This window comes from Kitasatospora sp. GAS204B, assembly GCF_029892155.1.
In the GTDB taxonomy this organism is placed as follows: domain Bacteria; phylum Actinomycetota; class Actinomycetes; order Streptomycetales; family Streptomycetaceae; genus Kitasatospora.
Genome location: NZ_JARZAG010000016.1, coordinates 56,735 through 114,250, shown reverse-complemented (window position 1 = coordinate 114,250; position 57,516 = coordinate 56,735). Strand labels below are relative to the sequence as shown.

Sequence of the window (57,516 nt, the reverse complement as noted above, 5' to 3'; positions counted from 1 at the left end):
CCACAGGAGTGCTCCACACTGATGAGAGTCAACTCTCACCATGAGAGCTAGCAATCCCAATTGGAGAGTCACATGACAGACGTCTCGGTCGTGGGTCCGGACGACGGCGAGTCGATCCAGCTCGGCCCCACCCGCATCCGGATCCTGGAGGACGGCTCGACCACCGGGCACCGGCTCGGGGTCGGTGAGATCACCATCGCGCCGCGCACCGACGGGCCCCCGCAGCACCGCCACGCCCGGCACGACGAGGGCTTCTACGTCGTCTCCGGCACCGCGCGGTTCACCGTCGGCGAGACCACCTACGACGCACCCGCCGGGACGCTGGTCATGGTCCCGCCGGGAGCGCCGCACACCTTCGCCAACCCGACCGACGAGCCGACGGTCATGCTCAACACCTTCACCCCCGACCTCTACGTCGAGTACTTCCGGGACCTGCGCGACATGATCGCCGGCGGCCGGCCGCTGACGCCCGAGGCCACGATCCAGGCGATGAGCCGCTACGCCACCGAGCCGGCCACCGACTTCGCCCAGGACCCGCATCCGCATCCGTAGTTGGGTGCCACCGGCTCACCCCGGGGCCGACCGTTCGGCGCCCGGCATCAGCAACGAACAGAACGAACAAGGAGACAGACATGATCACCGTCACCCATCGCGTGAACCTGCCCGGAACGGGCCCGGTCGAGGTGCCGATCGCCGAGTACGGATCCGGACAGCCGTTCCTGCTGCTGCACGGCGGGGCCGGACCGGCGTCGGTCACCGGCTTCGCCGAGAAGTTCGCCGCCGCGCACCAGGTGCGCGTGCTCGTCCCGGCCCACCCCGGGTTCGGCGGCACCGCGCGCCCCGAGAAGCTGGACTCCGTCGCCGGCCTGGCCCCGCTCTACCAGGCGCTGCTCGACGAGTTGGCGCTGAGCGACGTCACCGTCATCGGCAATTCGATCGGCGGCTGGATCGCCGCCGAGATCGCCTTGTTGAAGTCGCCGCGGGTGAGCGGCATCGTCCTGATCGACGCGGTCGGGATCGAGGTCCCCGGCCACCCGGTCGCCGACTTCTTCTCCCTGAGCATGGATCAGGTCTTCCAGCTCACCTTCCACAACCCCGAGCCCTTCCGCATCGACCCCACGGCCCTGCCCCCCGCGGCACAGGCGATCGCCGCGGGTAACCGGGCCGCGATCGCCGTCTACGCGGGGGCCGCCATGGCCGATCCCACCCTTCGCGAGCGTCTCGGGTCGCTGGAGATCCCGACCCTGGTGCTGTGGGGGGAGAGCGACGGGATCGTGGACGTCGCCTACGGGCGCGCCTACGCCGCCGCGATCCCCATGGCCCGCTTCCAGCTGCTCCCCGAGACCGGCCACGCCCCGCAGCAGGAGACCCCCGACCAGGTCATCCGGGCGATCTGGGAGCGCCCGGCGTCCGCGTAGAGCTGTAGTCCGGCATCCCTCGGCCCTGCTGCCCCTGCTGCACCCGCTGCACCCGCGATCCAGGAGGATGGACATGACGACGCACAAGACCCCGACGGACGGCGGCCGTCGGCGGGCAGGGCTCGTGCTGGCGGTGTGCTGCCTGAGCCTGCTGATCACCGCCTTGGACACCACCGCCGTCAACGTGGCCCTGCCCGCCGTCGGCCGCGATCTGCACGCCCCGGTCAGCGGCCTTCAGTGGACCGTCGACGGCTACACCCTGGCGGTCGCCGCCTTCATGTTGCTGGCCGGATCCACCGCCGACCGGATCGGGCGGCGCCGGGTGTTCCAGGCCGGGCTGGCCCTGTTCACCGCCGGCTCACTGGCCTGCTCCCTGGCCCCGAGTCTGGGTTGGCTGATCGCCTTCCGCATTGCCCAGGGCCTGGGCGCCAGCATGCTCAACCCGGTCGCCCTGTCGATCATCACCCACGCCTTCCCCGATCCCCGCGAGCGCGCCCGCGCGATCGGGCTCTGGGGCACCACGGTCGGCCTCTCCCTGGCCGCCGGCCCGGTGGTCGGCGGCCTGCTGGTCGCCTCGGCCGGCTGGCGCTCGATCTTCTGGATCAACCTCCCGGTCGGCCTGGCCGCCCTGGTACTCGCCGCGGTGTTCGTCCCCGAATCCAGAGCCGCGACGCCACGACGCCCCGACCCGGTCGGTCAGGTGCTCGTCGTCACCATCCTCACCTCGCTGATCTTCGCGATCATCGAGGGCTCCCGCCAGGGCTACGGCAGCACCCCCATCATCGCCCTGTTCACCCTGGCCGCGGCCGCGACCGCGGCCCTGCCCGGTTACGAACGACGCCGCGAACAACCGCTGATCGACCCGGTGTTCTTCCGCTCGCTCCCGTTCACCGGCTCCTTCGTCGCCGCCGTCACGGCGTTCCTCGTCCTGTCCGGCTTCCTGTTCCTCAACACCCTGTACCTGCAGGACGTGCGCGGCTACAGCGCCCTGCACGCCGGCCTGCTGACGGTCCCCCTGGCCGCCGGCACCGCGATCGCCTCACCCCTGTCCGGCCGCCTGACCGCCGCCCGCGGCCCACGCCCGCCCCTGGTCGCCGCCGGCCTGCTGATCGCCGCGGCCGCACTGACGCTGACCACCCTCACCGCGACCACGCCATGGACGGTCCTGCTCACCGCCTACGTCCTGCTGGGCATCGGATTCGGCCTCGTCAACGCCCCGATCACCAGCACCGCCGTGGCCGGCATGCCCCGCGCCCAGGCCGGCGTGTCCGCCGCGATCACCACCACCGGCCGCCAGGTCGGCAACAACCTCGGCGTCGCCGTCCTGGGCTCCATCGTCACCACACGCACCCGAACTCCCGGGCACTCCGAACTCGCCGCCGCCAGCCACCCGGCCTGGTGGATCCTGGCCACCAGCGGCCTGCTGATCACGGCGATCGGCCTGGCCACCACCACCCGCCACGCCACCACCACCGCCGCCCGGGTCGCCGCACACTTCCCGACCGATGCCACGCCCGATGTCACGCCCGATTCCACGACCGATCCCACGACCGATCCCACGACCGATCCCACGACCGCGCCGAGCAGCAGGGGCGGTTCGGGGGTTCAGGTCGAAGCCAGGGCCTCGGTAGGGGTGAGTCGTGCGGCGCGGATCGACGGGTAGACGCCCGCCACGATGCCGACCACGACCGCCCCGCCGATGCCGCCGAGCAGCACTTGGAGCGGGATGACCAGCGGCCAGCCCTGTGAAGTGGCGTAGCCGAAGGTCACGAGGGCGCCGATGACAGTGCCGGCGATACCGCCGAGCCCGGACAGCGCCACCGACTCGGCGAGGAACTGGCCACGGATCTGCCCTCGGTTGGCTCCCAGTGCCCGGCGCAGTCCGATCTCCTTGCGCCGCTCCAGCACCGAGATGACCATGGTGTTGGCCACGCCGATACCCCCGACCAGCAGGGCCACGCCCGCGAGGCCGAGGAACAGGGCGGAGAAGGCGGTCTGGGTATCCCGTTTCGCGGCCAGCGCGTCGGAGGGCCGGCTGATCTGCACCAGGCCCGGCTCCTGCGGATCGATGGTGGCGGGCATCACCGCGCGCACCGCTTCGATCTGTGACTCCTGGGACTGGACGTAGATCACGGTGGGGTCGCCGTTGAAACGCAGCTGGGTCTTCGCGGCGTCCCAGCCGACCAGTACCGAATGGTCGATGTCCGGCGCCAGTGGCACCGGGGCGAGGATGCCGATGACGGTGAACCAGTGGCTGTCGATGTAGACCTGTGGGCCGGGCCCACCGGGTGGCAGCGTGGTGATGCCGAGTCGGGTCGCGGCCGCGGAGCCCAGCACCGTGGTGGGGAAGCCCTCGGTGGCCGCGTCGAGGAAGCGGCCCGACTGGACTCTGCCGTTGACCGCCTGCAGCAGGTTCAGTTTGGCGGCCAGGACGGCGAGGCCGGTGTCGTCGTCGGGGTCGACCTTGTCGGTGCGTGCGACGACGGTGTTGGTGTTGGCGACCGCACTGGCGACGGTCACCGGGCCGATCCGGGCGACCATGTCCGGCGATTCGGGCGGGAAGACCACCGGCGGATTCTGGCCGGGGTTGGCCGCGGCCTGCAGCATGTTGGTGCCCAGCGCCGACAGCCGTACCAGCAGGGCCTGCTGGCTGGACGCCGGAATTCCCATGACGATGATCATCGTGGCGATACCGATGGAGATGCCCAGGGCCGACAGGGCCGCGCGCGCCTTCCGAGTGCGGATGCCCAGCAGTCCGAGGCTGAGAACATCGGCCGGGGCCAACCGCACCGGCTTGGTCCGGTTCGCGACGGACCTGTGCGTGCCGGCGCCGTGCGGGCCATCGCCGTGCGGGCCGCCCCTGTGCGTGCTGCCGTTGCTCATGCGCTGACCCCGGTACGGCTGTCGGACACCAGATGCCCGTCCAGGATTTCTATCTGACGTGGCATCAGTTCTGCTATGCCTCGGTCGTGGGTGATGATCGCGATGGTGGTTCCCTCGTCGTTCAGCTTGGTCAGCAGCGCCAGGACCGCTCTGCCGTTGGCCGTGTCCAGGGCGCCGGTAGGCTCGTCCGCGAGCACCAGGGCAGGCTCGTTGACCAGCGCCCGGGCGATCGCCACCCGCTGCCGCTCGCCGCCGGAGAGCTGGTGCGGCTGGTGCCCGACGCGGTGTGCCAGACCGACCCGGCCCAGCGCTTCCAGCGCCAGCGGGCCCCGTCGGCGGCGTGGCACTCCGGCGTAGAGCAGCCCGGTGGCGACGTTCTCCACGGCGCTGAGTCCGTCCGTGAGGTGGAACTGCTGGAACACGAAGCCCAGCCAGCGTCCGCGCAGCGCGGACAGTCGGCGGTCGGAGAGTTGTGCGATGTCGTGGCCGCCTATCTCCACCGTGCCGCTGGTCGGCCGGTCCAAGGTGCCCATGATGTTGAGCAGGGTGGACTTCCCCGAACCGGACGGTCCGAGGATGGCCAGCAGTTCGCCCTCGTCGATGGTCAGCGAGACGTCGTCCAGGGCCTTGACCCCGCCCGGATACGCCATCCCGGCCCCGCTCACCACAAGCACCGGAGTCATGCGGTGGTCACCACCTGGGTGCCCGCCGCGATGCCGTTGCCGGTGATCGCCACCATGCCCTTCGCGAACATGCCGGTCTGGACCGCCACCAGCCCGCCGCCCTGGAGTTGCACGGCGTAGCCGCCGCCGCTGAGCGCGAGGAGCGCGCCGACCGGAACGGCCAGCACTCCGGTCGCGGTCCCCGACACGAAGGCCACCTGGATGGTGGCCGAGTCGAAGCTCTTCACCGCCGAGGCGTCGTCGATGGCCACGGTCACGTTGACCGTGGGCGGGCCACCCGGCAAGGCACCCGCGCCGGTACCGGAGGTGTTTCCTTTGACGGCGGTGTCGACGCCGCCGACCGTTCCCGGCGTCGTCGAGTTGTCGGGCAGGGTGATGGTGACCTTGTCGCCCTGCTTGATCGAACCGATGTTCGCCGGATCCACCGGCACGGTCACCACCTTGTCGGTCGGCGTGACCGACATCAGTGCCTGGGTCCCCTGCTCGCCGAGCTGCGTCTGCAGGGAGCCGATCCGGATCGCGCCCGGCAGAACCACCACATCGCCGATACCGAGGCTTCCCGTCGGCTGCAGGCCGACGGCCGCCTGCCAACGCTTGACCGCGGCGATCAGGGAAGTGGTGACAACCCCGTCGCCCGATTCCACCGTGATCCTGGTCGGCGCCGCCGGTGTGCTGCCACCGGCGGTCGAGCCCGCGGCCGGCCCGCCGCTGGGCGCACTCGTGCCGCCCGCGGGCGCAGCCGCGCCCGCCCCGCCGGAGGGTGGCGTGCTGCTCCCGGCGGCCGGAGCCACTGCTCCTCCCCCGTTGCTCGGCGTAGCCGTACCGCTGCCGGACGGCTGGTCGGCTGCGGGCTGGGTGATCACGGATCCGGCCTTCGGCTGCGGACCGACGTCGTAGCCGAGGGCCTGCAGGTTGCTTGCGACCACCTGGACGTCCCGCCCCACCAGGCCTGGCTTGTCGAGGGACCGGAACAGCGGGGTTCCGCCGTAGAAGAGCGGCACCGGCTGGTCGTTCACCCGGTAGAGCTCCTGCCCCCTGGTCACGGTGGTTCCTGCGGCGGGGAGCGCGGTGATGATGCCCTGCTTGGCCCCCGTCAAGGTCTGCGGCGTGCCGAAACCCAAGGTGCCGCTGATGGTCTGACTGTTCGACAGGTCCGTCTTGACCACAGCGACCGTCCGCACCTGCACGCCGCTGCTCGCGGCTGCGTGCGGCTTGCCTCGGCCGCTCAACACCACCGCGCCGGCTGCTCCGATGCCGACTGTCACGGCAAGGGCGACGATCACGGCCACCCGCCGCCTGCGCTTTCCGCGCCGGGGTGGCTCGGTGGCGGGAACGTCGGCGATGTCGCCGACGCCCTCGATGCCGTCAGTGCCGCCGACGCCGTCGATGCCGGCCCTCGCGGCGTCAGTGCCCGCTGCCACTGAACGCCTCCATCTTGCAGGTCGATATCACCTGGTCCTGCTGCGCCTGGGGCATCGTGGGCTGCCCGTCGAAGCTCCACCCGCTGTCCCCGCTGCCCGGGGTGCCATAGGCCTTGACCTTCAGGCCCTTGCCGTTGATGCAGTTGACCCAGGCGCTGAAATCAGCGGCGTAGTTCGGGTTCTGCTTCGGATCCGTCTGCGGCGGCAGCAGTGGCATCTTGGGCAGGCAGGCCGTGCGAGCGGCCTCGGGGATGGAAACGCCCGGGGCCACTTGCTTCTCCACGGGCTGTCCGGGCATGGAGATCCCGCCCGACAATGGGACTCCGTTGGCGCCCAGGCAGTCGTTGTACGCGCCCCACAGTTGCGCATCACGCGCGGTCGTGTCGTCCAGCCGCTCCTGCGGCCGGTCGGCGGTGGACCCGGGCGCCGGGGTGCTCGGGGCCGTGCCCGTCCCGGAGGCCGCGCTCGTCCCGGGGGCCGGAGTACCGGCGGCCGCGCCCGTCGCGGGGGACGCGCCCGCGGCGGACGAACCCGGAGCCGCAGCGCTCGGGAGCGAGGCCACGGTGGAGCCTCGTGCGCTGCTCTGCGCGCCCGAACCGGCACCGCACGCCGTCAGCGCGGCCAGCGGGACCAGCAGCACGGCGGAAAGCACCGCGGCCCGGGGCATCCGGCGGTCCGGACGCTGCGAACGATCATCAGTTGACTTCGGCATGGCTGCGATGATCGCCAATGGATTTTAAGAACTTGTCAGGATGTCTTTCGATTCCGATGACGTGACGACCTGATGGAAAGTCATGCCAGAACGGTCCACCTATGATCGAAAGCGTGAGCGCATATGTCCTGGTGGCCGAGGACGACCCGAAGCAGGCCGAGCTTATCCGTCGCTATCTGGAGCAGGAGGGCCACTGCGCCGCCGTCGTCCACGACGGACGCGCGGCGATCGACGAGGTCCGGCGGCGTGAGCCGGACCTGCTGATCGTCGATGTGATGATGCCCCGGGTGGACGGCCTCGACGTGTGCCGCATCCTGCGCCGCGAGTCCGAACTCCCGATCATGGTGCTGACCGCCCGGTCCGCCGAGGACGACCTGCTGCTCGGACTCGACCTGGGCGCCGACGACTACATGACCAAACCATTCAGCCCCCGTGAACTCATGGCCCGGGTGCGCGTCCTGCTCCGGCGCTCGCAGCGGGCACAGCGCGGCGGCCCGGCCGACCCGGTGCTGCGGGTCGGCGATCTCACGGTGGACCCCGACCGCCACGAGGTCCGCGTCGCCGGCACCCCGGTGCCGTGCACGCCAGGGGAGTTCGAGTTGCTCCGCACCCTGGCCGCACACCCCGAGCAGGTCTTCAGCCGGGCCCAACTACTGGGCGGCCCCGGCGGGTTCGGCCCCTACATATCCGAGCGCACCATCGACGTACACATCATGAACCTGCGCCGGAAGATCGAACCCGACCCCCGGCACCCGGTGCGCCTGCTGACCGTCTTCGGAGTCGGCTACAAGCTCACCGACGGCACGGGCGGACGCCACCATGCGCCGTAGGGTCCCGCTGCGCAAGAGCCTGCTGGTCCGGCTGCTGGCCGCCTCGATCCTGGTCGCGGTGTGCTCGGTCGCAGCCACCGCCTGGCTGGCGGTGAACACCACTTCGCAGGAGATCCAGCAGGAACGGGTCCAGACCCTCTCCGACGACGCCGGCAGCTACGAGACCCTGCTCGGCTACGCGGCGACCCACCATGACTGGGACGGCGTCGGCCCCGTGCTGGCGGACCTGACGAAGAGGACGGGTCGTCATATCGCCCTGACCACCCAGAGCCGCCAACCCATCGGCACGCCAGTCGATTCGGGTGGCGCCGCCGCCCCGCACGCGTCGCCGGTCCCGTCCAACGTGTCGCCGGTCCCGTCCAACGTGTCGGCGGTCCCGTCCAACGTGTCGGCGGTGATCGACCCGCTCGACGTGGACCAGACGCTGGCACCGGGCGGCGGCGCCACCCGGATCGATCCGCGCGCCGTCGGGCCGTTCGCCCTCTCCGCCGATGAACTCGCCCACCTGCGCTCGCAGGCCGGCCGGACCGCCGACTGCCTGCGCACGCGCGGATTCGCCGCCGAGACCGGCACCGACCCCAGCGGCCGACCGAACGTGACCGTCGCCGGGCTCGCCCCCGACGACAGCACCGCCACCGCCTGTGCCCTTCCCCAACTGTCCGCTCCCACCCCGACCGAGCAGGCGGCTCTGAGCAGGCTCAGCGAGCTGGTCGACGCCTGCCTGTCGCCCCAGGGGCTGGGGCCGGTCAAGCTCGGAATCGGCCCCGGCGGGGTAGTACCGAAACCCCAGGTGCAGAACCCCGGATGGTCCTCCACCGGTTCCGCCACCCCGCCCGGCCCCACCGTCGCCCCTACGACCACGCCCACCCCGTTGCCGAACCCGAGTGCCGACAGCGCCGATCAGGCCGTGGCGACCTGTGTCGACGCCAGCCGCCGCCAGCAACTCGCGCCCTATGTCGCCCCCGCCGCACTGCTGTTCATCAGCGACCGCAACGGAACCACCACCACGGCCTTCCACCTGACCCGAGCCGGAATCCTGCGCATCGCCGGCGTCACCGGCCTGGTCCTGGCCCTCACCGTGGCGCTCTCAGTCCTCCTGGCCACCCGGCTGGTCCGGCCGCTGCGCGCGCTGACCGACGCCGCCCAGCACCCCACCGAACCACACGCCCGCGTCCCGGTGACCGGCAACGACGAGATCGGCTACCTGGCCGCCGCGTTCAACGACCTCTCCGAACGCCGCGAGCGGATCGAGGAGCAGCGAAAAGCGATGGTCAGCGATGTCGCGCACGAACTGCGCACGCCGCTCAGCAACATCCGAGGATGGTTGGAGGCCACCCAGGACGGTGTGGCCACCCCCGACCGGTCGTTGATGGCATCGCTGCTGGAGGAGGCGCTCCTGCTGCAACACATCATCGACGACCTGCGGGACCTGGCGGCGGCCGACGCGGACAGCTTCCGCCTGCACCGCGAGCCGATCCGGATCGCCGACCTCCTCGACCAGGTCGCCGAGGCCCACCGGGCCCGCGCCGAGGCCGCCGGCGTGCTCCTGAACGTGCTGTCCACAGACGGGGACGCCGAGTTGGTGGCCGACCCGGTGCGGCTGCGCCAGGCCGTCGGAAACCTGGTGGACAACGCCGTGCGACACACCCCGCGCGGCGGAAACGTCACGGTCGGAGCCTACCCGGCGGGCGACGAACTCATCATCGAGGTGACGGACACCGGCACGGGTATCGGCCCCGACGAGCTCCCCCATGTCTTCGACCGGTTCTGGCGCGCCGAGAAGTCCCGCAGCCGCCAGACCGGCGGCAGCGGCCTGGGCCTGGCCATCGTCCGCCAACTCGCCCACGCCCACGGCGGAACGGTGACCGCGACCAGCCGACCCGGCCACGGCGCGGTCTTCACCCTGCGGCTGCCGAGGACGGACGGAACGGACGGGGGGTGACCGGCACTGGTGCGCAAGTGTTGCGGACCCTCGAAATTGGTCCAGATAATGAAGAGGCCCCAGGCCGCTGGCCTGGGGCTTTACCTCGGAGCGGGCGACGAGAATCGAACTCGCGCTATAAGCTTGGGAATCCTTGGGCACTGGGGCCGGAAAGTCGCTCTACCCTGGGGCGATGCACCGTCAGACGGGCCCTTCGGCTATCTGCCCTGACCGACGATACCCGTCGCCCACCACCCGTTCTGGCACGGATCTGGCACGCACCGGCATCGTCCGCGTCGACGCCGCGCCGTGCCGTGCCCTCAGTCGCGTCTCGATGGTACCCACGTCCCCCAAGTCCCGCTGCCGGACCTGCACCCCTCACCTGCCGGGCTGGGCGGCCCCGGTTGGCTGGAGGCAACAAGCAGCCGAGGCTTCCCGGCCGCGGCACCAAGCTCAGCGTTCCTCCACCACCTGCTCGTTCCCCGTGACCGACCTACCGCTCCGCGCGTGGATCCTCCGTGCCCGCGGGTGCCCCTGGTGCGCGAGCGCCTCGATCACCTTGGCCACCGCGGTCCCCACCGCCTCGTGCTCCCAGACCCGTAGTGGGAGCCACCCCAGTCGGACGAGGTGCGCGTCAGTGTCCTCATCGCGGCAAAGATTGTTCTGGAGCTTGTTCCACCACCACTCCGCGTTGTGCTTCGGCATGTGCAAGTGCTCCGGGCAGGCGTGCCAGAAGCACCCCTGCACGAACACCGCAGTCCGCCAGCGCACGAACGTGACGTCCGCGCGTCGCCGCTGCTTCCCCGGAATGGGAAGGTTCACCCGCTACCGGAAGCCCAACGAGCGCAGCGCACGCCGCAGCGCGAGCTCGGGCTGGGTGTTCACACTTCTCTGCGCGAGCACGGGTGTTGGCGTCCCGTGGCGGTGGTACGCCCGCCCGGCCAACTCTGTCTCCCATGCGCTGACCAACCGCGACCCGGGGTTCTGGTCACTCCCGATTCGTCGCCCGAAGTCCCCGCACCTCAGCATCGGACTCCAGTCGACCAACCTTGAGAAGGCCTTCGCCCATCCGGGACGGTCAGTACTGGCGCCAGTAGTTGCGACGTTCGACCTTCCAATCACTGCTCCGTTCACCGACGCCGTCCTGACCGCCGCGGTCTTCGTCGTTCAATCCGCAGACACCAGTCCAGGTCGTCCGGCCGAAGCTACAGCTTTCTGTCACCCTGACTCTCCAAGCCAGGTTCCAGCCTTTTGCGGCAAGGGTGTCCATGGCAGCCGTCGCAAGCAGCAAGGCCGGGGGTCCGTGGCGGTCGATGCCCGGGTCGTGGAGGACCGGCTGATGTTCCCCGGGAAGATGAAAGTCGAGGTGCCGGCCGCTCCAGTGGAGGTCCAACAGGTCGGCCAGCGTCCGTGATGGAACCGCCCGGTTATCCGGCTTGCCCTTGACACCGTCCGACAGTCGTACGAGGAAGGTATCTTCGTATTCCGCCGTGCTGGCGGACGTGGCTTCACCGCCAGATGAGGGTCCTTTGGTAGCCCCTGGTCGCCGGTAGTACTCCGCCAGGTACATCTGAAGCGGCCAGCGCTCGCTCAGCTGTGGTGACTCCCCCGTACCCAACACAGTCGCGATGGCGCCTTCCCGCATGCCGCTCCGCACAAGGACTGTCTCCACCTCCACACGGACATACTTCTGGTCGGCGCCCGGTCTGGCCGGCGCCGACGACCGGTCCCCGTCCAGTCGCAGAACGGTGTACGGGTCGGTGACGAGAACCGGAAGTTGGCCTGCTCCCTCCGCGTCGTCAGGCCGGTCAAGGTTGTATTCGGCGCGCAGCACATACCAAGCCACCCCATCGGGGTCTTGCACCATCGCGAACCGGGGCGGCTGCATGCCTCTCAGCACGGCGGTGATGTCACCGTCGCCCACCGGGGCACACCACCAGGAGTCGGATCGCCGACTCAGGTGGGCCGAGGACGTCGGCCACCCTGGTGGGACGGTCGGGTCGATCCCGTGCCGCCGGTCCAGCACTGAGAGTTCGGACCAGGCGCGCAGCCCGCCCAGGCCGGACTTGGTCGTGCCGTGCCATTCCTCCAGGGCGGTCTCGAGGACCTTCTGCTGCTGGGCGTAGGCAGGCCACTCCCCAAGGCGATAACCCGTCCGGCCGCGCATCTTCACCTCAAGCCGCCTCGGCTTCAGAATCCGGGACCGCTGGACCAGCCACCGATAGCGCCTTGGATGGCTGTCGGTCTTCTCGACCATCGACCCGAAGTGGCTCTCGCACCGCTCCAATTTCCGCCAGGAGACCGGCAGCGGAGGAGCACATGGCAGTCCGACCCTGGGCTCCTCGCACGGCATGGCAGACGGCCAGAGCAACGTCCGCAAGCTGGAGATCGTCTGTTGGATGCCTCGGTGTGCCCTGAACTGGTCACGCATCATGACGGCGTTCCACTGCTCCGCCGGAACTGCCTCACCTCCCAACAACAGCGCACCGTAGGCGGCCAGCCAACTCGCCTCGGCAATGTACGAATCATGATGCTTCCCGAAGATCTCCACCTGTTCGATCGCCGCCCCGGGAACGTCCCGCCAGATCTGCGCCACCGTGCGCACGCACTGAGCGCGCAGTGGCGGGCTGGGAACTGCCGCAAGCCACAGCAACACTCTGGTGACATCCGTCGAATTCTTCCGAATCTCGTCAGCCCCGCTGGCCGCCCATCGAATGAACTGCTGGACCATGGCCATTCCGTCGCGATCTTCCAAGAGGTGCAGCATCGGAACGATGAAACGGCTTGCCAACTGGCCCTTCCCCAGCCCGTGAAGCTCACGGTGGAGGAAGCCGGCACCAGCTTGATGTTCCCGGCAGGCCGAGTTCACCAGCACTGTGTACCAGGCCCACGGTGCCAGCCCGGGGTCGGACGTACAACGCCTCAGGAAATGGAGCGATTGACCAGTGACCCGATCACGACGCCTACCTTCGAGAGAATCCAGAACAGCCATGACGACTGCCGACGGCAACCGCTTCGGCAGGAAGTGCGGAAGCTCCGTCTCCGGGTGGGTGTAGGGCACCACGCCGGCCAGAGCCGACAGCAGTCGGTAAGCCCGATCGGCGGTCTCATCAGGGCCGGACAGGTCTTTCACCAGGGAAGCCAGATGGCGCCGGCGCTCGGTTCCGTTCATCAGATTGCCGGCCCAGACGTGCTCGGCAAACCTCTGCACAGCGAATCCGATCCGCTGGTTCTGCGGGTCCGACGCCAACACACCCGCCTGGAAGAGCCATTCCAGGAGCTGTACGGGCTCTCCCAGTTCAGGCGCGCTACTCAGAGCCGCACATGCCGAGCCGTGGTCAAGGGAATCCTGCAGGCCCAGACGCTCGCCGAGGAGTGCGCAGGCCCGGCTCACCAAAGGATGGTCAGCGGCGGACGGTCGACCGTGAAGGTACCCGAAGTAGTCCCTGTCGAGGATCTTCAGCCACCGCTCGAAGAGGTCGCCGATGCTGGGCACTGGCACGGGTGCATCGTCATCTACTGCGTCACGCTCGCGATACAGGCACCAGGCGAGCACGGTGAGCATCAACGGGCGGCGCAGTTCGGCGACATCCGGTGGAAGAACCAGCGCGGGCACCTGGTAGACATCCCGGAGGACCTCCCATGCCTTCTCCGGGTCCGCCACACCGCTCGCCCAGTGGATCCCGTAGCACCCGACCGCACCTTCGTCCCGTGACCTGCGCCGGTCCAGGCGGGTGGATGCAACGAGCAAGACCTCGGGGAACTCCCTCAGCAATGCCGTCAGGGACGCGAACCCGTCCAGCTCATGACCGCGCAGAGCGGCAACGTCGTTGAGGGCGTCGATCACCAGCGTGGCGTGCTTCCCACTGGCACGTGCATGCTCCTGGAGCGCCGCCAACAGCTTCCGGACAGGACCACCCCGACCTCCTGGCACGGCCGCGCCGGCGATCTCCTCCTCCCACTGCTCGCCGCCGAGTTCCCGACCGCTGACGAACGCCACTGGAGCCCCGGCAACAACCCGGGCCTCCGCCCAGGCTCCGAGCCCGTAGGACTTGCCGGTGCCCCACCCTCCGGCAATCAGCAGAGCACCCGACACCCGGGCGAGCAGGGAAGCGTCGATGCCGATGGCAGCCAGCTGGCGCTGGCATGCGTGCAGTTCCTGCAGTGCGGAAAACAGCCTCCGCTCGGCAGAAACGTGCTCGGCAGGCAGATCGTCACGCGGTCCTGATGCCTTGAAGGCCGCACACAGCTCACGGATCACGGCTCCCATGGCCTCTGCCGCCGAGGCCGCCCGTTCCAGAGCCGACGTGATGGTGATGCCGTCGTCCCTCGCGGACTCGGGCGGCACGCCTTCGAGCAGGATGGCGAGCTCCTCGATCCTCAGAAGGCACTCCGCGCGGTCGCCCCCCTGGCTGCGCCACACCGCGAGGGCCGATTCGACCCGCATGGCCGTTGGCTGTCGAAATCCTTCGGCAGGCGGATCCCAGTCGACCCAGCGCCGCAGCTCTTCAGCCGCCAAGCGGATGCGAGCCGCACCCGTCCCGGGGGAAGTCAACTCCTCGAGGACATCGCTGAGCGGAGTGTGCAGCCACGGAGTCTCCAGCCCGTCGGCGCCGGCGCCCCGGCGGACGCTAAGCGCCGTAGCCAGCGCCTTGCGATCGAGGTCAACGCGGCGAGCGAACTCCTCATCGGTGGAGGGTAGTTCGGACTCGGCAACCGGTTGTCCGACGACACGTTCACCACCGGTGTAAATGTGCAATTCGCCCACCGTCCGGACCTGCACCGCCGGACCGTGGAACTCCCCGCCTTCGATGTAATTCGCCACCCGCCCGATTCTGCCGAAAACCAGTGACCCAGAGGCGTCCTTCCGGCAAGAGAGGCCGGCGGTCAACTGGTCAACGTTCCGGCAGCTGCGTTTCGCCAGTGGACGCGTCGCGAATCACCGGCTCGCGAGACGCGATCCGAGCCATTCCCGATCGGTGCCGGCGCAGACAGCTGTGCTTCACTGAGACCCTTCGCAGGATCGAATACTGGGGGTGGCACGTGCCGCTGGAAGTCGGACTGTGGCGGGTTGACGGCGCTGAGCCGGTACGGGTGGCGACCCAGCGGATGCCTCTGGAAGACCGGCTGGAGAGGCTGATCGAGGCGGATCCGACGATCCTCGGCCGACCGCTTCTGGTGGTCGGCCGGCGGGTGCAGACCCCGTTCGGCAAGGTCGTCGATCTGCTTTGTCGACGGTGAGGGCACGCTGCACGTTCTGGAGCTCAAGCGCGACCGTGCCCCGCGCGACGTGGTGGCGCAGATCCTCGACTACGGCTCCTGGGTCCAGGGGCTGACGAACGACGTGGATGATCTTCCCGCCCGCGTCCGGTCGGTGGTGATCGACGGCCAGTCAGGCCTCCTCCTCGCTGCGACCGAGGACGCCGTCGTCCGGGCCTTCGATGTCAAGGGACCTGTGGGCGACATCCAGATGCCTCCAGGCGTCGACTGGGTCCGGGCGCTGGCCTGCACAACCGACGGCACGGTCGTCGCCGGCTGCGAGGACGGTGCTCTCCGAGTATGGACGAAGTCCGAGCCTGACGGACTACATGTGGTGGCCGACGGCTCGAACACGGTCTGGTCCACCCACATCACAGCCGACGGCGCCCTCGGGGCTGTCGGCCACGGTGACGGCCGCATCGAGCTACTGGACCTGCCCACCGCCGCGCTGCACCGCGAGATGCTGGGCGGTGCAGGCCGAGTGTGGTCGGTGGCCACCGGCGAGAAGTACGTCGCTGCGGCCTGCGGCGACGGTTCCGTCCGCGTCTGGTCCCTCGTCGACGAGAGTTGGACGCTGCGGCTCAACGACGATGTCGCCCGAAGCTGGAGCGTCGCCGTACCTCAGGCCGGTACTCGGCTCGCCGCCAGCACCGGCGACGGACGCATCCGGTGCTGGGACCTCCCCACCGGAGCGCTGCTGTGGGAGCAACAGGCCCATGCCGGTCGCGTCAGGTCGCTGGCGTTCGACGCCGCCGGAAACCTGCTCGCGGCGAGCGGCGGCGACGGCACCGTACACCTCTGGGACGCGCGCACGGGCCAGCACCTCAGCCGGTTCGTGAACCCCGGAGGCTGGGCACGGTCGATCACCATCGACGCTGCGGGCACCCGCCTCGCAGTCGGCTCGGGCACCGGCGAGATCCACATCCGCGACGTCCGGACCGAGCAGTTCATCGGGCACCTCCCCGGCCACGCGGGGCGGGTCCTCATGGTGGCGTTCTCCGAGGATCCTGATCATCTGGTGTCGGCGGCGGCCGACGGGACGGTCAGGGCCTGGTCGCTCAGCCGACAACGCCAGCTCGCCGAGGTCCGTGTCGACGCGACGCTGAACTGCGCCGCCGCCGATCCTGGTACGGGTCGTGTGCTCGTCGGGAGCGCGGCCGGCCCGGTGTCGCTGCGGCTGAACCATGGCGGCCTCACCGTTGACGAATCCGTCGCTGTCCCGCTCGCGGGTCCTGGTGACGGCCGATGATGAAAAGGACGAGCCTGAACGTGCCCACCGCACCCACGATCCAGAGTGATGTCCCCGGGTCCTTCGCCTGGAGTGTCTTCCACGAGCGGCACCCGAAGCTCATCCAGCAGGTGCTCGACGCTCTGCCGTACGGACCGGCCGAGCGGGCAGCAGGCGAGCAGCTGCTCGCCGAGAGCACCAGCGGCGTGCTGGAGCCGCTGACCGAGAGCGCCCACGATCAGCAGCAGTGGCTGGAGTGGGGCGAGGGCCTGTTCGGGCGGCCGTGGGGCGAGGCGCCGTTCCTGTGGGCCGAGAGCTACTTCTACCGCAGGCTGCTCGAAGCCACCGGCTACTTCCGGCCCGGGACTTGGCAAGGCATCGACCCGTTCGCCCCGTTCAAGAACGCCGAGCTGGCCAGCCCGGCGGTGGACGATGAGCTGGCGGCTCTCCGCGACCTGCCGGCCCTGTCCGTCGATAAGCGAGCCGAGGTGCTGGTCTCGTCAGCGCTCTGGGGCAACCGGGCGGACCTCAGCTTCCAGATCACCGCCTCGCCCGGGGACGCCCAGCCCTCCGCTTTGATCGCGGACGACAGCTCGCTCCTGTGGTCCACCCTGGCCGCTGCGAGCAACCCGAGGGTCTGCGTCATCGCGGACAACGCCGGGCGGGAGCTGCTGCCCGACCTCGTCCTGGTCGACCACCTCCTCACGAGCGAGTTGGCCACCGAGGTCGTCCTGTACGTCAAGCCTTCCCCCTACTACGTGTCGGACGCGACCACCGCCGACGTCCTCGCCACCATCGAGCGCCTTCGCACCGCACCAGAGCGGGAGGCGGAACTGATCGGCCGTCGGCTCTGGCAGGCGATGAACAGCGGCACGCTCGTGGTCCGCACGCACCGGTTCTTCTGCGCGCCGCTGCCGTTCCACGACATGCCCGCCGACCTGCGGGCCGAGCTCTCCGGCGCCACGATGACGATCATCAAGGGCGACCTCAACTACCGTCGCCTCGTCGGGGACCAGCTCTGGGCCGCCACGACTCCGTTCACGGAGAGGGCTAGCCACTTCCCGTCCCCGGTGGCAGCCCTGCGTACGTTGAAGTCGGACGTCATCGTCGGCCTCGACGCACCGGTGGTCGCCAGGCTGGACTCCACTGGGGAGCCCTGGCGCACCAGCGGTAAGTACGGGCTCGTTCAGGTCCACGCGCAGGCGTAGTACCGGTACGGGGCCGCCTTCTGGCATGAATCTGGCACAACAGCCCCGAATTGATCGAGGCAATAAACAAGCCGCAGGCCTCTGGCCTGCGGCTTTGCATTGGAGCGGGCGACGAGAATCGAACTCGCGCTATAAGCTTGGGAAGCTCATGTTCTACCATTAAACTACGCCCGCATGACGACCCGTCAGCAACGGCTCGATCATGCATCATGCTACCCCATCCCGCACCCTGCGCCGAAACGGCTGCCGCGGATACGGTGGTGCCGCGAATGCGACGGCGAGCCGTGGTGGGGATGTCCGGAAGATCCCCTAATGTGACGCTGTCGTGGTGAGGTGGAGGGCCCCGGCTCGTGGGGAGCTCGGCCTTGTTGGGGAAGCGTGGGAAGGGGATCGATGGAGCAGCGGACCGTTGTTCGGTGTGCCGAGGGGCACCTGTTCAGTACCAGCACGTTCCCGATGCAGCAGCTCGGAGCCGCGCGGCTGGGGCCGGGGCGGTTGATCCGCTGTCCGCAGTGCGGGCGGATGCGCAGTTCGGTGCCGGCGGACGTGAGTGTGTTGACGGCGCCGCAGTTGGAGCGGGCCTTGCGGCTGGAGGCCGGGGCGTTCCTGGCCTGAGGGGAGGCCTGAGGGAAGGTGGGCCCTCCCAGGCAGCGGACAGGTGTGCGGGAGGGCCGCCGGATGGTGAACGGATTGGGAGGACGCGCGCACGAGCACGTAACCTCGTGGCGTGCTGCTCTCCGATAAAGACATCCGAAGTGAGATCGACAACGGCCGGGTCGTGGTCGACCCGTTCGAACCGGCCATGGTCCAGCCGTCCAGTATCGACGTCCGACTGGACCGGTTCTTCCGGGTGTTCGAGAACCACCGATACCCGCACATCGACCCCTCCGAGGAACAGCCGGACCTGACCCGGCTGGTGGAGCCGGACGGCGATGACGCGTTCATCCTGCACCCGGGCGAGTTCGTGCTCGCCTCCACGTACGAGGTGATCACGCTGCCGGACGACGTGGCCTCGCGACTGGAGGGCAAGTCGAGCCTGGGGCGGCTCGGGCTGCTGACGCACTCGACGGCCGGCTTCATCGACCCGGGGTTCAGCGGGCACGTGACGCTGGAGCTGTCGAACGTCGCCACGCTGCCGATCAAGCTCTACCCGGGGATGAAGATCGGGCAGCTCTGCCTGTTCCGGCTCTCCTCGCCCTCCGAGCACCCGTACGGGTCCGCGCGCTACGGCTCGCGCTACCAGGGGCAGCGCGGGCCGACGCCGTCGCGTTCCTACCTGAACTTCCACCGGAGCAAGATCTAGCCTCCGGTCAGGCCCGCTTGGGGCGGGTGACCGCGGTCAGTTCAGTACCGTCCGCCGAGAGGATCAACTCCGTCTCCAGCGAGGAGAGTTGGCCGAGCCGGTGGAGGTGGGTGCCGCCGCAGGCGATCGTGGCGGAGCCCGCCGGGAGTTCGCAGTGCCAGCGGCGGCGGGCGGTCAGCTCGGGGCCGGGGACCTCGATCCGCACCGGCGCGTCGGCGGCGACCCAGGCGGCGAGGCGCTGGTTGACGTCGGCGGTGATCACGGGCAGCGCATCGGCCAGGGCGGGCAACTCGTCGACCGCCTCCGCCGTGAAGCCCTTCTTGCGCAGCGACTTGCCGAGCCGGTAGACGTCGGTGCTGGCCTCGGTGTCCATCACCGAGGAGGCCATCGCCAGACTGTCGAAGTCCGGGTTGCCGAAGGCGTCGGCACGGCCCGGGTCCTTGCGCCAACGGGCGGCCAGCGCGGCGTTCAGGGCCAGGGCGAGCAGGTGGCAGCCGGTGTGCGCGGCACTGAGAGCGGTGCGGCGCTCGGCGTCCACCGACAGCGTCACCGGCCGGGCCACCAGCGACTCGGGCGACACCCCCTGCGCCAGCTCGGGCAGCACGTGCAGCACCAGCCAGGACCACGCCTCGTCACCACGGCGCACCGGAATGTCGGCGCCCACCAGCAGCTCGCCGCTCGCCGGGTCCACGGCACCGGTCAGGCAGTCCACCACCGCCAGCTCGACGGCCTCGGCACCCGCTGCCCCGGGCACGGTCAACGTGCCGGTGTCGGCGGGCTGGTCGGGCCAGGTGTGGTCGAGCGGGTGGAACGGGGTGCCGGCGGTGACGACGCCCCACCGGCCGTCGCCGAGCGGGTGGACGGCGAGGACGGTGGACTCACCGGTCACCGCGCCGCCGGGGAAGCTGACGCGGGTGGTGGGGAGGGTCATTCGGTTGCTCCGTGCAGTGGGGGGACGGACAGAGAAACAACGGTGTGCGGGCCAGGTCAGCCCAGGGTCGGCAGCTTGATCAGCACCAGCAGCGCCAGCAGTTGCAGCGAGACGGCACCGGCCGCCTTGCCCCAGGGCAGGTCGTGCACCCGGCGGACCAGGGTGGTCAGCAGGACGGCGCAGAACACCCAGGTCAGCCAACCGACCGCCTGCACCACCACGTTGGCGGACGGCAGGAAGAGCGCGAGAAGCATGCGCGGCACGTCACTGGTCCAGCCGATCAGGACGGAGAGGCCGACCGTGGAGGCCCACGGGCCGTCGCCGCCCAGCTGCCTGGCCAGCGCGTACGTCACCGAGCCCAGCATCAGACCGGCCACCGTGAAGGCGACGGCGGCGCCGAGCAGTGACCAGGCGGCGATGGCGAAGGTGGAGTTGACCACCTCGTTGTGGGTGTCGCCGAAACCGAGCACGGCGAGCACCGCGTAGAGCAGCGAGACCGTGATCGCGGGCAGCCAGACCTGGTGGTCGCGCATCTGGTCGAAGGTGCGGGCCGGCGCCCGGTAGATGCCGAGCAGCAGCTCACGCCAGCGCAGCCGCGGGCCGCCGGTGCGCGGGCCGCTACGGCCGCCGGCACGGTAGGTGGCGACGTGGTCCCGGGAGCGGGCCCAGGACGGCGCGTCGGGCTGGGTCGCGCCCGGACCCGGCCCGGCCCCGGCCTCACGCGGGTACCTCGGCTCCTCGCCGTAGTAGTACGGCTCTCCGACGTACTGCCCGCCGTATCCGGCGGTGTCCTCCCCTGCGGGATACCCCGCCGGATTCACCGCGAACGCCCGCGTGTGCCCGGGCTGATCCCCCCGGTACGGGTCGACCCCGCGGGGCTCGGTCGGCTCGTAGGCCGCAGCGCCGGCGGCGTATTCACGCTCGCCGCCGCCCCATCCGTTCCCGCTCAGACTTCCGTTGCCAGCCACCCTCCGAAGGTACCCGGAAAGGCGACCGGCAGCCCCACCAGCCAGCGGGACCAAGGGGATTGCAGCAGGGCTGTGACGCAAGGCGCCACCGCCCTGCCGACCGAACCGACCGAACCAACTGCCCGACCGACCGCCCGGGCTACTTCTGCAGCACCGACCCGTGCACCGCCGCCGCCGAGGTCTCGCCCGCGGGACAGCCGCCGGGGCCGGCGCTGATCCGCACCGCGCCGACCGGCAGTCGCGTGCCGCAGGCGATCCGGATGCCGTTCGGCAGCTCGTTGTCGGCCTCGACCACCGCGCCGTCGCCGATCACCGCGCCGTCCAGCGAGGTCCGCTCGCCGACGGTGGCGTAGGCGCCCACGATGGAGTCCTTCACGAAGGCGTCCGCACTGATCACGGCGCCCGGCAGCACGACACTGCCCTCGACGATCGCGCCGGCCGCGACCACGGCACCGGCCGCGACCACGGTGCCCGCGCTGAGCACGGCAGCCGGGTCCACGGTGGCGCCGTCCAGCAGCAGCGCGTCGCCGGTGGGGCCGGGGACGGCCGGCGAGTCGACGCGGCCGAGCACCAGGTCGGCCGAGCCGCGCACGAAGGCGGCGGGGGTGCCCAGGTCCAGCCAGTACGAGCTGTCGACCACACCGCGCACCAGGGCGCCGGTCCGCAGCAGCTCGGGGAAGGTCTCACGCTCGACCGAGACCACCCGGCCGGCCGGGATGCGGTCGATAACCGAACGAGTGAAGACGTAGCAGCCCGCGTTGATCTGGTCGGTGACGATCTGCTCGGCGGTCTCCGGCTTCTCGAGGAATTCCAGCACCCGGCCGCTCTCGTCGGTCGGCACCAGGCCGAAGGCGCGCGGGTCCTCGACCCGGGTCAGGTGCAGGGTGACGTCGGCGCCGGCGGCCACGTGGCCGTCCCGCAGCTCGGCGATGTCCAGGCCCGAGAGGATGTCACCGTTGAAGATCAGCACCGGGTCGTCGGCGCCGCAGGTCAGGCCTTCGGCCGCGTTGCGGATGGCACCACCGGTGCCGAGCGGCTCGACCTCGGTCAGGTAGACGATCTCCAGGCCGTACGCGGAACCGTCGGGAAAGTGCTCTTCGAAGACCTCGGCCAGGTAGGACGTGGCGAGCACCACGCGGGTGACGCCGGCGGCCGCGGCCCGGGCGAGCTGGTGTGCGATGAACGGCACACCCGCGACCGGCAGTATCGGCTTCGGGGTGTGCGTGGTGAGCGGGCGCAACCGGGTGCCCTGACCGCCGACCAGCATGATCGCCTGGGTCATCTGCGCGTTTCTCCCCTTGGTTCCGTTCAGCGACCTGGCCTGGAGTGTCACCAGATCGCTTGGGTGCTTGGTGCTGTCGGGGCGCCGACCTGACTGCCGGGCGCATGCGTGCCGGCTGCCGCACCAAGTGGACGCGACCCCCGTGCCGCATCCCGAGTTCGTCGAGAATATGCGTTCTTTATTAGTAAGCAGACTGCCCCGGGTGGAATCCACCCGGGGCAGGCATCATATGTGAGCCGCTGGACTGCAAGCACATTCGCGTCTCGGTCGGACCTCAGTTCGAGGAAATCCGGTCCGCCGGAAATCCCGGCGGACCCAAGGACCAGAAGGCCCAACGGCCCGCGGCCCCAGGGCCCTGCCGCCGACTACACCCCGGCCGGCTCGACGGCCTCCAGCGGCTCGGCCTTCACCGAGTCCAGCAGCAGCTGAGCGACGTCGACCACCTTCAGGTGCTCCTTGGCCGCCCCCTCGTTCTTCTTGCCGTTGACCGAGTCGGAGAGCATCACCAGGCAGAACGGGCAGGCGGTGGAGATGATGTCGGGGTTCAGCGACAGCGCCTCGTCCACCCGCTCGGTGTTGATCCGCTTGCCGATCCGCTCCTCCATCCACATCCGCGCACCACCGGCGCCGCAGCAGAAACCGCGCTCCTTGTGCCGGTGCATCTCCTGCTGGCGCAGACCGGGGACCTTGTCCATGATCTCGCGCGGCGGGCTGTAGACCTTGTTGTGGCGGCCCAGGTAGCACGGGTCGTGGTAAGTGATCAGGCCCTCCACCGGGTTGACCGGAATCAGGCGACCCTCGTCGATCAGGTGCTGCAGCAGCTGGGTGTGGTGGATCACCTCGAAGTGACCGCCGAGCTGCGGGTACTCGTTGGCGATGGTGTTGAAGCAGTGCGGGCAGGTGGCCACGATCCGCTTCTTCGGAGCGTCCTCCAGCGCCGCGTTCAACGTCTCGACGTTCTGCGCGCCGAGCATCTGGAAGAGGAACTCGTTGCCCAGCCGGCGGGCCGAATCACCGGTGCAGGACTCCTCCTTGCCGAGGATCGCGAACTTCACACCGGCGGTGTGCAGCAGTTCGGCGAAGGCCTTGGTGGTCTTCTTCGCCCGGTCCTCCAACGCGCCGGCGCAGCCGACCCAGTAGAGGTACTCGACCTCGGCGGGCTCGATGTCCTGGCCGATCACCGGCACCTCGATGCCGGTGTCCTTCTTCAGCTCCTTGACCCAGTCCAGGCGCGCCTTGGTGGCCATGCCCCACGGGTTGCCCTTGTTCTCCAGGTTCTTGAGCATCGTCCCGGCCTCGGTCGGGAACGAGGACTCGATCATCACCTGGTAGCGGCGCATGTCGACGATGTGGTCGATGTGCTCGATGTCCACCGGGCACTGCTCGACGCACGCCCCACAAGTGGTGCAGGACCAGAGCACGTCGGGGTCGATGACGCCGTTCTCTTCGGCGGTGCCGATCAGCGGGCGCTCGGCCTCGGCCAGCGCGGCCGCGGGGACGCCGGCCAGCTGCTCGGCGGTGGCCTTCTCGTTGCCCTCCGCGTCCTTGCCGCCACCGGCCAGCAGGTACGGCGCCTTGGCGAAGGCGTGCTCCCGCAGACTCATGATCAGCAGCTTCGGCGAGAGCGGCTTTCCGGTGTTCCAGGCCGGGCACTGCGACTGGCAACGCCCGCACTCGGTGCAGGTGGAGAAGTCGAGGATGCCCTTCCAGGAGAAGTGCTCGACCTGGGAGACACCGAACACGGCGTCCTCCGCCGGGTCCTCGAAGTCGATCGGAGCGCCGCCGCTGGTCATCGGCTGCAGCGCGCCCAGCGCCACCGCGCCGTCCGCGTTGCGCTTGAACCAGATGTTCGGGAAGCCCAGGAACCGGTGCCAGGCGACGCCCATGTTGGTGTTGAGCGAGACCGTGATCATCCAGATGAAGGAGACCGAGATCTTGATCGTCGCGGTCAGCCAGAGCAGGTTGTGCAGGGTGCCGATGCTCAGCCCCTTGAACGCGAGCACCAGCGGGTACGAGACCACGTAGGCGGCCGAGTAGTGGTCCACCCCGGCCTGCGCGCCCTCCAGGCCGCGCAGGGTCAGGATCGCCGCACCGATGATCAGGATGACCGCTTCGATGAAGTACGCGAAGCCCATGTTGGAGCCGGCGAAGCGGGACTTGCGGCCCGCCTTGTTCGGCAGGCTCAGCTGGCGGATCACGGTCAGCACCGCGATGCCGAGGAAGGTCACCAGGCCGAGCAGCTCCTGGAACACCAGGTACGGCGTCCAGTCGCCGATGACCGGGACCACGAACGTCGGGTCGAAGAGCTGACCGAACGCGCCGACCAGGGTGAGGATCAGCGCGTAGAAGCCGACGGCGACGCACCAGTGGGCGACGCCGACGATGCCCCACTTGTTCATCCGGGAGTGCCCGAGGAACTCCCGGATCAGGGTCACCGTGCGGGCCGCCGGGTCGTTGATCCGCGACCCGGCCGGAACCGGCTGGCCGAGCCGGACGAAGTGGAAGATCTGCGCGATGGCACGAGCGAACAGCGCCACGCCGACCACGGTCGTGCCCAGTGAGATGAGGATCGCTGCTAGCTGCATCCGGCTTCTCCGTACTCCAGCGGCGGTGGGGATAGAGGTCGGTCAAGTGTACTCGTGGGTAACTTAACCACCCACCGGCCCGGACCTTATCGCCCTCTAGCACCCGTCCAGAAGATGCTCAAGGTATGGCGGCAGTCACGTAAGGCCATACTCACCCATAAGGGGCAAAATCACAGAGGGTCCGGTAGGGGCAGCATAAAAGTTGAGCGCCATCGACTCATGGCTGTTGACGCTGCCCCGGGCCTCAGGCATGCTTGAGCCCGTAAAGCTCAACTCTTCTGTGGAGGTATTTGCGATGGCACGCGCGGTCGGTATCGACCTCGGCACGACGAACTCGGTCGTCAGTGTTCTCGAAGGCGGTGAGCCCACCGTCATCACCAACGCCGAGGGCGCCCGGACCACGCCGTCCGTCGTCGCCTTCGCCAAGAACGGCGAGGTGCTGGTCGGCGAGGTCGCCAAGCGCCAGGCGGTCACCAACGTCGACCGGACCATCCGCTCGGTCAAGCGCCACATGGGCACCGGGTGGAAGATCAACCTGGACGGCAAGGACTTCAACCCGCAGCAGATCAGCGCCTTCATCCTGCAGAAGCTGAAGCGCGACGCGGAGGCCTACCTGGGCGAGACGGTCACCGACGCCGTCATCACCGTCCCGGCCTACTTCAACGACTCCGAGCGCCAGGCGACCAAGGAGGCCGGTGAGATCGCGGGCCTCAACGTCCTGCGCATCGTCAACGAGCCGACCGCCGCCGCTCTCGCCTACGGCCTGGACAAGGACGACCAGACCATCCTGGTCTTCGACCTCGGTGGTGGCACCTTCGACGTGTCGCTGCTGGAGATCGGCGACGGCGTGGTCGAGGTCAAGGCGACCAACGGTGACAACCACCTCGGTGGTGACGACTGGGACCAGCGCGTCGTCGACCACCTGGTGAAGGTCTTCCAGGCCGGCCACGGCGTGGACCTCTCCAAGGACAAGATGGCGCTGCAGCGCCTGCGCGAGGCGGCCGAGAAGGCCAAGATCGAGCTCTCCTCGTCCTCCGAGACCTCGATCAACCTGCCCTACATCACGGCCTCCGCCGAGGGCCCGCTGCACCTGGACGAGAAGCTCACCCGGGCCCAGTTCCAGCAGCTGACCGCGGACCTGCTGGACCGCTGCAAGCACCCGTTCCACAACGTGATCAAGGACGCCGGCATCTCGCTCTCCGAGATCGACCACGTCGTCCTGGTCGGTGGCTCCACCCGCATGCCGGCCGTCGCCGAGCTGGTCAAGGAGCTGACCGGAGGCAAGGACGCCAACAAGGGCGTCAACCCGGACGAGGTCGTCGCGATCGGCGCCGCGCTGCAGGCCGGTGTGCTGAAGGGCGAGGTCAAGGACGTCCTGCTGCTGGACGTCACCCCGCTCTCCCTTGGTATCGAGACCAAGGGCGGCATCATGACCAAGCTGATCGAGCGCAACACCACGATCCCGACCAAGCGCTCGGAGATCTTCACCACTGCCGAGGACAACCAGCCCTCCGTGCAGATCCAGGTGTACCAGGGCGAGCGCGAGATCGCGGCGTACAACAAGAAGCTCGGCATGTTCGAGCTGACCGGCCTGCCGCCGGCCCCGCGCGGCCTGCCGCAGATCGAGGTCACCTTCGACATCGACGCCAACGGCATCATGCACGTCGGTGCCAAGGACCTCGGCACCGGCAAGGAGCAGCGGATGACCGTCACCGGCGGCTCCTCGCTGCCGAAGGACGACATCGAGCGGATGACCCGCGAGGCCGAGCAGTACGCGGAGGAGGACCACAAGCGCCGCGAGGCCGTGGAGACCCGCAACCAGGCCGAGCAGCTCGTCTACTCGACCGAGAAGTTCATCGCGGACAACACCGACAAGCTCCCGGCGGACGTCAAGACCGAGGTCGAGACCTCGATCGGCGAGCTCAAGGAGACCCTGAAGGGCGAGGACATCGCGGCCATCCGCGAGGCCTCCGAGAAGGTCTCCACCACCGCGCAGAAGCTCGGCCAGGCGCTCTACGCCAACGCCGACGCCTCCGCCGCGGCCGGTGCCGCGGGCGACGCCGGTGCCAAGGTCGAGGACGACGTGGTCGACGCCGAGATCATCGACGACGAGAAGCCCAAGGGTGGTGCCGCATGACGGAGAAGGCGCGGGGCGTGGAGCCCGGCGACGACTCCAACGCCGATGAGGACGTCGTGAAGGCCGCGGAGGAGGCGCTCAAGGGCGCCGCCGCCGCGGCGGACGGCGACGAGCTGGCGACCGCCAAGCGCGAGCTGACCGAGCGCACCGGTGACCTCCAGCGGCTGCAGGCCGAGTACCAGAACTACCGCAAGCGGGTCGAGCGCGACCGGCTGACGGTCCGTGAGATCGCGATCTCCAACATCCTGGAGGCGCTGATCCCGGTGCTGGACGACATCGGCCGGGCCCGCGAGCACGGCGAGGTGACCGGCGGCTTCAAGTCGGTCTCCGACAACCTGGAGACGGTCGTCGCCAAGCTGGGCCTTCAGCAGTTCGGCAAGGAGGGCGAGCCCTTCGACCCGAACCTGCACGAGGCGCTGATGCACAGCTACTCCTCGGACGTCACCGAGGACACCTGTGTGCAGGTCCTGCAGCCCGGTTACCGGATCGGCGAGCGGATCATCCGCCCGGCGATGGTGGCCGTCGCGGAGCCGCAGCCCGGGACCCAGAGCACCGGCGGCCCGGCCGCCGGCGGCCCGGACACGGGCCCCGAGGCTGACGGTGCCGCAGAGAACTGACACGCTGTGCGCTGCGGGGTCGCACGTCGCCTTCGGTGACGCGCGGCTCCGCAGCGCCGTATCGACCCATCCCGGGAGGTGGCAGCAGCCATGAGCACGAAGGACTACGTGGAGAAGGACTACTACAAGGTCCTCGGCGTGCCCAAGGACGCCACCACCGCGGAGATCAAGAAGACGTACCGCAAGCTCGCCCGCGAGTTCCACCCGGACGCGAACAAGGGCGACGCCAAGGCGGAGGACCGCTTCAAGGACATCTCCGAGGCCTATGACGTCCTGTCGGACGAGAAGCGCCGCAAGGAGTACGACGAGGCCCGCAGCCTCTTCGGGGCCGGCGGGATGCGCTCGGGCGGCCCGGGCACCAACGGCTACGGCTTCGACTTCGGCGACCTGTTCACCGGCTCGCAGACGAGCGGCGGCGGCATCGGCGACGTCTTCGGCGGCCTGTTCAACCGCGGCGGCCGGCAGGCCCAGCCGCGGCGCGGCGCGGACGTGGAGACCGAGGTCACCCTCAGCTTCGACGAGGCGGTGGACGGCGCCACCGTCCCGCTGCGGATGACCAGCCAGGCCGCCTGCCGGGCCTGTTCGGGCACCGGTGCCAAGGCCGGCACCACGCCCCGGGTCTGCCCGACCTGCGTCGGCGCCGGCACGGTCAGCCGGGGCCAGGGCGCGTTCGCGCTCTCCGACCCGTGCCGCGACTGCAAGGGCCGCGGCATGATCGTCGACGACCCGTGCACCGAGTGCCACGGCAGCGGACGCGCCAGCTCGGCCCGCACCATGCAGGTGCGGATCCCGGCCGGGGTGCAGGACGCCCAGCGGATCCGGCTCAAGGGCAAGGGTGCCCAAGGAGAGCGCGGCGGCCAGCCCGGCGACCTCTACGTCACGGTGCACGTCAGCACCCACCCGGTCTTCGGCCGCAAGGGCGACAACCTCACGGTGACCGTCCCGGTCTCCTTCCCCGAAGCCGCGCTGGGCGGCACCATCGAGGTACCGACCCTGAACGGCCCCGCCGTGAAACTGCGGCTCCCGGCCGGCAGCGCCAACGGCCTGACCCTGCGGGCCCGCGGCAAGGGTGCCACCCGCAAGGACGGCACTCGGGGCGACCTGCTGGTCACCGTCGAGGTGACGGTCCCTCAGGAGACCAGCGGCGAGGCCCTGAGCGCACTGGAGCAGTACCGCGACGCGACCGCATCCGAGGACCCGCGAGCCGCCCTCTTCAAGGCGGCGGAGGGAGCGTGACCTGACATGAACCCCCCCGACTCCATCGGCGTAGGCCTGGGCGAGGGCCTGCCCGGCGGCCCCACCCCCCGTACCCGCCGGGCGGCCCAGCCGGGCACCGGCTACGTGCTCACCGAGGAGACCCCGGTCTACGTGATCTCGGTGGCCGCCGAGCTCTCCGGCCTGCACCCGCAGACCCTGCGCCAGTACGACCGCCTCGGCCTGGTCTGCCCGGACCGCACCGGTGGCGGCGGCCGGCGCTACTCGGCCCGGGACATCCAGCAGTTGCGCGAGGTCCAGCGTCTCTCCCAGGACGAGGGCATCAACCTGGCCGGCATCAAGCGGATCATCGAGCTGGAGAACCAGGTGGCCGCCCTGCAGTCACGGGTCGCCGAGCTGGCGGCCGCGGTGGACGGCGCCGGTGCCGCGCTGCAGGCCCGGGAAGCTGCCGTGCACGCCTCGTACCGGCGGGACCTGGTGCCGTACCAGCCGGCCCAGCAGTCGAGCGCGCTGGTGGTGTGGCGGCCGCGGCGGTAGTCCGGTAGCCGGAGAAGCGGAACGGGCGGGAGCGTTTGGTACCCATCGGATGGTGGGGTGCCAAGCGCTCCCGCGCTTGCGTAGAGTGCTGCCAGCCGAATGAGCGGTCGATTTCCCGAGAGGGGGAGCCAAGGGTGAGTTCGACGGGCGGGGGCGAGGTGGAGAAGGAGCACACCGACTTCGTGTCCGCCGAGGCAAGAGCCCGCTACCTTGAGGTGATTGCGGCAGGGGGGAGCGTCGAGGTTAGCGAAGCCGATCTGGGCGGGCCGTACACGGAACTGGCCGGGCTCGGTCTATTGGTTATCAGCCAAGGAAAACCGTCACTCGTCACCGCCACAGATCCGAACCGGCTGGCCAATCGGCTCGGTTCAGCGTGGCAGAAGCAGGCCCTTTCTCTGCTCACCCAGGCCATTGCACTCCCCAGCGCCATGCGGGAACTGGGCCAGGCTTATCAGTCGCTCGATCAGCAACCGCACCGCGGCGGGCCGGTGGAGCACATCCACGGCCTGGTCGAGATCGGCCAGCGGCTCAGCGCGTTGATCGACGGCGCGCAGCGCGAGATCGTCACCGCACAGCCGGGCGGCAGCCGACGCCAGTCGAATGTCAATGAGGCCGCGCTGGAGGAGGACCTGTCACTCATCCGACGCGGCGTCGCCCGACGGGTCCTCTACCACCCGAGCGCCAGATACTCGGCACCTGCACGGCACTACGTCGAGCGCATAACCGAGGAGGGCGGCGAGGTGCGGACGTTGGAGGAGCCGTTCACCCGGCTGTTCATCATCGACCGCCGAGTGGCCGTGATACCGGTCCAGGGAGACCTGGAGAAGGCCGCGTTCGTCAGCGACCAGGCGATCGTCGCCTACATGCTGGACTCGTTCGAGCGGATGTGGGAGCGGTCGAGCGTGTTCCCAGGGGCCACCGAGGTACCGCCGGAGGTCATCTCCCGCATGCGCACCAATATCCTGCGCATGATGGTCCAGGGCGTGGGGCACCGGGTGATCGCCCGCAACCTCGGCATCAGCGAACGGACGCTGGCCAGGCACATTGCCGACTTCCGCGAGGAGTACGGCTCGGAGACCCTCTTTCAGCTCGGCTGGCGGATGGCGCTGAGCACGCCCAGCAGCCTCTACGGCGAGGACGGTGAGGACGGCGAGCAGACCGGGGACGAGCCCACGCTTCTCCCGGACGCCGCCGGGCACTGAGCAGCGCGAACCTGCGGACAGCCGGGTACCACCACGTCGGCGGCCGACTCCGTGTCAGCCGTGCCAGACGAGGTCTTCGGGTGACATGGCGAGCGCACTGACGGTCACGCTCCGGTCGCTGCGCCCCAAGTCGGCGGCCTTCGGGCCGGCTGCCTGAACCGAAGCAATGGCCGGTACCAACAGCGCCGCACCAACTGCAGCCGTCACCAGCAGGCGAATCCTGGGTCGAGGTGCACGACGCATTCGGTGCCTCCTTGTCATGAACCTGATATAACGGACGCCTTGACGTCTGCCATGCCCTCGCGGATAGACGCGAACAAGTGTTTATCAAAGCCACACTCCGACTCCGAGGCAAGTGCAGACATCAACTCACCCGTGTCATCGTGCTGCCAGGCATAAATATGACAGCTGTTTGTCGGAGCGCTTGCGCCTCCTCGGACGTCGGTGTCATCCAAGCGCCAGTCAGGGAGATGACACACCGGTTCTGTGGACGGCATGTGCCGCCAACGGTGACGATCAGTGGGCAGACGGATTTCGAGCATCCCCGGCTCCGAAGCGGTGTCAGCGACCGCCTCGCCCGTCTCGCATCCCCCGCTTGACCTGCTGAGACCACACTCCGCAGGCTCGTCCACTTCCCCGGAGCCATCGCCATGAGTGAGCCGTACATGCGCCAGCACGCAGCCCAGGCCCCCGAAGGCCGCCGGGCCCGTGTCTTCCTCGCCGCACCGCTCATGCGGCTGACCGGTCCGGCCGACAGCGTCGTCACGCTCGCCAGCCGGACCCGGCTGACCGCCCTGCGCAGCTCGCTGCTGCACAGCGGCGCGGCCGTGTTCAGCGCGCACCACAGCGACGCCTGGACGGTGGAGGGGCGGACGCCGGAGCCGCGGGTTCCGTCCGACTTCCGCGCGATGCAGACCGCCGACCTGGTCTTCGCCTACGTCGGCTCGCCGCTGTCGGCCGGCGTCTCGCTGGAGCTCGGCTGGGGCTCGGCGCTGCGCAAGCCGATCGTGCTGCTGGTGGACGAGGCGATCACGCACAACCCGCTGATCGCCACCATCGAGCAGGTCGCCCCGGTGCTGCCGCTGGTCTTCGACGACAGCTGGTCGCAGGAGAGCCTGCGGCACATCGTGGAGACCGCCCTGGACTGGGCCGGCATGGCGCTCTCGCTGCGCGAAGGATTCTGGACCGCGCCCGGTGAGCAGTTCAAGCCGATCCCCGCCTCCCGGGGTTCGTACGACCCCTGGCCGAACACCGGCGCGGCCACCGGCTGAGCGGCCACCGGCTGGGTCGGCCCCTGGGATCGACGCTCACTCAGCCGCGCCACCCTGCATCTGCCAGCCCAACTGGAAAAGGGTCCGCGCGTCGTAGCGCTCCCGCAACCGGGCGATCTGCGCCGCCACCGTCCGCTCGCTCAGCCCCAACCTCGTCGCGATCGCCCGCTGGGTCAGGCCCCGCGCCAGCAGCTCCACCAACGGGCCGTCGCTGATCGCCTCGGGCTCGTCCCAGTGCACCCGCTCCGCCCGCGCCCAGTCCCGCTCAAAGGTCTCCACCACGACCTCGACCAGCACCGGGTCCTCGATGAACGAAGCGATAGCGGGGTCCCCGTACCCGGCGACCACCGCCACCTTGCGGTCGAAGACCATCACCCGGCGGAAGTCCTCGTCCAGTATCCGAATCCGGTGCCCCAGACTGGTCGCGTAGGCCGCGTACGCCGCCGTACCGGGATCCGTACGGGCCCCGGGCTGGTAGATCACGTGGAGGAAGAGACCGCGCGAAGCCGTCTCCCGCGCGTCCTTGCCGGCCTGCGGCAACATGTAGGCCGGTCTGGCCCCACCTGGCTGCATCACGAGGATCTCCCGGGTGCAATCCTGTGCCAGTTGCTGCACCACCCGCTGGGTGTACGTGTGCACGTCCGACTGCCGAATCGCGACTGCGCCGGTCGACGGCCTGGACGAGCGATCGTAGGCATCGGTCAACTCGGCCAGGGCGGCCGGTAGCTCGCGGGCCCGCTCGAACAGCTCCAGCCCGCTGGTCCGCAAGTCCTCGCGCAGGCGCTCGCCAACCGCACGCGGGCTCGCTACGGTCCAACTCCGGTCACTGATCGCCGTCACCAGCCCGACCGATGACAGCTGCTCCAACAGCGGCAGCTCCTCGGGACTCAGCCCATCGGTCGTGAACTCACCGCCTTCACCTACCAGCCGCAGGTACAGCTCCCGCGCCGCGCCATCCGGCACCGACCGCTCAGCGTTCACCGCTGCCACCCCCCATCTGCCACCCCAGTTGGAACTGCGTCCGCGCGTCGTGGCGTTCCCGCAGCCGGGAGATCTGCGCCGCCACCGTCCGCTCGCTCAACCCCAACCGCGTCGCGATCGCCCGCTGGGTCAGGCCCTCGGCCAGCAGCCGCACCAGCGGACCGTCCGCCGGCGAATCGTCCCAACGGACCTGTGCCGCCCGGGCCCAGTCCCGCTCGAACTGGTCGACCACCACGCCCACCAGCAGCGGGTCCTCGATGAACGTCGCCGTCCAGTGCCCCGCGCCGGCGCAGACGACGGCCACCTCGCGGTCGAAGACGACCACCCGCTGGAACGGCTCGTCCAGCACCCGCAGGCGCGTGCCGAGCCGGCTGACGTGCGCCGCGTAGTCCCTGATCACCGGGTCCCGCTCGGCCTCGGGCTGGTACAGGACGCGCATCCGCACGCCGCGGGCGGACAGCTCGCGGGCCGCCCGCTCGGCCTGCTCCGCGAGCTGCGGGGTCCGGCGCACCCCGGGCTGCGCCGCCAGGACCTCGTGCTCGCACTCGCGGCCCAACTGGTCCAGCCGCTGCTGGATCTGCGGCAGGTCGTCCAGGTGCCGGAGCAGACCGCGGGCCGCGCCGCCGGCCTGCGGCGTGCGGTCGTAGGCACGGGCCAGGTCGGCGAGCGCGGCTGACGACTCGTCGGCGCGGGCCAGCAGCTCCGATCCCGCCGCGCGCAGTTCGGCGCTGAGCCGGGCGGCCGCGGTGCGCGGGTCGACCACGGTCCAGAAGAGCGCGTCCTGCTGCCTGAGCACCAGCCCGGCCGCCCGCAGCTGCTCCAGGGCGGCCAACTCGTCGCTCGCGAGCTCGGTCAGCCGGAACAGGCCGCCGGCCGCCAGCAACCGCAGGTAGAGCGCCCGCCCTCGGGCATCCAGCACCACCGGCGGCCTCACGCCTGCCGTCCCTCCCCGGCCGCCGCGCGCATCAGCCAGCCCAGCTGGAACAGCGTCTCGGCGTCGTACAGCTCGCGCAGCCGGGAGATGTGGCCGGCCACGGTGCGCTCGCTCAGGCCGAGGCGGGTGGCGACCATGCGCTGGGTCAGGCCCTGCGAGAGCAGGCGGCCGACCTGGGCGTGGACCGGCTGGCCGACGGCCTCGGGCGCGGTGCTCCACTGGACCGGTTCGCCGCGCTGCCAGTCGCGTTCGAACATGCCGACCAGGAAGGCGACCACCGCCGGGTCCTCGACCACCGCGGCGCTGGCGTAGTCCGGGCCGGCGGGGATCACCGCGGTGGTGCGATCGAAGATGATCATCCGCTTGAACGACTCGCCCAGCACCCGGAACCGGACGCCCAGTTCGGTGGCGGCCAGCACGTAGCTGATGGTCGGGCCGTCGCTGCGGGCGCCGGGCTCGTAGAGCGCGCGGATGCCGCCGCCGCGGGCCAGGAAGACCTCGCAGCGGTTGATCGCCTCGCGCACCAGCTTTGCGGGGAGGGGGCCGCCGGGCTGGGCGGAGAGGACCTCCTCGCGTCCCTCGGCGGCCAGCCGGTCGAGCAGCACCCGGATCTCCTCGGCACCGTGCAGGTGCCGCACCTCGCCGGAGCGGTCGACCTTGCGGGGCGTCAGGTCGTAGGCCCGGGTGAGATCCTCCAGCAGGGCGGGCATCTCCTGGGCCTGGACCAGCAGTCGGGTGCCGGCCGAGCGCAGTTCCTCGCTGAGCCGGCCGCCGACCGCACGCGGGTTCACCGCGGTGTAGCCGCCCCGTTCCGGCTCGGCGGTGAGCAGGCCGAGGTCGAGCAGTTCCCGTACCGACGCCTGGTCGGCGGAGCCGACCTCGGCCATCGCGAGCCGGCCGCCCTCGCCGAGGATCGCCAGGTAGAGCGCCCGCGCCGCCTCACCGGGCAGCGGCGGGCCGGCCACCGCGCCGCCGGTACCGTCCGCCGATCCGTCCGCCTCGGTCATCTCGCGCGCTCCCCCGGTTCGTGGTTCGTCTGCCCGTGCTGCTGATGCTGCCGGCGCTGCTCGGGCCACTCCTGCCGCTCGGGCCACTCCTGCCGCTGGTCGTCCACCGGCTCGGCCGCCGTCCGCAACGGCCGGCCATGCTGAAGAGGGTCCGCACGGTGTTCCGGTTCCACGGCGCGGCGATCCGGTCGGCCACCGGCGCGGGGCGCTCAGGGCGGCGGGCGCCGGCAGGGCGGCGGGAGTTGGCAGCTCGGCGGGAGTTGGCAGCTCGGCGGGGGACGACACCGCGGCAGGCGCCGTCGACGCTCGGCGCGGGCACGGCGTCCCGCGGCTGCGCCGTCGCGTCGGCCACCCCGTCCCTCCCGCGCGCTGGACCGGCAGCGGTCGAACGACCGCACGGTGCGCATCATCTCATCAGGAGTGGGGCACGACGGTGCCCGGGTAACCGAAAGGGCCCGGGGACCGTGGTCCCGGGCTACCCGCCCCCGTGCGGGGCAGCCCGGTGGTCCTCGGGCAGCGGATCCGGCCCGGAGCCAGGGACGCGCGGTCTCCTGTGCTCCGGGCGGATCCACTTCCATGACGCCAAATCCGAGGTGCTTCCAGCGAGGCGGAGCAGCAACGCCTCGCTGGTACCGGGCCCGGTCGCCATCACCACATATGGCTGACCACCCGGCGCCCGTCGGTTCCCCGCTCAGATACTTCTGCCCCTGTGCGAGGAGGACGGACGAGACACCACCGACGGGCTGCGGTTGCCCGGGCGGCTTGGCGTGCTCACAGCCTCACAGCGCGCGCTCTTCCAAACAAGGTTGTTTCTCCTTCAAGTTCCCGCAACTGCACGAACGTGCAGAATCGGGCCAGGAAAGTCCGTCCACACACCGCTGAGCTGGGACGATGAGAGAACGTTCGGTCTCTCCCGGGTGCCGGCCCGCACCGTGATCAGGTGCGCGGCACGCGGTGCCTCAGTGCAGCGCGACCCGCCCGTTCGAACCGCGGACCGCGCCGTCCAGGGCGTCGGCGCCCTTCACCCTGACGTACGGCGACAGCCGGGTGGCCGCCAGCGCGCGGTGGGTGAGCGAATGGTCGTCGGCCCAGACCTCGGAGCCCAGCTCGACCAGCCGGGCGAGTTCCGGGATGCCGTCCGAGACGGCGGCGAAGACGCCGTCCTCGACCAGGTAGAGGATCACCCGATCACCGGCCTCGGCCAGCGAGACGGCCTCGCGCAGGAAGCGACCGGCCCCGGGCTTTCCCCAGACCGCCTGACTCTCCACCAGCACGTGCGAGCGTCTGGACATCGCGTACTTCCTCCCCGTCGTGCCCCGATGGGGAGGCCGACACCGCGCACCACACCGCGCGGAGCCCCCGTTCGCCGCCCCGACGGATCCCTGATCGCTCATCAGATCCGCTTGCGGTCCCCCGACTTCGGCGCATCGAAGCCAAGGGTCCAACCTTCAGGCTGGCCCAGCATGCGGGCAGGCGACAAGGCGCCGACCGGTGCGCGTTCCCGCAGCTGCGTGATCGTGCAGCTCGCCCACACCCCCCGACCGGCTCATCCGGACGCGTGCGACTCCCCTGCCTCGCGTCACCCCGTCCCGATCGGCCGCCCGTTCGGCCGCCGCTCGCCCGCGCCCCGCATCAGCCAGCCGAGTTGGAACAGCGTCTCCGCCTCGTACTCCTGGCGCAGCCGGCCGATGTGCGCCGCGACGGTGCGCTCGCTCAGGCCCAGCCGGCCCGCGATGCCGCGCCGGCTCAGGCCGCCGGCCAGCAGCCGGGCGATCCGGTCGGCGACCACGCCGCCGTCCGGGACGGCGTGCGCCGAGCCCCAGGCCACCCGCTGGGCCCGCCGCCAGTCCCGCTCGAAGAGCTCCACCAGCAGCTCCACCGCGGTGGCGTCGGTGATGAAGGCGGCGCTGCCCATGTCGGCGGAGGCCGGGATCACCGCCACCGTGCGGTCGAAGATCAGCATCCGCTGGAAGTCCTCGTCCAGCACCCGGATCCGCGCTCCGTGCGGAGTGACGGCGGCGGCGTACGCGCTGGTCGCCGGGTCGGTACGGGCCACCGGCTGGTAGAGCGTGCGCATCGCGCCGCCGTCGCGCAGGAACGGCACGTCCTGGGCCATCGCCCAGGCCAGGTGGTCCGGCGGGCGGTCGCCGCCGGGCTGCGCGGTGAGGATCTCGGTCTCGGTGTCGGCGACCAGCTGGGCGATCCGGTGCCGGATGCTGTCCCGGTCCTGGACCGTCTCCACCGCGCCGGTGCGGTCGATCCGGCGCGGCGCGGTGTCGTAGGCCTGGGCCAACTCGTCCAGCAGGGTGGGCAGCTCGTCGGCCTGTCGCAGCAGGCCGACCGCCCGGTCGCGCAGCTGGCCGGCGGCCCGGCCGAGGAAGGCCCGCGGGCTCACCGCGGAGTAGAAGGTGCCGCCGGGCAGGCCGCGGACCAGGCCGACGTCCAGCAGGCGGGTCAGCGCGGCCTCGTCGGCCGGCCGGACCTCGGCGGACTTCACCCAGCCGCCCTCGGCCACCACCGCGAGGTACAGCGCGCGGGCGGCCGGATCGAGCGCCAGATCGGCCGACCGGCAGCCGGGCTCGACCCGTGACATCGCCACCACTCCCCCTCGGGCCATCCCTGACGCTTCGGTGCGTCACCTCGGGTTGACTGTCCGCTGCCATACTGCCAGCCGGATTCGGCGGAAGCGAGGACGGGTGAGGGGGGCTGAGGGTGGGTCAGCGGCCGGCCGGTACTGCGGGACCGGGCACGGCGAATCCACGCGGACCGCCGGTCACGCCGCCCGCAGCAGCCGCCCGCCGGTCAGCGCCACCACCGTCCGCACTCCGGCCACCGCCCAGGCCACCACCAGCAGCGCGAACAGCCCGACCGACAGCCAGCCGAAGCCCGCGAAGCCGGTGTGCCGGGCCAGACCGGCCGCGCCGGTCACGCAGGTGCCGACCGGGAAGGTGAAGGCCCACCAGGTCATCGCGAACGGCATCCGCTCGCGGCGCAGCGCACGCAGGTTGGCGGTGGCCGCGATCAGCAGCCAGAGCACCGCGAAGCCGATCATCGCGATCCCGTAGAGCACCGCGAAGCCGAGCGCCGCGGTGGCCAGCTTCGGCGCCACCGGGTTCGCGGCGTCGGCCAGGTTGCCGACCGCGGTGGTGGACTGGCCGAGCGGCCCGAGCACCAGGAAGAGCGAGGGGGTCAGCAGGACCGTCGGCAGCTTGCTGTGCACCAGACCGGCGAAGACCACCGGCAGCAGCACCAGGACGGCCAGCAGGCTGGCGCCGAAGAGCGCGTAGCAGCCGTAGAAGAGCCCCGGGCGCAGCGCGGCCGGCAGGTGCGGCAGCAGCGCCGGGCCGAGCGCGGCCGACACCATCGGGGCGACCACCGGCAGCAGCCAGGTCGGGTTGGCCCGCAGCGCCGACAGCTCGTGCCGGGTGACCATCAGGTACGGGATGCCGGCGGCCACCAGCACCCCGTAGAGGGTGCCGAGCGTCCAGAGCAGCAGGTCCAGCGCCACCGCGGGCCCGGTGCCGATCACCCGCGAGCCGACCACCAGCGTGCCGAAGCCGACCGCCAGCAGCGCCATCGGCGGGCAGCCGTAGAAGACGGCGGTGGCCGGGTTCTCCAGCAGCTGCTCGCGGGCCGCCGCCCGGTGCCGGGTCAGGTGCACCAGCCGGGCCGCCAGCAGGACCAGCAGCGCGGCCAGCGCCAGCGCCCAGACCGCCTCGGCGAAGAGCAGCTGACCCGGCACCCGGTAGGGCAGCGCGACCGCGCCGTTGGCCACGATCGCGGTGCCCATCACGGCGGCGTACCAGTTCGGGCCGAGCTGCCCGAGGTCCCAGCCGGGGCGGACGGCGGCTGCTGGCAGGGGGCGGGGAGCGGTGAGAGTGGCCATGGCTCCACTCTGTTCGGCCCCCGGGTGCGCCGGTAGCCGTCCGCGATCTATGAGGACATAACCTGGCCCTATGGCTCTCTCTCCCCGAGTCCCCGAGCTGAGCGCCCTGGAACTGCTGCTCGCGGTGGACCGGCACGGCAGCGTCGGGCGGGCCGCCGCCGAGCTGGGCATCAGCCAGCCGGCCGCCAGCGCACGGATCAAGGGCATGGAGCGGCAGCTCGGCGTCGCCCTGCTGGACCGCTCCCCGCGCGGCTCCCGGCCCACCCCGGCCGGGCTGCTGGTGGTCGACTGGGCCCGCCGCGTGGTGGAGGCCGCCGAGGCGCTGGACGCGGCGATCGACGCGCTGCGCGAGCGGCGCGACGCCCGGCTGCGGGTGGTGGCCAGCCTGACCGTCGCCGAGTACCTGATGCCCGGCTGGCTGCTGGCGCTGGCGGCCGCCCGCCCGGCCACCGCGGTCACCCTGCGGACCGCCAACTCCACCGCGGTGGCCGAGCAGTTGCTGGCGGGCGAGGCGGACCTCGGCTTCGTCGAGGGCAGCCGCACCCCGCGGGGCCTGACCGGAGCGGTGGTCGGCGCCGACCGGCTGGTGCTCGTGGTGGCCCCCACCCACGCGTGGGCCCGGCGCCGCACCCCGGTCACCGCCGCCGAGCTGGCCGCCACCCCGCTGGTGCTGCGCGAGCTGGGTTCCGGCACCCGAGAGGTGCTGGACCGCGCGCTCGGCGCGGCCGGGGTCAGTGCCACCCCGCTGCTCGAACTGGCCTCCAGCACCGCGCTGAAGGCCGCCGCGATGAGCGGCTCGGGCCCGGTCTGCCTGAGCGAGCTGGCGGTGGCCGACGAGCTGGCCACCCGGCGCCTGGTCGAGGTGCCACTGGCCGGCCTCGACCTGCACCGCCCGCTGCGCGCCGTCTGGCCGGCCGGCACCCGCCCGACCGGGCCGGCTCGGGACCTGCTCACCTTTACGCGGAAAACCTGAGCGCGCTAGACTCAACTTAGCTGCCTTGCCTGAACTGATGGCGGCGTGCGCCAAACCTGAATACACACCCGCCCGACTGCACAGGAGGAGTACCGACCAGTGGCCATGGACGCGAGCAAGTTCACCACCAAGACCCAGGAAGCCCTGTCCGCCGCGATCCGGCAGGCCGGCGGCGCGGGAAACCCGGACGTCAGGCCGGTGCACATCCTGCTCGCCCTGCTGGAGCAGCCCGAGGGCATCGCCCGGCCGCTGCTGGAGGCCGTCGGGGCGGACACCGCCCAGCTGCTGGCCGGCGCCCGCCAGCAGCTCCGCGCGCTGCCCAGCGCCCAGGGCTCCACGGTCGCGGCCCCGCAGCTGGGCCGCGACACGCTGGCCGTCCTGGAGGACGCCGGGCGCCGGGCCGAGCAACTGGACGACGCCTACGTCTCCACCGAGCACCTGCTGGTCGGCCTGGCCGCCGAGGGCGGCGCGGTGGTCGAACTGCTGACCCGCCAGGGCGCCACCCCCAAGGCGCTGCTCGCCGCCTTCGCCGAGGTGCGCGGGTCCGGCAAGGTGACCTCGCCGGACCCGGAGAGCACCTACAAGGCGCTGGAGAAGTACGGCACCGACCTCACCCAGGCCGCCCGGGACGGCAAGCTCGACCCGGTGATCGGCCGGGACCAGGAGATCCGCCGGGTCGTCCAGGTGCTCTCCCGCCGTACCAAGAACAACCCGGTGCTGATCGGCGAGCCCGGCGTGGGCAAGACCGCCGTGGTCGAGGGCCTGGCCCAGCGGATCGTGGCCGGCGACGTTCCCGAGTCGCTGCGCGGCAAGCGGCTGGTCGCGCTGGACCTGAGCGCGATGGTGGCCGGGGCCAAGTTCCGCGGTGAGTTCGAGGAGCGGCTGAAGGCCGTGCTGAACGACATCAAGCAGAGCGACGGCCAGGTGATCACCTTCATCGACGAGCTGCACACCATGGTCGGCGCGGGCGCCGGCGGCGACTCGGCGATGGACGCGGGCAACATGCTCAAGCCGATGCTGGCCCGCGGCGAGCTGCGGATGGTCGGCGCCACCACGCTGGACGAGTACCGCGAGCGGATCGAGAAGGACCCGGCGCTGGAGCGGCGCTTCCAGCAGGTACTGGTCGGCGAACCCAGCGTCGAGGACACCATCGCGATCCTGCGCGGCCTCAAGGGCCGCTACGAGGCGCACCACAAGGTGCAGATCGCGGACGCCGCGCTGGTCGCCGCCGCCACCCTCTCCGACCGCTACATCACCGCCCGCTTCCTGCCCGACAAGGCGATCGACCTGGTCGACGAGGCCGCCTCCCAGCTGCGGATGGAGATCGACTCCTCGCCGGTCGAGATCGACGAGCTGCAGCGCTCGGTCGACCGGCTGCGGATGGAGGAGATGGCGCTGGAGAAGGAGTCGGATCCCGCTTCGGTGGACCGGCTCGCCAAGCTGCGCTTCGACCTGGCGGACAAGCAGGAGCAGCTCAGCGGCCTGACCGCGCGCTGGGAGCAGGAGAAGAAGAGCCTCAACCGGGTCGGCGCGCTCAAGGAGCGCCTCGACGGGCTGCAGAGCGCCCTGGAACGGGCCCAGCGGGACGGCGAGTTCGAGCAGGCGTCCAAGCTGATGTACGCCGAGATCCCGGCCGCCGAGCAGGAGTTGGCCGAGGCCCAGGCCAAGGCCGCCGACCAGGACGCCAGCGCCTCGATGGTCAAGGAGGAGGTCGGCCCGGACGACGTCGCCGACGTGGTCGCCTCCTGGACCGGCATCCCGGCCGGGCGGCTGCTGGAGGGCGAGAGCGCCAAGCTGCTGCGGATGGAGGAGGAGCTGGGCAAGCGCCTGATCGGCCAGCAGACCGCCGTGCGGGCCGTCGCGGACGCGGTGCGCCGCACCCGGGCCGGCATCGCCGACCCGGACCGCCCCACCGGCTCCTTCCTCTTCCTCGGCCCCACCGGTGTCGGCAAGACCGAACTCGCCAAGGCGCTGGCCGACTTCCTCTTCGACGACGAGCACGCCATGGTCCGGATCGACATGAGCGAGTACGGCGAGAAGCACTCGGTCTCGCGGCTGGTCGGCGCCCCGCCCGGCTACGTCGGCTACGAGGAGGGCGGCCAGCTCACCGAGGCCGTGCGGCGCCGCCCGTACAGCGTGGTGCTGCTCGACGAGGTGGAGAAGGCCCACCCGGAGGTCTTCGACGTGCTGCTCCAGGTGCTGGACGACGGCCGGCTCACCGACGGCCAGGGCCGCACGGTGGACTTCCGCAACGCGATCCTGATCCTCACCTCCAACCTGGGCTCCCAGTACCTGGTCGACCCGACCGTGCCGGAGGCCGCGAAGAAGGAGCTGGTGCTGGAGAACGTCCGCTCCGCCTTCAAGCCGGAGTTCCTCAACCGGCTGGACGACATCGTGGTCTTCGACCCGCTGGGCAGCGAGGAGCTGAGCCGGATCGTCGACCTCCAGGTGGCCAGGCTGGCCGCCCGGCTGCGCGACCGGCGGCTCACCCTGGACGTCACCCCGGCGGCTCGGGACTGGCTGTCACTGACCGGCTACGACCCGGCGTACGGGGCCCGGCCGCTGCGCCGCCTGGTCCAGTCGGCGATCGGCGACCAGCTGGCCAAGGCGATCCTCTCCGGCCAGGTGCGGGACGGGGAGACGGTGCGGGTGGACCGTGACGAGGCGAACGACCGGTTGACCGTGGCCTCGGTCGGCTGACGGCGTCCTCGGCGGACCGGCCGCGCAGGGCTGTCCCGTCCCGGGCCTCGGCGCGAGCCGGCGACGGCCTCGGTGCGAGCCGAGGACAGCCTGTGCCCGAGGCCCGGGATGAGGCAGGATGGAGACATGGAAGGGCGGCCCCCGATCACCAGCCACCCTCGTGCACATGTGAAAGGGACCTCCCGTGAGTGTTGACCCGTCGTCGATCCCGTTCTTCGGCGCGCCCCAGCCGTCCCAGCCGGGCGGGCAGCCTGGCGATCGACCGGCCGGTCCCCCGCCGATCGTGGTCCCGAACCAGGAGCTGGTCACGCAGCTGCTGGACCAGATGCAGCTCAAGCACGTGGTGGACGAGGAGGGCGACCTCACCGCTCCCTGGGAGGGCTTCCGCGTCTACTACATGTTCCGCGGCGACAACAAGGAGCTCTTCGCGGTCCGCTCCTTCTACGACCGCTCGTACCCCTTGGAGCAGAAGGCCGAGATCCTCGACCTGATCGACGAGTGGAACCGCGAGACCCTGTGGCCCAAGGTCTACACGCACACCCAGGAGGACGGCGTGGTGCGGCTGATCGGTGAGTCGCAGATGATCATCGCCAACGGTGTCAACCTGGACTACTTCGTCACCACCACCGCCAACTGGACCCAGGCCGCCGTGGGCTTCGAGCAGTGGATGGTCGAGCGGCTCGGCCTGCAGCAGGAGGTCGACGGCGACGGCGACACGGACGCCCCCGAGGGCGACGAGGACTGAGCCCGAACCCCGCACGCAGCACCACCTCCCGGCCCGGCCCGCTCTCCCAGCAGGCCGGGCCGGGCCCGTCTCCGCCCGAGGAGCCACCCATGCGCCTGCTCCCCATCGACCGCGCCGAACACCTGATCGCCCGCTTCTCCAGCACCGGGGCCTACGCCACCCGGCTCGCCGTCGGGACCGGGTCCTACCACCTGACCTGCCTGAGCATCGGCCCCGGCGGCACCATCGGCACCCACCCCGCCCCGGTCGAGCAACTCTTCCTGGTGATCGCCGGCGAGGGATGGATCAGCGGCCCGGACGCCGTGCGGCTCCCGATCAGCGCGGGCACGGCCGTCCTCTGGTCAGCCGGCGAGGAGCACACCTCGGGCACCGACACCCACCTCACCGTCCTCGCCCTGGAGGGCGCGGGGCTGAACGTCTTCGAGCACGAGGACTACTGACCGGCGCCGTGGCTGTCGTCAGTGGGACCAGTACGGGTCCTCGACCACGCCCCAGCCGACGCCGACCGTGGGCCCGGCCGGCCGCGTGTTCGGCAAGTCCCCCTCGTCCCAAGAGGACTTCACCCAGTCCACGCCGACCATGACATCAGCGCTGGCATGGTTCGGATGCCCCAGGGTCACCGTGATCTGTGCGCCTGCGGGCGACGTGGCGGACAACACGGGCTGCTGATCGCCGCCCATCGTCGTCTCCGTCTTGGCGTGGATGTCGGTGTACCCGTGGCTTCTCCAGTACTTCTCCTCCTGAGCCCTGAATTCCGCGAACTTGGCCGGCACGATGTTGGTGAGCACGAACTGCTCGCGGCTGTAGGTCGCGTAACCGGTCTTGTGCAGTTTGAGGTCGAACCCGTACGAGGCATGTGGGCTCGCGTGGTAAGAACCCTCGCTGGCCGAGGACAGCGGCGGATTGATGGCACCGAGGGAGCCGTCCACCGCCGAATCGAGCGCAGTCAGCGCAGCCGCCTCGGAGACTGACGGGTGGTCATTGATCAGCCAGCAACCGCCGCCGAGCAGGGCTACCAGCACTAGCACGACCACCAGAGCCCAGGTCCGCTTGCGGCGCTTCTTCTCGCGGCCCTCACGCATGGTTGGCCGACTCCAGCTGCACGGAGCCGTAGTTCCCGATGACGATATTGCCGATGTTCGGCAGCGAGGGCCCACCCCGCTGAGGCGTCAGGTACGCGGTGTGGTTGTCTCCGGTCAGCCCGCCGATGGTGCCGGTGGGGACGGTGAAGTTGTTCCCTCCCCATGAGGAGTCGTGGGGGTCGGCGGGGCCCAACCCGGCAGGAGTACCCGAGGTGATGAGGTGGACCGGGTCCAAGGGCGACGTACCCACCCACACATGACCGTTCATATGAAGATCCGCTGCATGCGCCACGGGAACGCCCGGGCTTCCGGTCAGAACCAGGTCGTCGGGCGCTCTGTAGGTCCCGGGCTGATCGGCCGCCAGTTTCGCCGACTCGGTGGCGAGGTACGAGCCGTAGCTGTCACCCATTGAGGTCACATGCGGCGGCGCGCCCTGGTGGGTATCCCGGATTCCGGTGAGGAACTGGGCGTAGGTGGGTGCGCCGGCGTCCGCCGCTCCGGTGTCCATACCGCCCGTGAGAGAAGACGGCGGATCGTAGTTGAGCCAGACGATCGACGCGGTCGCATTCGGATCGCCACCGTTCAAGTCCTTCGCCGTCTTCCAGACGTTCAGGGCGTTGTCCGCCTCGTTCTCACCAGGCGTCTGGTCCGGTGTCATGGGGCGCAGCGAGTCGAGCGTGGTCGTCACTCCGGGAACGTAGGCGCTGACGTTCTTCGCCGTGTCCGGGTTCCCGAAGGAAAGGATCGCGCGCCCCTGGCCCTGCGTGCCGATGCCGAGTAGGTAGTCCCTGGGATGGTTGGACGGATCCGTGGCGTAGGCCTGGTCATCCGCGGTCAGCCGGTCCTGGATGTGGTTGTACTGGTCCAGTTGGCCCTGCAGCGCGTCGTCCTTCTGCTTCCACTCGGTGTACGCCTCGGTCTGGATCGGGAAACCGCCGGAGACCAGCCCGTCGAACATCGGCGGCTGCGGGCCGAGCCCGTCGATCTGCGCCTGGAGGTTGGTCCGGATCTGGGTCAGGCCGAGGCGGTTGGCCTGGTCCCGGGCAGCGCTGGGGACGCCGTCGAGGTTGCCGATGTCCTGCGGGTGGTTGTTGATCAGGTCCTGCTGCTCGGCGGGCGTCAAGCCGTTCCACCAGGCCTTGACGGCCGCCGGGTCACTGCCCTGCTGGGGAATGTTCTCCCGGTTGTTCTCGGTCTGCTGGTCGGCCCCGGCGGTGGCACTGTCAAGCCCGGTACCGTTGACGGCGTTGTCGGTGAAGTGCTTCAGCCGCGCGGCGATCAGCTGGTCGGCCTGGTCCGCCTCGGCGAGCGCGGCGCTGATCCGGGAGCCGATGTCCGACGCCTTCGTCTGTGCCGTCGGGCCCGCGTAGGTAGCCGACGAGGGATCGTTGTCCCAGGTCATGCTGCCGTCCGGGTTGACGGTGAAGTGCGCGGCCTGGGCGTCGTCCAGCGCCTGCACCAGCTGCGCCTGGGCCAGCGCGAACGACTTCTCCGCGTCGCCCAAGGTCGTGCCGACCAGGTTCAATTCGTCGTGGGCGGCCTGCAGCTTGCTGGTGAAGGCGGCGAGATCGGCCCGCACCTGCACGGCCGTGCTGCCGGTCCACTGCGCCTTGTCCAGGCCGCCCGTCACCTGGCTCCGCCAGTCGTCGACGTGCTGGCCGAACGCCGTGACCAGTCGGCCATAGGCACTCTGAGCACCCGTCAGGGCGACCAGATCGGCATTCTTGAGGGTAGCGATGTCCATACCTGTTCTCCCCGTCGCGCTACTGCTTCAGCGCGGCGCCGCGCGCGCCGCCGACCACTGTCCCGAAGGGATCCCCGCCCCCGACCGGACCCGGGCCCGGAGCCGCCCCGCTCGAGGAGCTCACGGCCAGCATGGTGCCGGCCGCACTCTGGTCGCTCTGCTGGTACCCCTGTGCCATCTGGATCAGCTTGCCGCCGTAAGCACCCATGTCACTGGCCAGACCGTCGATCAACTTCTGCCAGTCGTAGGTGCAGTCGTGCAGGGCGCCTGCGGTGGCCCACCCGGCCAGCCCGCTCGACGCCTGGTCGCTCGGCTGGAGAATTCCCTGGCTCTCACCGGGAATCTGCCCGGCTATGCCCTGCGCGCTCTGGCCCGAAGTCGTCAACTGGTCCGGGCTCACCGAGAAGCCCCCGCCGTCATTCGATACCGCCACTGGCCCCCGGTCCCCCTTCGCGCGGTGTGATCGTCACATCGCTCCCGGCACCCTAGTCTGCCGGGGACACTCATGGCGTGCTCCGGCCGGCGACACCGCTCCTCAGACCGGCCGCAGGCTTGTCACCGTGCAGGCACCATCAGATGATGGGCCCAACTACGAAGCGTGAGGAGCCCGGATGAGCGCCAGGCCGCTGCTGAACCGTCGCCTGGCGGGGATGGGAACGACGATCTTCGCGGAGATGTCGGCGCTCGCCACCGCCACCGGCTCGATCAACCTCGGCCAGGGCTTCCCCGACACCGACGGCCCCGCCGAGATCGCCCAGGCCGCCGCCGACGCGGTCCTGAACGGTCGCGGCAACCAGTACCCGCCCGGCCCCGGCATCCCCGAGCTGCGCACCGCCATCGCCGAACACCAGCAGCGCTTCTACGGCCTCGGCTACGACCCCGACACCGAGGTCCTGGTCACCGCCGGCGCCACCGAGGCCATCGCCGCCTCGCTGCTCGCCCTCCTCGAACCCGGTGACGAGGTGATCGCCTTCGAGCCGTTCTACGACTCCTACGCCGCCTGCATCGCCATGGCCGGCGCCGTCCGCGTCCCGCTGACGCTGCGTCAGCCCGCCTTCCGCCCCGACCTCGACGAGCTGCGCTCCCTCATCACCCCGCGCACCCGCCTGCTCCTGCTCAACACCCCGCACAACCCCACCGGCACCGTGCTGCACCCCGACGAGCTGCGCACCATCGCCCAACTCGCCGTCGAGCACGACCTGCTGGTCATCACCGACGAGGTCTACGAACACCTCGTCTTCACCGGCACCCACCACCCCATCGCCGCCCTGCCCGGCATGCGCGAACGCACCGTCTCGATCTCCTCGGCCGGCAAGACCTTCTCCTTCACGGGCTGGAAGGTCGGCTGGGTCACCGCCACGCCGGAGTTGGTCGCCGCCGTCCGCACCGCGAAGCAGTACCTGACGTACGTCTCCGCCGGCCCGTTCCAGTACGCCGTCGCCGAGGCCCTGCGGCTGCCCGACAGCTACTTCGAGGAGTTCCGCACCGATCTGCGGCGCAAGCGCGACCTGCTCGCTGACGGACTCTCAGCTGCGGGATTCCAGGTGTTCGCCCCCGAGGGCACGTACTTCATCACCACCGACATCACCCCGCTCGGCGAGAAGGACGGCATCGAGTTCTGCCGCTCCCTGCCCGAACGCTGCGGGGTCGTCGCGATCCCCAACGTCGTCTTCTACGACAACGTGGATGCCGGCCGCAGCCTCGTCCGGTTCACGTTCTGCAAGAAGGACGAGGTACTGCTGGAGGCAGTCTCCCGCCTCCAGCAGCTCAGTATGGTCTGACGCTAAGTCAGCCAGGCTCCGGGCGCATCAGCGCTGAAGGATATGGAACAGCCCCTTGAACGCGTCCCGGACGCGACCCTGCTGCTCCATCCAATCCTTGTAATGGCGAAGGGGCTCATCCGTGTCGGATGCATGAACACCGGAGAGGATGATGAACTCCTCAAACAGCTCGACGACCGCCTTCAGCGCCTTCGCAAGCTCACCAGTTGAAGCCCGGTCGGCAGCTGCAACGAGCGGCAGCCGCGACTGCTCGGCCCGCACGAGGTCGCCCGGGGAGATCGGGAGTTGCTGGCTGCCCGCCATCTCCGTGAAGACCTCATGAGCGTCCTCCGCGCGCTTCAGGTCCCCCTCGCTCTTGGCGCGCGACAGCTGCAGCCGACCCGTACACACCGCCCAGACGACGCCGATGATCGTCGCTATGCCCGCAAGCCCACCGACGATAGCCAGGGTCAGGGTCATGGTCCCCCCAGATTGATTTGTGTGATCACGCCACCATCTCGCGGCGACGCTGGGACACTACATCAGAAGTGCGGGGGTCAACAAAAAGCGAGGGGATGGATCCGTGAGGATCCATCCCAGACGTGATGGCTATCTCTAGTCGATACCCGAGCGTCGAGCTACTCGGTCTGCTGACCTCGGATCCGCCCGTACCGCTCGGAGCTCTCGTCCTCCAGCGCCGTCGCCGTCCGGGAACCTGAGTCCTTCACCCCACCTGCCAGCGAGAACGTCCCGCGCGCAGTCTCCTTTCCGATGATTCCCTCCCAATATCGGGCATCCCTGGACCATTTGACGTCGGACAGCAGCTCGAGCAGCTCATCGAGACTCCGCCTGGGCCCGTCGCTCCAGGGCATCGAGCGATGCGCAACGGCACCCAGGGCAGCGAAGACCGCAGGTGCCGCGATGACGGTGCGCAGTCGAGTGGCGAAGGCGTCACCGAATCGCGAAAAGATCACGGTAAGCGCCTCGGAAATCGCCTTCCCTGCCACCTCCTCCTCACATCCTTCAGGCAGCTCGAAAATAGAACCGCTGGTCTTCTCGAATCCAGACCTGCCAAAAATCGCCGTGATAACGAATGACCTGAGCGTGGAAAGCGTCATCCATTCGGAGTCCACCGCCTTTAGCTGGCGCTGCCGCAGCGAAACCAGTTTCTCCAGTGGAATCTGCTCGCTGCTACCGGGCGGCGTGACCACCACCTGCTTAAGCAAGGCGAGCGTGACACTCGTAGCAATATTTGCCGAATCGGCCGTCAAGGCGACATTCTTGTTTGGAATTACGCCCAGGAGATTCCGATCGTGGAAAATCTGACGGGCCGAGACGAGATCTATGTTGTGGTAGATCTCCACACCGACCGTACGCGCCATCACCTGCTGCGCCGTGACGCCGTGCGCCTCAGGATCCTGGATGAGAAGGTAGTGCGCAAGGTGCTGGGTCTCGGCATCGACCAAGACACCGGCGATACCAAGTGGCAGGTACACCACCTTGTCCGTCTCGAACGCGCTCTTCAGCCTGACTACCTTCAGGCCTTTCTCGATCCAGAGAGCGAACGGCGGCGTCGCCCACCGATCCTCTCGCTCACCAAGAATTACCTTGGCAATATACCGCGCATAGTCCTTGGCATTTTCCCATTTTGCGCCGGTCTTAATGTCACGTTGGACCCCATTGCGAATCTCGACCTGTCGCCGTTCGTCGGCTGACAGATACTTGAGTTCCCTCGAATCCTCGGCCCGCCGGGGATCGGGGACAATTCGCGCCAGCTGCCCCCATTGCATGGTGGTCATCAGTCGAGTGGGAGTCAGTTCCAGTGCACGAAACGGATCGCCATTGCTTCGGTCGATCTCGTCAACGAACGAAGAAGTCGTCTGATCGGCCATGTACTCCCCTTGTTCATCGTGGAACCCCAGGAGCCGTCTGCCGTTCCGGGGCCCGTACGCGTCCCGGGAAGCGTAGCAATCTGCAGGACGCTCACCAAAACTGCGGGCAGATTCCAAGGACACCCCGGCCCCGCGGCCCCAGGATGCCCTCGATCGCCTGTCGGGATCGCTCCGGGTTTGCGACCAAGGTACTCAGACGGACTCCAGACCGGGTGGGTCCTTCGTCTTCGGCACTGGCCTACCCCTAGTCCGATGACGAAGCCGCACGGAGTCCACGCCGGTCCAGCCGTCGTCCACCTGGGATATCCGACAGCAGCTGGCCACCGGTCGGCCAGCGGAGGCCCGCAGGTCAGGGCTCTTTCGCTGGGCACGAAGGAGTGTACGAACGCGGAGTCGGCTGGGTCAGCGCCACACCGGAGTTGGTCGCCGCCGTCCGCACCGCGAAGCAGTACCTGACATACGTCTCCGCCGGCCCGTTCCAATACGCCGTCGCCGAGGCCCTGCGGCTGCCCGACAGCTACTTCGAGCAGTTCCGCACCGACCTGCGGCGCAAGCGCGACCTGCTCGCTGACGGACTCTCAGCCGCCGGCTTCCAGGTGTTCGCCCCCGAGGGCACATATTTCATCACCACCGACATCACCCCGCTCGGCGAGAAGGACGGCATCGAGTTCTGCCGTGCCCTCCCCGAACGCTGCGGGGTCGTCGCGATCCCCAACGTCGTCTTCTACGACAACGTGGATGCCGGCCGCAGCCTCGTCCGCTTCACGTTCTGCAAGAAGGACGAGGTACTGCGGGACGCCGTCACCCGCCTCCAGGAACTCCGAGCGACCGCCGTGTCGGCGGCGGCCGCAGCCACCGCTCGACGGGCAGCCCTACGACAGTGCGTCGTAGTACCCCGTCGAACCGGTCAGTACCGCCTGGAAGTACAGCGGTTCGTCGTCGGTGTCCAGCTCGACCTCGTGCCCCGCCACCCGGGTGAGGCCGAGGGAGAGCTTGGGCACGAGCCAGTAGCCGGGCTCGTCGTGCACGAGGGGCAGGTCCAAGTCCGCCAGCAGCTGGACGAATTGGCGGGCGGGGGTGCGGAATACATCGATGCCGCGGAAGCGGACCGTGATCCGCTCGGGACCGGGCCGGGGGATCCACACCTCTGCCGCACCGAGCGTCATGCCGTCCTCGAGGTGGAAGACGATCTCGAACTGCGGATGCAGGGCGAGCACCTTCATGGACTTGAACCGCGCCGCGGACCCCTCGTCGGAGACCTTGACCCGGCCCAACCGCGCGGCCGCCTCCTTCAGGGCCGCCGCCGGCATGCCCAGAGGGAACCCGGTGATGCCGTGCGGTGGATCCAGGTCGATGTCCATGGCCGGCAGTCTAGGAGCCGGCCGCAGGCCCGTGGCCACCGGCAAAAGTCCGGGTTCTGTGACAGTCGCCGCGCCGGTGCGACGACTTGGCCGGTCATCGCGTCGAATAGGGGGAAGGGGTCGAGCCGACCGTAGCCAGCGGACGGCTGTGCACAGAGCTGAGCAAGCAGGGGGAGACGCGCCATGCAGTCGATTCGAATACGTCCCATGGGTCGCCGGGCCGGGACGGCGCTGCTGCTGGGCGGGGTACTGCTGCTGGCGACCGCCTGCGGCAGCGGGAGCGGGAGCGGTGGGGGCAGCGCGAGCGGCAGCGGGGCCGGGCACCGGGCCGCACCGGCCGCGGTGACCGGGGGGCCGTCCAGCGCGCCGAAGACCTCGGCGGCGGTGGTCGAGGTGGAGCCGAAGGACGGCAGCCAGAACGTCGCACCGAGCGGGGCGTTGAAGGTCTCGGTGACCAGCGGCAAGCTGACCCAGGTGGCCGTGGCGGGGGCGGACGGCAAGCCGGTGGCCGGCGCGCTGGCCGCCGACGGGAGCAGCTGGGTGCCGTCGGGCGGGCTGGCCGTGGGGACGGCCTACACGGTGAACGCGCAGGCGGTGGACGCCAAGGGGGTGGCGACCAGCACCAGCAGCAGCTTCACCACGCTCAAGCCGGCCAGGACGGCGCGCACCATCGACAACATCACCACCAACGACAGCTACGGCGTCGGCATGATCATCCGGGTCGACTTCCAGCAGAAGGTCACCAACAAGGCGGCGGCCGAGCAGGCGATCACGGTGGAGGCCTCGGACGGCACCCAGGTCAAGGGCCACTGGCTCAACGAGGACAACTGGCTCGACCTGCGCCCGCAGACCTACTGGAAGCCGGGCACCAAGGTGACGATCCACTACCGCACCTCGAACGTGGAGCTCTCCCCCGGCGTCTACGGCAACTCCGACCGGGACGAGTCCTTCACCATCGGCCGCTCCAAGATCAGCACGGTGGACGCCAAGACCCACCAGATGTCCGTGGTCGAGGACGGCGCCGCGCCGCAGACCATCGCCGTCACCGCGGGCGCGGATGACAACCCGTCGTGGAACGGCACCATGGTGGTCTTCGAGAAGGACCGGATGGCGCACATGGTCTCGAGCACCACCACCATCAAGGGTCCGGGCTACGACGTCTACGAGCCGCACGCGCTGAAGATCACCGACTCCGGCTCCTACGTGCACGGCAACCCCAAGGCCGTCGAGTTCGCCGGGAAGGCGAACATCAGCCACGGCTGCATCGGCCTGCCGGACACCGACAGCGGCGACGACGGCTCGGTGGCGGGCAAGTTCTACGCCGACGCGCTGATCGGCGACGTGGTGATCGTCAAGAACTCGGTCGGCGGGCAGGTCCAGCCGGACAACGGCCTGGGCGGTTGGAACGTGTCCTGGGCCAACTGGTAGACCGCACAGGGGAGATCGGGCGGCACAGGCCGTCCCGTCGTGGCGCGGGCCCGACCCGCGCCACAACACGGGGTTGTCGCGAGGACATGGAACGGTTGTTTCCGCAGGCGCTGCCGAGCCCCGCAGGATGAACCTGGCCGCACATCGGGGAGGCACCGTGTCCATCGGCTCGCAACTGCCGCGCGCACTGGCCTTCTGGCTGCTCGCCGCCGTGCTGACGCTGCTGCTCGCCGCCTCCGCCGCCCCCTCCCCGCTCTACCTGGTCTACCAGCAGCGTTGGCACTTCTCGCCGCTCGACCTGACCTCGGTCTACGCGGCCAACTCGCTCGCGCTGCTGGTCACCCTGCTCTTCGTCGGCTCGCTCTCCGACCACCTGGGACGCCGTCCGGTGCTGCTGGCCGCCGTGGCCGTGGAACTCGTCTCGATGCTGGTCTTCGCCGAGGCGCGCGGGCTGGCCTGGCTGTTCGCCGCCCGGATCATCCAGGGCGTCGCCACCGGCGCGGCCACCGGGGCGTTGAGCGCCGGCCTGATCGACCTGCAGCCGCCCGGCAGCCGGCTCGGCGCGCTGCTGACCAACGTGGCCTCGGCCGGCGGCCTGGCCCTGGGCGCGCTGGGCTGCGGGCTGCTGGTCTCCTACGGCCCGGCGCCGACCCGGCTGGTGTACTGGCTGCTGGTCACCGCGCTGACGGCGGCGCTGCCGCTGCTCGCGATCGTGCCGGAGACGGTGCCGCGCGAGGCGATGGCGGCGGACGGCGGCTGGCGGCGCTCGCTGCGGCCCCGGGTGGGGGTGCCGGCGCCGGTGCGGGCCGCGTTCACCGCGCTGCTGCCCTCGATCACGGCGACCTGGGCGCTGGCGGGGCTCTACCTCTCGCTGGGCGGCTCGCTGGTCCACTCGGTGCTGGGGCTGAACAGCCAACTGGCCGGCGCCCTGGTGATCGTGGCGCTGCAGGGCAGTTCGGCGGTGACGGCGGTGCTGGCCAGGGACTGGACGGTGCGGCGCTCGCTGCTGGCCGGCCCGGTGCTGCTGATCGCCGGTGTGGGGCTGGCCCTGATCGCCCTGCGCACCGGCTCGGTCTGGCTCTTCTTCACGGCCAGCGCGGTGGCGGGGGTCGGGTTCGGGCCGTCCTTCTCGGGCGCGCTGCGCACCCTGGTCTCGCTCGCCCCGGCCGACCGGCGGGCCGAAGTGGTCACCGCCGTCTACGTGTTGTCCTACCTCGCGCTGAGCCTGCCGGCGGTGGCGGCCGGGCTCGCGGTCTCGCACATCGGGCTGACCGGCACCGCGACGATCTACGGGGTGGCGGTCTGCGTGCTGGAGGCGGTGGCGCTGGCCGGCTCGCTGCTGCGGCGCGAGCCGGTGGCCGCCCCCGCCCCCGCCCACGCCCTCACTCACGCCCCTGTGCCTGCGCGCGCCCCGCACGGGCTGCCGATCGGCGGCCCGGGCTCGGTCGCGCCCTGCCCGCGCGCGGCCGCCGCGCAGGCCAGCTGAGCCGAACCAGCGGAGCCAGGCCGGCCGAACCCGGCTCGGGCAGCATTGCGCGCCCCCACCGCCCGCGCGCAGCGCCCCCGGCGCGCCCTGCTCACCACGCGCACGCGGAGCCCAGCGCGCAACCCGAGCATGGGGCGCGCACTCCGGTCTGAACGGCGCGTACCGAGCAATCTCGTTCACCGGGCCGGTCACACCCGGCCAGGCACTACGCCCAGAACGGTGAATGTGCAACAAGAATGGGTAAATCCCTGACGGACCCGGAGAATTCGTGCTTCTCTGCTGCTGAATCTCCAGCCGGAATCCTTCCTTCCACGGTCGGCCGCGTCCTGGACCGCACAGCCACGAACCACCTCGCCTTCGGCCGAGTCGGGCGCTGCACGGGGGGCGCGTACGGAGCTGAAATGCGGAGCCAGCATGCTCACCACACTGCAGACCTCCTATACCGACACCCGCGCCGGTGACCTGGCCTGGTGTCTCGGCGGCGGACCGCTGCCCGCGCTCGCGGTGCGCGATCTGCCGCTGCCCGGTCCGGACGCCCTGACCGGCGTGCCAGGGCCGCTCGGCACGGCCCGCCTGGACGGCTCGAACGGGCGCCGCGCGACGGCGGACAGCGGCGCGACGGGCGGCGCCACGAGCAGCAGAGCGGGCCGCAGAGCGGCCGCGACCGGCGGCCGCGCGGGCGGCGAGGCAGCCGGCAGCGCGGGCAACGGCGACGGCGGCTGCGCGGCGGGCACCGTGCAGTTGCGCCTGCTGGGCGCCTCGCACCAGGTGGTGATCGCGGCCGGGCCCGGCGAGTGCCTGGAGACGGTGGCCTGCATGCCCGGCCGGCGCACTCCGCTGCCGGCCCGGGTGGCCGAGCAAGTCGCCGGGTGGGAGTACGAGTTCGCGGCCCGGATCGAGTCGCTGCCGCCGCACGTCTTCGCCGCCCGGGCACAGGAGATCCTGGCCCTGGTGGACGAGCACCCGCGCGGCCTGGCCGGGGTCTTCCCCGGCGACCCGAGCGCCTTCACCGCCCTGGTCGCGCAGGGCAGCGCGGAGCGGGTGCTCTGGCGGACCTGGCACGCCTACCCGCAGGAGGGCCGACTGGTCTGCACCCGCTCCTCGCTGGTGCTGCGCGGACTGGTCGCGGTCGGCCCACCGCGGCCGGGCGCGCGCTGTGCACTGGCCAGGCCCGGCCTCTGACGGCGGATCGTCCTGGCCGCGGAGCGAACTGACGATTGCTCACTTCCGAACATCGTGACGATTCGTCAAGCCGAACCAGCGAGCTATCCCTCGAACGAGTGCGACTATTCGCGGCAGGGGTCGCCTAGCGTTTCTCCGTGATCAACCAGCCGGCGGACCCGCCCACCCAGCCCGGCCTCGACCGCGTCGGACCCACCCAGCCCGCGCGGCCACGGACCGTCCGAGTCAGGGCCCGTACCCATGGTCGGGCCCGGTCCCGCCGCCAGGCCGAGCGCCGCACCGAGACCCCGCCGGGGCCGGTGCGGCACCCCGGTCCCCGGGTCCACCTACGGCTGCGCGGCGGACGCACTCCGCAGGACGGCCGGGCCGGGGCGGGCAGCGCCGGTCCGATCGGCGCCCCCGGCCGAACGGACGATCCGGCTCCCCCGGACGGCCGCAGCCGAACGGGTGTCCTTGCCCGGACGGGGGAGCGCGGTCGACCGGACCCACGCGGGGAGCAGGACCCGCGCGCCCGAACCAGCGACCGAATCACCGCACGCACCACCGCCGGCACCACGTCCAGCACCCACACCAGCACCCGCAGCACCGCCTGCCGGCGGCCTCGTGCGACCCGCCTGCTGGTGCTGCTGGCCGCGTTCGTCTGTGCGGCCTGCGGGCTGGTGTACGAGCTGGAGCTGGTCGCGCTCGGCGGCTACCTGCTCGGCGACTCGGTCACCCAGACCTCCGTCGTGCTCTCCGTGATGGTCTTCGCCATGGGCGTCGGCTCACTGATCGCCAAGCACTTCACCCACCGCCCGGCCACCTCCTTCGCGCTGGTCGAATGCGCGCTCGCGCTGATCGGCGGGCTCTCCGTGCTCGTCCTCTACAGCTGCTGGGCCTGGCTCGGCCGCTACCAGCTCGCCATGGTCGGCCTGACCTGCGCGATCGGGGTGCTGATCGGCGCCGAGATCCCGCTGCTGCTCACCCTGCTGCAGCGGATCCGCCGGGAGGAGGCGGGCCGGGCCGCCGCCGACCTGTTCGCCGCCGACTACGTGGGCGCGCTGATCGGCGGCCTCGCCTTCCCGTTCGTGCTGCTGCCGCTGCTCGGCCAGGCCACCGGCGCGCTGCTGACCGGCGCCGTCAACGCGGTGGCCGGCGCGGCGGTGGTGCTCTGGCTGTTCCGCGACGAGCCCAGCCGTCGGGTCAGGCCGCTGCTCTGGACCGGGTGCGGCACGGTGCTGGCCGCCCTCGCCCTGGCCGGCGCCTGCACCGGCGCGATCGAACGCGCCGCCCGGCACGCGCTCTACGGCGGCCCACCCCGCCAGGCGGTACAGAGCCGCTACGGCGAACTGGTGCTGACCGGCCCGGCCCGGGTCCCGGCCCAGGGCAGCACGTGGGACCAACCACTGCGGCTCTACCAGGCCGGCCACCTCGCCGTCTGCGGCCGGGACGAATACCGCTACCACGAGGCGCTGGTGCACCCCGCGCTGGCGGGCGCCGGCGACGGCCGGGTGCTGCTGCTCGGCGGCGGCGACGGCCTCGCGCTGCGCGAGGTGCTGCGCCACCAAGGGGTGCGCGAGGTGCTGGTGGTCACCCTCGACCCGGCGCTGCCGACCCTGGCCCGGGCGGACCCGGCGCTGGCCGCGCTCGGCGAGCACTCCTTCGCCGACCCCCGGGTGCGGCTGATCACCGCCGACCCGCTGTCCTGGCTGCGCACGGACGGCGACGTCGAGCGCTTCGACGCGGTGCTGGCCGACCTGCCGGCACCGGAGCGGGCGGCCCGCAGCGAGTACCACGCGGCCGAGTTCTACCAGTTGGCCGCCGCGCGGCTGACCCCCGGCGGACGGCTCGCGGTGCCCGCACCCACCGGGCCCGGCCTGTGGACGGCGGAGGCGGGCCTGCGCGCGGCCGGCCTGTGGACGGTGCCCTTCCCGGTGCCCGGACACGGCCCGGCCTGCGACCCGTCCGGCAGCGGTGACCGGACGGCGGTGCTGCTCGCCGCCCACGACCGGCAGCCGAGCCTGTCGCTGGCCGCCGACGCGCCGCCCCCGCGCTCGCTCACCACCGACCAACTCGCCACGGCCGCCGCCGCGCTGGCCGCCGACCGCCCCACCCCGCTGCCCCCGGCGAGCACCCTGATGCACCCGCGCTGACCCGGCTCGACCAGCGCCGGTGTCGCCGGGTACCCCCGTCCGTACCCCAACCCGGTGCCGTGCCCGCCACCTCCCGGAACAGATCGGTAGGCTCACAGGCATGGAGCATGAGGTTGTCATCCAGCTGCCGGCCGAACTCGTCCAGCCCGCCCTCGCGGACGCCACGCTGCTCGCGCGCTGCGTCCCCGGCCTGAGCACCGATGCCTCCGACGCAGCCGAGCGGCGCACCGCTGCCAAGCGTTCCGCCGCCAGCGGCCCCGAGGAGATCAACGGTCGTCTCCGGGTGCGGATCGGCGGCTCCACCATCACCTATCGCGGCGTGGTCTCGCTGATCCGCAGCGGCGGCACCGGTGTGCTCACCGCCTTCGCCGAGGGCCAGGAGGTCCGTGGCGAAGGCGAGGTGGTGGCCACCCTGCGGCTGCGCGTGGAGCCGCCCGCCACCGACGGCGCGAGCAGCACCGTGCTGAGGTTCAGTGGCGACCTCACCCCGGGCGGGCGGCTCGCCGAGTTCGACGGCGAGGCGCTCGCGGTCGCCGGTCGTCGGCTGCTGGATCGTTTCGCCCACGCGCTCACCGCCGAGCTCAAGGGCGCCCCCACCCTCACCGTGGTCCC

At 70.6% G+C, this 57,516-nt stretch carries 47 protein-coding genes, 1 tRNA gene and 4 pseudogenes (1 of these 52 running past the window's edge); 28 read left to right on the top strand and 24 right to left on the bottom strand.

Going from position 1 to position 57,516, the window contains the following annotated elements:
• Positions 1-72: 72 nt before the first annotated feature.
• From P3T41_RS22205 to P3T41_RS22195, 3 genes are all read left to right on the top strand, one after another.
• Positions 73-552, top strand: coding sequence for a cupin domain-containing protein (locus P3T41_RS22205; RefSeq protein WP_280691743.1), 480 nt, complete (start codon positions 73-75; stop codon positions 550-552).
• 80 nt (positions 553-632) lie between these two features.
• Positions 633-1,418, top strand: a complete 786-nt coding sequence (locus tag P3T41_RS22200; RefSeq protein ID WP_280691742.1) for an alpha/beta hydrolase — start codon at positions 633-635, stop codon at positions 1,416-1,418.
• A 73-nt stretch (positions 1,419-1,491) separates the two neighbouring features.
• Positions 1,492-3,081, top strand: coding sequence for an MFS transporter (locus tag P3T41_RS22195; RefSeq protein ID WP_280691741.1), 1,590 nt, complete (start codon positions 1,492-1,494; stop codon positions 3,079-3,081).
• On the opposite strand, the gene P3T41_RS22190 is transcribed toward P3T41_RS22195, so the two are convergent.
• Genes P3T41_RS22190 through P3T41_RS22175 form a run of 4 tightly spaced genes read right to left on the bottom strand, consistent with a single transcriptional unit; the run spans position 3,024 to position 7,117 of the window.
• A complete protein-coding gene (locus P3T41_RS22190) occupies positions 3,024-4,301 on the bottom strand; it encodes an ABC transporter permease (RefSeq protein WP_280691740.1) in 1,278 nt (425 codons plus the stop codon). The genes P3T41_RS22195 and P3T41_RS22190 overlap by 58 nt on opposite strands.
• A complete protein-coding gene (locus tag P3T41_RS22185) occupies positions 4,298-4,984 on the bottom strand; it encodes an ABC transporter ATP-binding protein (RefSeq protein ID WP_280691739.1) in 687 nt (228 codons plus the stop codon). The genes P3T41_RS22190 and P3T41_RS22185 overlap by 4 nt, the downstream gene beginning before the upstream one ends.
• Positions 4,981-6,405 (bottom strand): peptidoglycan-binding protein, encoded by a 1,425-nt coding sequence (locus tag P3T41_RS22180; protein ID WP_280691738.1) that lies wholly within the window; start codon positions 6,403-6,405, stop codon positions 4,981-4,983. The genes P3T41_RS22185 and P3T41_RS22180 overlap by 4 nt, the downstream gene beginning before the upstream one ends.
• Positions 6,389-7,117 (bottom strand): hypothetical protein, encoded by a 729-nt coding sequence (locus P3T41_RS22175; protein WP_280691737.1) that lies wholly within the window; start codon positions 7,115-7,117, stop codon positions 6,389-6,391. The genes P3T41_RS22180 and P3T41_RS22175 overlap by 17 nt, the downstream gene beginning before the upstream one ends.
• 113 nt (positions 7,118-7,230) lie before the next feature.
• Between P3T41_RS22175 and P3T41_RS22170 the strand changes: the two genes are divergently transcribed.
• Positions 7,231-7,947 (top strand): response regulator transcription factor, encoded by a 717-nt coding sequence (locus P3T41_RS22170; protein ID WP_280691736.1) that lies wholly within the window; start codon positions 7,231-7,233, stop codon positions 7,945-7,947.
• Positions 7,937-9,889 (top strand): HAMP domain-containing sensor histidine kinase, encoded by a 1,953-nt coding sequence (locus P3T41_RS22165; RefSeq protein ID WP_280691735.1) that lies wholly within the window; start codon positions 7,937-7,939, stop codon positions 9,887-9,889. The genes P3T41_RS22170 and P3T41_RS22165 overlap by 11 nt, the downstream gene beginning before the upstream one ends.
• A 432-nt stretch (positions 9,890-10,321) precedes the next feature.
• Here the strand turns inward: P3T41_RS22165 and P3T41_RS22160 are convergent, their stop codons facing one another.
• A complete protein-coding gene (locus tag P3T41_RS22160) occupies positions 10,322-10,573 on the bottom strand; it encodes a hypothetical protein (protein WP_280691734.1) in 252 nt (83 codons plus the stop codon).
• 373 nt (positions 10,574-10,946) lie between these two features.
• Positions 10,947-14,693, bottom strand: coding sequence for a hypothetical protein (locus tag P3T41_RS22155; protein WP_280691733.1), 3,747 nt, complete (start codon positions 14,691-14,693; stop codon positions 10,947-10,949).
• 218 nt (positions 14,694-14,911) lie between these two features.
• Here P3T41_RS22155 and P3T41_RS22150 point away from each other — a divergent pair, with 218 nt between their 5' ends.
• The 3 genes from P3T41_RS22150 to P3T41_RS22140 are packed head-to-tail and all read left to right on the top strand — an operon-like array spanning position 14,912 to position 17,563.
• A complete protein-coding gene (locus tag P3T41_RS22150) occupies positions 14,912-15,109 on the top strand; it encodes a hypothetical protein (RefSeq protein ID WP_280691732.1) in 198 nt (65 codons plus the stop codon).
• Between the two features lie 49 nt (positions 15,110-15,158).
• Complete coding sequence (locus P3T41_RS22145; protein ID WP_280691731.1) at positions 15,159-16,376, top strand: WD40 repeat domain-containing protein; 1,218 nt, start codon at positions 15,159-15,161, stop codon at positions 16,374-16,376.
• A gap of 20 nt (positions 16,377-16,396) precedes the next feature.
• On the top strand, positions 16,397-17,563 hold the full coding sequence (locus P3T41_RS22140) for a damage-control phosphatase ARMT1 family protein (protein ID WP_280691730.1): 1,167 nt from the start codon (positions 16,397-16,399) through the stop codon (positions 17,561-17,563).
• 100 nt (positions 17,564-17,663) lie between these two features.
• Here P3T41_RS22140 and P3T41_RS22135 read toward each other — a convergent pair.
• Positions 17,664-17,737 (bottom strand) — tRNA-Gly (locus tag P3T41_RS22135).
• A 282-nt stretch (positions 17,738-18,019) separates the two neighbouring features.
• Between P3T41_RS22135 and P3T41_RS22130 the strand changes: the two genes are divergently transcribed.
• Together P3T41_RS22130 and dcd are read left to right on the top strand one after the other, a co-directional pair.
• On the top strand, positions 18,020-18,178 hold the full coding sequence (locus P3T41_RS22130) for a hypothetical protein (RefSeq protein ID WP_280691729.1): 159 nt from the start codon (positions 18,020-18,022) through the stop codon (positions 18,176-18,178).
• Between the two features lie 112 nt (positions 18,179-18,290).
• Positions 18,291-18,866, top strand: coding sequence for a dCTP deaminase (dcd, locus tag P3T41_RS22125; protein WP_280691728.1), 576 nt, complete (start codon positions 18,291-18,293; stop codon positions 18,864-18,866).
• Positions 18,867-18,873: 7 nt separating this feature from the next.
• Here the strand turns inward: dcd and P3T41_RS22120 are convergent, their stop codons facing one another.
• The 4 genes and pseudogenes from P3T41_RS22120 to P3T41_RS22105 all read right to left on the bottom strand — a co-directional run bounded on the left by P3T41_RS22120 (position 18,874) and on the right by P3T41_RS22105 (position 24,632).
• Positions 18,874-19,797 (bottom strand): metal-dependent hydrolase, encoded by a 924-nt coding sequence (locus P3T41_RS22120; RefSeq protein WP_280691727.1) that lies wholly within the window; start codon positions 19,795-19,797, stop codon positions 18,874-18,876.
• A gap of 56 nt (positions 19,798-19,853) precedes the next feature.
• The gene (locus tag P3T41_RS22115) at positions 19,854-20,765 is read right to left on the bottom strand and encodes a Yip1 family protein (protein ID WP_280691726.1); all 912 of its coding nucleotides are present in this window, start codon (positions 20,763-20,765) and stop codon (positions 19,854-19,856) included.
• Between the two features lie 208 nt (positions 20,766-20,973).
• Positions 20,974-22,047 (bottom strand): annotated as a pseudogene (locus P3T41_RS22110) (NDP-sugar synthase); the annotation flags it as partial.
• 365 nt (positions 22,048-22,412) lie between these two features.
• Entirely contained in the window at positions 22,413-24,632 is a 2,220-nt protein-coding gene (locus P3T41_RS22105) for a heterodisulfide reductase-related iron-sulfur binding cluster (RefSeq protein WP_280691725.1), read from the bottom strand.
• A 295-nt stretch (positions 24,633-24,927) separates the two neighbouring features.
• Between P3T41_RS22105 and dnaK the strand changes: the two genes are divergently transcribed.
• The 5 genes from dnaK to P3T41_RS22080 all read left to right on the top strand — a co-directional run bounded on the left by dnaK (position 24,928) and on the right by P3T41_RS22080 (position 30,340).
• On the top strand, positions 24,928-26,769 hold the full coding sequence (gene dnaK, locus P3T41_RS22100; protein ID WP_280691724.1) for a molecular chaperone DnaK: 1,842 nt from the start codon (positions 24,928-24,930) through the stop codon (positions 26,767-26,769).
• On the top strand, positions 26,766-27,386 hold the full coding sequence (gene grpE / locus P3T41_RS22095; protein ID WP_280691723.1) for a nucleotide exchange factor GrpE: 621 nt from the start codon (positions 26,766-26,768) through the stop codon (positions 27,384-27,386). The genes dnaK and grpE overlap by 4 nt, the downstream gene beginning before the upstream one ends.
• 90 nt (positions 27,387-27,476) lie before the next feature.
• The gene (gene dnaJ, locus P3T41_RS22090) at positions 27,477-28,622 is read left to right on the top strand and encodes a molecular chaperone DnaJ (protein ID WP_280691722.1); all 1,146 of its coding nucleotides are present in this window, start codon (positions 27,477-27,479) and stop codon (positions 28,620-28,622) included.
• A gap of 6 nt (positions 28,623-28,628) precedes the next feature.
• Positions 28,629-29,138 carry a helix-turn-helix transcriptional regulator gene (locus tag P3T41_RS22085; RefSeq protein ID WP_280691721.1) on the top strand — a complete coding sequence of 170 codons (510 nt, stop codon included), beginning with the start codon at positions 28,629-28,631 and terminating at the stop codon, positions 29,136-29,138.
• Positions 29,139-29,272: 134 nt separating this feature from the next.
• Positions 29,273-30,340, top strand: a complete 1,068-nt coding sequence (locus P3T41_RS22080; protein ID WP_280691720.1) for a helix-turn-helix domain-containing protein — start codon at positions 29,273-29,275, stop codon at positions 30,338-30,340.
• 54 nt (positions 30,341-30,394) lie between these two features.
• Here P3T41_RS22080 and P3T41_RS22075 read toward each other — a convergent pair whose 3' ends face one another.
• Positions 30,395-30,583 (bottom strand): hypothetical protein, encoded by a 189-nt coding sequence (locus P3T41_RS22075; protein ID WP_280691719.1) that lies wholly within the window; start codon positions 30,581-30,583, stop codon positions 30,395-30,397.
• A 407-nt stretch (positions 30,584-30,990) separates the two neighbouring features.
• Between P3T41_RS22075 and P3T41_RS22070 the strand changes: the two genes are divergently transcribed.
• Positions 30,991-31,611 (top strand): hypothetical protein, encoded by a 621-nt coding sequence (locus P3T41_RS22070; RefSeq protein WP_280691718.1) that lies wholly within the window; start codon positions 30,991-30,993, stop codon positions 31,609-31,611.
• A 36-nt stretch (positions 31,612-31,647) separates the two neighbouring features.
• Here P3T41_RS22070 and P3T41_RS22065 read toward each other — a convergent pair whose 3' ends face one another.
• The 6 genes from P3T41_RS22065 to P3T41_RS22040 form a co-directional block, all read right to left on the bottom strand.
• Complete coding sequence (locus P3T41_RS22065; RefSeq protein ID WP_280691717.1) at positions 31,648-32,592, bottom strand: helix-turn-helix domain-containing protein; 945 nt, start codon at positions 32,590-32,592, stop codon at positions 31,648-31,650.
• The gene (locus P3T41_RS22060; protein ID WP_280691716.1) at positions 32,582-33,526 is read right to left on the bottom strand and encodes a helix-turn-helix domain-containing protein; all 945 of its coding nucleotides are present in this window, start codon (positions 33,524-33,526) and stop codon (positions 32,582-32,584) included. Before P3T41_RS22060 ends, P3T41_RS22065 begins: the two co-directional genes overlap by 11 nt.
• Entirely contained in the window at positions 33,523-34,533 is a 1,011-nt protein-coding gene (locus P3T41_RS22055) for a LuxR family transcriptional regulator (RefSeq protein ID WP_280691715.1), read from the bottom strand. Before P3T41_RS22055 ends, P3T41_RS22060 begins: the two co-directional genes overlap by 4 nt.
• Before the next feature lie 959 nt (positions 34,534-35,492).
• A complete protein-coding gene (locus P3T41_RS22050; RefSeq protein ID WP_280691714.1) occupies positions 35,493-35,825 on the bottom strand; it encodes a hypothetical protein in 333 nt (110 codons plus the stop codon).
• Positions 35,826-36,112: 287 nt separating this feature from the next.
• Positions 36,113-37,126, bottom strand: coding sequence for a LuxR C-terminal-related transcriptional regulator (locus P3T41_RS22045; RefSeq protein WP_280691713.1), 1,014 nt, complete (start codon positions 37,124-37,126; stop codon positions 36,113-36,115).
• Between the two features lie 180 nt (positions 37,127-37,306).
• A complete protein-coding gene (locus tag P3T41_RS22040) occupies positions 37,307-38,419 on the bottom strand; it encodes a TDT family transporter (protein WP_280691712.1) in 1,113 nt (370 codons plus the stop codon).
• 70 nt (positions 38,420-38,489) lie between these two features.
• On the opposite strand from P3T41_RS22040, the gene P3T41_RS22035 reads away from it, so the two are divergent.
• The 4 genes from P3T41_RS22035 to P3T41_RS22020 all read left to right on the top strand — a co-directional run bounded on the left by P3T41_RS22035 (position 38,490) and on the right by P3T41_RS22020 (position 43,277).
• Positions 38,490-39,392 (top strand): LysR family transcriptional regulator, encoded by a 903-nt coding sequence (locus P3T41_RS22035; RefSeq protein WP_280691711.1) that lies wholly within the window; start codon positions 38,490-38,492, stop codon positions 39,390-39,392.
• 105 nt (positions 39,393-39,497) lie between these two features.
• Positions 39,498-42,092: an ATP-dependent chaperone ClpB gene (gene clpB / locus P3T41_RS22030; RefSeq protein WP_280691710.1), complete on the top strand. Its 2,595-nt coding sequence runs from the start codon at positions 39,498-39,500 to the stop codon at positions 42,090-42,092.
• Positions 42,093-42,276: 184 nt separating this feature from the next.
• Positions 42,277-42,837: a YbjN domain-containing protein gene (locus P3T41_RS22025; RefSeq protein ID WP_280691709.1), complete on the top strand. Its 561-nt coding sequence runs from the start codon at positions 42,277-42,279 to the stop codon at positions 42,835-42,837.
• Positions 42,838-42,926: 89 nt separating this feature from the next.
• A complete protein-coding gene (locus P3T41_RS22020) occupies positions 42,927-43,277 on the top strand; it encodes a hypothetical protein (RefSeq protein ID WP_280691708.1) in 351 nt (116 codons plus the stop codon).
• Between the two features lie 18 nt (positions 43,278-43,295).
• Here the strand turns inward: P3T41_RS22020 and P3T41_RS22015 are convergent, their stop codons facing one another.
• From P3T41_RS22015 to P3T41_RS22005, 3 genes are read right to left on the bottom strand one after another with little or no spacing between them, the layout of a single operon-like run.
• On the bottom strand, positions 43,296-43,919 hold the full coding sequence (locus tag P3T41_RS22015; RefSeq protein ID WP_280691707.1) for a hypothetical protein: 624 nt from the start codon (positions 43,917-43,919) through the stop codon (positions 43,296-43,298).
• Entirely contained in the window at positions 43,912-45,663 is a 1,752-nt protein-coding gene (locus P3T41_RS22010) for an alpha/beta hydrolase (RefSeq protein ID WP_280691706.1), read from the bottom strand. The genes P3T41_RS22015 and P3T41_RS22010 overlap by 8 nt, the downstream gene beginning before the upstream one ends.
• A 19-nt stretch (positions 45,664-45,682) precedes the next feature.
• Positions 45,683-46,096 (bottom strand): hypothetical protein, encoded by a 414-nt coding sequence (locus tag P3T41_RS22005; protein ID WP_280691705.1) that lies wholly within the window; start codon positions 46,094-46,096, stop codon positions 45,683-45,685.
• Positions 46,097-46,274: 178 nt separating this feature from the next.
• Here P3T41_RS22005 and P3T41_RS22000 point away from each other — a divergent pair, with 178 nt between their 5' ends.
• Positions 46,275-47,444, top strand: a complete 1,170-nt coding sequence (locus tag P3T41_RS22000; RefSeq protein WP_280691704.1) for a pyridoxal phosphate-dependent aminotransferase — start codon at positions 46,275-46,277, stop codon at positions 47,442-47,444.
• Between the two features lie 27 nt (positions 47,445-47,471).
• On the opposite strand, the gene P3T41_RS21995 is transcribed toward P3T41_RS22000, so the two are convergent.
• A complete protein-coding gene (locus P3T41_RS21995) occupies positions 47,472-47,903 on the bottom strand; it encodes a hypothetical protein (RefSeq protein ID WP_280691703.1) in 432 nt (143 codons plus the stop codon).
• A 158-nt stretch (positions 47,904-48,061) separates the two neighbouring features.
• Positions 48,062-49,315: a DNA sulfur modification protein DndB gene (locus P3T41_RS21990; RefSeq protein ID WP_280691702.1), complete on the bottom strand. Its 1,254-nt coding sequence runs from the start codon at positions 49,313-49,315 to the stop codon at positions 48,062-48,064.
• A 392-nt stretch (positions 49,316-49,707) separates the two neighbouring features.
• On the opposite strand from P3T41_RS21990, the pseudogene P3T41_RS21985 reads away from it, so the two are divergent.
• Positions 49,708-50,142, top strand: a pseudogene (locus tag P3T41_RS21985) (aminotransferase class I/II-fold pyridoxal phosphate-dependent enzyme); the annotation flags it as partial.
• A gap of 45 nt (positions 50,143-50,187) precedes the next feature.
• Here the strand turns inward: P3T41_RS21985 and P3T41_RS21980 are convergent.
• Positions 50,188-50,676 carry a hypothetical protein gene (locus P3T41_RS21980; RefSeq protein ID WP_280691701.1) on the bottom strand — a complete coding sequence of 163 codons (489 nt, stop codon included), beginning with the start codon at positions 50,674-50,676 and terminating at the stop codon, positions 50,188-50,190.
• 183 nt (positions 50,677-50,859) lie between these two features.
• On the opposite strand from P3T41_RS21980, the gene P3T41_RS21975 reads away from it, so the two are divergent.
• The 6 genes and pseudogenes from P3T41_RS21975 to P3T41_RS21950 form a co-directional block, all read left to right on the top strand.
• Positions 50,860-52,104, top strand: a complete 1,245-nt coding sequence (locus P3T41_RS21975; RefSeq protein WP_280691700.1) for an Ig-like domain-containing protein — start codon at positions 50,860-50,862, stop codon at positions 52,102-52,104.
• Between the two features lie 157 nt (positions 52,105-52,261).
• Positions 52,262-53,590, top strand: coding sequence for an MFS transporter (locus tag P3T41_RS21970; RefSeq protein WP_280691699.1), 1,329 nt, complete (start codon positions 52,262-52,264; stop codon positions 53,588-53,590).
• Positions 53,591-54,004: 414 nt separating this feature from the next.
• Positions 54,005-54,121: pseudogene (locus P3T41_RS21965) on the top strand (DUF2617 family protein); the annotation flags it as partial.
• 204 nt (positions 54,122-54,325) lie between these two features.
• Positions 54,326-54,772: pseudogene (locus tag P3T41_RS21960) on the top strand (DUF2617 family protein); the annotation flags it as partial.
• 137 nt (positions 54,773-54,909) lie between these two features.
• Entirely contained in the window at positions 54,910-56,904 is a 1,995-nt protein-coding gene (locus P3T41_RS21955; RefSeq protein ID WP_348533680.1) for a spermidine synthase, read from the top strand.
• Between the two features lie 100 nt (positions 56,905-57,004).
• On the top strand, positions 57,005-57,516 hold the 5' portion of the coding sequence (locus P3T41_RS21950; protein WP_280691698.1) for a hypothetical protein. Its footprint extends 508 nt past the window's final position; the window shows 512 of its 1,020 coding nt (coding positions 1-512); its start codon is at positions 57,005-57,007; its stop codon lies off the right edge, out of view.

Excerpts from the sequence above, each read along its gene's own strand:
- P3T41_RS22010 (WP_280691706.1), bottom strand. The coding sequence starts at position 45,663 with ATGGACATCGCTACCCTCAAGAATGCCGATCTGGTCGCCCTGACGGGT.
- P3T41_RS22045 (WP_280691713.1), bottom strand. The coding sequence starts at position 37,126 with ATGTCACGGGTCGAGCCCGGCTGCCGGTCGGCCGATCTGGCGCTCGAT.
- clpB (WP_280691710.1), top strand. The coding sequence starts at position 39,498 with ATGGACGCGAGCAAGTTCACCACCAAGACCCAGGAAGCCCTGTCCGCC.
- P3T41_RS22190 (WP_280691740.1), bottom strand. The coding sequence starts at position 4,301 with ATGAGCAACGGCAGCACGCACAGGGGCGGCCCGCACGGCGATGGCCCG.
- P3T41_RS22165 (WP_280691735.1), top strand. The coding sequence starts at position 7,937 with ATGCGCCGTAGGGTCCCGCTGCGCAAGAGCCTGCTGGTCCGGCTGCTG.
- P3T41_RS22085 (WP_280691721.1), top strand. The coding sequence starts at position 28,629 with ATGAACCCCCCCGACTCCATCGGCGTAGGCCTGGGCGAGGGCCTGCCC.
- P3T41_RS21980 (WP_280691701.1), bottom strand. The coding sequence starts at position 50,676 with ATGGACATCGACCTGGATCCACCGCACGGCATCACCGGGTTCCCTCTG.
- P3T41_RS22185 (WP_280691739.1), bottom strand. The coding sequence starts at position 4,984 with ATGACTCCGGTGCTTGTGGTGAGCGGGGCCGGGATGGCGTATCCGGGC.
- dnaJ (WP_280691722.1), top strand. The coding sequence starts at position 27,477 with ATGAGCACGAAGGACTACGTGGAGAAGGACTACTACAAGGTCCTCGGC.
- P3T41_RS22000 (WP_280691704.1), top strand. The coding sequence starts at position 46,275 with ATGAGCGCCAGGCCGCTGCTGAACCGTCGCCTGGCGGGGATGGGAACG.
- P3T41_RS22020 (WP_280691708.1), top strand. The coding sequence starts at position 42,927 with ATGCGCCTGCTCCCCATCGACCGCGCCGAACACCTGATCGCCCGCTTC.
- P3T41_RS22175 (WP_280691737.1), bottom strand. The coding sequence starts at position 7,117 with ATGCCGAAGTCAACTGATGATCGTTCGCAGCGTCCGGACCGCCGGATG.
- P3T41_RS22105 (WP_280691725.1), bottom strand. The coding sequence starts at position 24,632 with ATGCAGCTAGCAGCGATCCTCATCTCACTGGGCACGACCGTGGTCGGC.
- P3T41_RS22160 (WP_280691734.1), bottom strand. The coding sequence starts at position 10,573 with ATGCCGAAGCACAACGCGGAGTGGTGGTGGAACAAGCTCCAGAACAAT.
- grpE (WP_280691723.1), top strand. The coding sequence starts at position 26,766 with ATGACGGAGAAGGCGCGGGGCGTGGAGCCCGGCGACGACTCCAACGCC.
- P3T41_RS22040 (WP_280691712.1), bottom strand. The coding sequence starts at position 38,419 with ATGGCCACTCTCACCGCTCCCCGCCCCCTGCCAGCAGCCGCCGTCCGC.
- P3T41_RS22195 (WP_280691741.1), top strand. The coding sequence starts at position 1,492 with ATGACGACGCACAAGACCCCGACGGACGGCGGCCGTCGGCGGGCAGGG.
- P3T41_RS21995 (WP_280691703.1), bottom strand. The coding sequence starts at position 47,903 with ATGACCCTGACCCTGGCTATCGTCGGTGGGCTTGCGGGCATAGCGACG.
- P3T41_RS22050 (WP_280691714.1), bottom strand. The coding sequence starts at position 35,825 with ATGTCCAGACGCTCGCACGTGCTGGTGGAGAGTCAGGCGGTCTGGGGA.
- P3T41_RS22200 (WP_280691742.1), top strand. The coding sequence starts at position 633 with ATGATCACCGTCACCCATCGCGTGAACCTGCCCGGAACGGGCCCGGTC.
- P3T41_RS22130 (WP_280691729.1), top strand. The coding sequence starts at position 18,020 with ATGCAGCAGCTCGGAGCCGCGCGGCTGGGGCCGGGGCGGTTGATCCGC.
- dnaK (WP_280691724.1), top strand. The coding sequence starts at position 24,928 with ATGGCACGCGCGGTCGGTATCGACCTCGGCACGACGAACTCGGTCGTC.
- P3T41_RS22075 (WP_280691719.1), bottom strand. The coding sequence starts at position 30,583 with ATGCGTCGTGCACCTCGACCCAGGATTCGCCTGCTGGTGACGGCTGCA.
- P3T41_RS22055 (WP_280691715.1), bottom strand. The coding sequence starts at position 34,533 with ATGACCGAGGCGGACGGATCGGCGGACGGTACCGGCGGCGCGGTGGCC.
- P3T41_RS22070 (WP_280691718.1), top strand. The coding sequence starts at position 30,991 with ATGAGTGAGCCGTACATGCGCCAGCACGCAGCCCAGGCCCCCGAAGGC.
- P3T41_RS21975 (WP_280691700.1), top strand. The coding sequence starts at position 50,860 with ATGCAGTCGATTCGAATACGTCCCATGGGTCGCCGGGCCGGGACGGCG.
- P3T41_RS22015 (WP_280691707.1), bottom strand. The coding sequence starts at position 43,919 with ATGCGTGAGGGCCGCGAGAAGAAGCGCCGCAAGCGGACCTGGGCTCTG.
- P3T41_RS22120 (WP_280691727.1), bottom strand. The coding sequence starts at position 19,797 with ATGACCCTCCCCACCACCCGCGTCAGCTTCCCCGGCGGCGCGGTGACC.
- P3T41_RS22205 (WP_280691743.1), top strand. The coding sequence starts at position 73 with ATGACAGACGTCTCGGTCGTGGGTCCGGACGACGGCGAGTCGATCCAG.
- P3T41_RS22035 (WP_280691711.1), top strand. The coding sequence starts at position 38,490 with ATGGCTCTCTCTCCCCGAGTCCCCGAGCTGAGCGCCCTGGAACTGCTG.
- P3T41_RS21990 (WP_280691702.1), bottom strand. The coding sequence starts at position 49,315 with ATGGCCGATCAGACGACTTCTTCGTTCGTTGACGAGATCGACCGAAGC.